This is a genomic window from Gluconobacter sp., from assembly GCF_047722525.1.
In the GTDB taxonomy this organism is placed as follows: domain Bacteria; phylum Pseudomonadota; class Alphaproteobacteria; order Acetobacterales; family Acetobacteraceae; genus Gluconobacter.
In genome coordinates this window covers 237,040-294,380 of the sequence record NZ_JBDNYY010000003.1, presented here as the reverse complement: position 1 = coordinate 294,380, position 57,341 = coordinate 237,040, and the positions used below count along the sequence as shown (strand labels likewise).

The following is a 57,341-nucleotide window of genomic DNA, read 5'->3' as shown; positions in this document are numbered from 1 at the left end:
ACGCTCCCGGAAGTCCGCAAGGCGCTTGAAGGGCGTTACACGAGAGAATTTGGTGGGATTGAAGCCAATCCGACCTATGAGACCCTGATGAAGGCCGTTGATCTCATCCGTACGGAAAAGCTGGATTTCCTGCTGGCCGTGGGCGGTGGCTCCGTCATCGACGGCACCAAGTTCGTCGCAGCGGCCGTGGATTTCGAAGGCGATCCGTGGAGCATCCTCACGACGCATGGCGCGAACGTCAAAGCCGCCATGCCGCTGGGCACTGTGCTGACTCTGCCGGCAACGGGTTCGGAAATGAACAGCTTCAGCGTCATCACCCGCCAGTCCACGCGCGAGAAGCTGGCGTTTGGCAGCCCGCATGTCTTCCCGCGCTTCTCGGTCCTGGACCCGACACGCACCTATTCCCTGCCCGTCCGGCAGGTTGCGAACGGCGTCGTGGATTCCTTCGTGCATGTCATGGAACAGTATCTGACCTATCCGGCTGATGGTCTGGCACAGGACCGCTTTGCCGAGGGACTGCTGCTCAGCCTGATCGAAATCGGGCCGAAAGTCCTGAAAGAGCCGCAAAACTACTCGCTTCGCGCCAATTTCATGTGGATCGCAACACTGGCGCTCAACGGGATCATCGGTGTTGGCATGCCGGAAGACTGGTCGACCCACAGCATCGGTCATGAACTGACGGCGCGTTACGACATCGACCATGCCCGGACACTTGCCATTGTCCTGCCCTCCATGCTGCGCATCCGCAGGGAAGCCAAGCGTGACAAGCTGCTTCAGTATGCGGCGCGCGTCTGGAACCTGCATGAAGGCACAGAAGACGAACGCATCGAAGCGGCGATCGTGCGAACGGAAGAGTTTTTCGAAAGTCTGGGGATTCCGACCCGTCTTTCGGCTTACGATATCGGTGCGGAGGCCATCGAGCCGCTGATCGGCCAACTCGAAAAGCACGACATGACGGCGCTGGGCGAACATGCCGACGTGACCCCCGAGGTCAGCCGCCGCGTCCTTGAACTCAGCCTCTGATCATGTTTCGGGGACGGGTCATGTCGTCCCCGCGTTTTTCAGGAGAGCGTTCCGAGGACGGTCTCGAGATGCTGGCGGTAAGCCGCAAGCGTGGCGTCCACGTCAGGCGCTTTCATGACATCTGTTGCCAGAAAGGTCGGCAGGGCGGACATGCCCAGGAACTCGTGGGCCTTGTGAAACGGAAAATAGACCCCGTCGATACCACGCCCCTCGAAGAACTGACCGGGGTCGGTGAAGGCTTCTGCCGGTGCGTTCCAGGTCGCGGACAGCATGTACCGCTTGCCCTGACGCAGACCGCCCGAGCCATATTTGCGTTCCGGATGGGCCCGGCTGCGGCCATCATTGGCATAGAGCTTTCCATGCCCGGCCGTCATAACCTCGTCCATGTATTTCTTGACAATCCAGGGCACGCCCATCCACCAGCCGGGGCACTGGTAGATGACCAGATCCGCCCACAGGAAGTTTCCGACTTCCTGCTCCACATCATAGCCATCGTCGATTTTCGTCTGGCGGATGTCATGGCCACCCTTGGTCAGCACGTCCGCCGCAAGAGCCTGAAGCGTGTCGTTCAGCCGTCCGTGTGAATGGGCGAAGACCTTGCCGCCATTGAGAAGAAGAATTTTTGTCATAATCGCATATCCATTCTGTCAGGCATCGGGGATGTGAGTCTGCTGTAATGCATCATGAACCGATAAAGGCCTCTTGATAATTGTTTCAGGCTCCACAAAACCTGTGAATCAGTTTCACAGATCGGAAAACCGATGGATAACCGTTTAGGCGAGATGAAAATCTTTCTCCGTGTCGTGGAGAGCGGCAGCTTTTCCGAGGCAGCCCGTCTTTCCATGACCACCCCTTCCACGGTCAGCAAGCTGATCGGGCGGGTGGAGAGCCGCTTGGGCGTGCGCCTTGTGGAGCGCTCGACGCGGAGGTTGTCCGTGACGCCCGAAGGTCTGGCCTATTACGACCGGGCCCAGGCTCTGATTGCCGAGCTGGATGACATGGAAGGTTTTTTGTCCAAAAAGACCGTTCAGCCCAAGGGGACAGTGCGGATCAACGCCTCCGTGGCGTTTGGAACACTGGCGCTGGAGCCGCTGCTGCCGGCATTCTGGGAAGAATATCCCGATATTCTGGTCGATCTGTCGCTCTCCGATGAAATGGCGGATCTGTATCTGGACCGGACCGATATCGCGTTCCGGGTGGGAAAACTTCAGGATTCCAGCCTGACCGCCCGGCATCTGGGAACCGTGCCCCGGCTTATCGTCGGGTCGCCGGCCTATCTGGCGCGGTTCGGCCACCCCGGAGCCGTGGACGATCTGGAGCATCACCGTTGTCTGGGGTTCAATTTCCGCCGGGCGGCACCGGTCTGGCCCTTGCAGGAACGCGGCCGGATCGTGGACCGGATCGTGCGGGGGCCCCTGCTCGCCAATAATGGCGAGACCGTCCGTCGGGCCGCGATCCGTGGGGCCGGACTGGCGCGGCTGGCGGAATATCATGTCCGTGAGGATCTGGCAGCGGGGCGACTTGCGGAAGTTCTGTCGGAAAGCGGGACGCGGGACGAGGAGGACATCCATGCGCTCTATCAGGGCGGCAAACAGGTGCCCCAGCGCATTCGGGTGTTTCTGGACTTCGTCGTCCCACGCTTACAGGCGTATCTTGAGCCGCTCCGGGGAAATCTATGAATGCAATTCCCAGATCCGTGTTCAGTCCCCTGCCAGGACCGGACCATGCCCCTCTCCCCGAAAACGGATGAGTTCGCGGCGGATGACCTGAAAGACCGTATCCCGCAGCCAGCGATGGATGGCATCGGTATCCACCCGCGGATGCCAGGCCTGAAACGAGGTGACGGGCGGCAGGTCGAACGGAAAGTCGAAGGCCTCAAGCTGGATCTGTGAGAGCGGCAGGCGATCGATCACAATATCGGGCAGCGGAAGGATCATGTCCGTCTCGCGCATGGTCTCGATCATGGAATGATAGGTCGGCACGACCATCGCGATGGGGCGCGTCAGCCCGTAGCGCTCCTTGAGGATAGCGTCGATCGGGCCATAGGGACGGCCTTTGCGGGAGACGCTGATATGGTCGTAATCGACGAGCGTCTGCGGCGTGATGCCGCGTCCGAAAATGGGGTGTCCTTCGCGGACCATGGCGCGAAATGACGTCAGGAACAGGGTCTGGCGCATGATTTCCGGGCGAAGGTCGTCCGTGGCACCGACATAGAGGTCGATCCGGCTGTTGCGCAGGGCTTCGCTGGCCGGTTCCTCCGTCTCGGGCGAGAACACGATGCTGCACTCCGGGCAGTCCTGCTTGAGGGCCATCAGGATGGCATTTCCGAATGCCCCCACGATCAGATCATTGGCGCGGATCGTGAAACGGGGCGAAAGGTGCCTCAGGTTCAGCGTTTCGCTGTCATTCACGAGCGCATCCGCGTCCCGCACGATATTCTGGACACGATCGCGGATACGGCTGGCAAAGGTCGTGGCCATCATGCGCCGGCCTGACAGCACCAGGATCGGGTCTCCGAAAACGGTCCGCAGCGTTGCGAGATGGCGGCTCATGGCCGCGTCACTCACCTTCATGCGACGCGCGGCCTGCGAGACGCTTTCTTCCTCCACGAGAACCTGAAGATACCGCAGGAGATCAAGATCGTAGCGTCTCTGGCTGTCGGTGCGTTTCGCCATCGCTTTCTCCGTTTCCTGCGGCTTTCAGGTCCATTTTCACGCCTTCGTGTGAAAATGGAAAGGATTTCCTGAACCCTTGCAAAAAGTGGAAACGTCACTTGCCGCAAACGTGGGTTTTCGGACCAACACACTCCGGATAGTGGCTGAGGGGAAACGGAAGAGACCCCATGCAACCAGCAGCTTCGCCACCGGCGGGGGCGCCCCCCGCGCAGCCCTCCTATATCCCGCCTTTCGGCATGCGGACCATTATCGGCTGTCTGGGAATGCTGCTGGCCGTGCACGTCGCCGGATTTAACGAGCACATCACGGAAATCGGGCTCGCCGACATCCGGGGCGCGATGCATATCGGGCATGATGAAGGGACGTGGTTCACCTCGATCTACGAGGCTTTCAACATCGCGGCCATGGCGTTCACGCCCTGGTTCTACATGACGTTCTCGATCTACCGCTTCTCGATCTTCATGACGGCCGTGCTTGCAATGCTGTCGATCCCCCTGCCCTTCATGCCGGACATGATCTCGCTGTGTTTCCTGCGCGCGGCACAGGGGCTGAGTGCGGGCTGTCTGCCGCCCGTCCTGATGACGGTTATGCTCAAATACCTGCCGCCCCCCATCAAGGTGTTCGGCATTGGCGGCTATGCGATGAGCGCCACTTTCGGCCCCAATCTGGGTGGGCCGCTTGAGGCAATGTGGTTCGAACATGTCGGCTGGCGCTGGCTGTACTGGGAGGTCATTCCCTTCAGCATCATCGCCATCGCCATGATGGCCTACGGGCTGCCGCGCGATCCGGTGCATCTCGAACGGTTCAAAAACTTCAACTGGCGCGGCTTCTTCATTGGCGTGCCGTCCATCCTGTGCGTCGTAACGGTGCTGTATCAGGGGGACCGGCTGGACTGGTTCCGCTCGCCAATTATCTCCCATCTGACATTCTGGGGCGGTGCGCTGTTCGTGGGGTTCCTGTTCCATGAATGGCATCATCACAGCCCGTTCTTCCGGCTTCAGTACTGGAAGAACCGCAACATCACGATGTCGCTTCTGACGCTCGTGGCGGTGCTCATCATCTGCGGACTAATGATGGAAGTGCCGATGACGTATCTCGAAGCGGTGCGCGGTTACCGGCCAATTCAGGCGGCTCCGGTTGCGCTGACGGTCGCCCTGCCCCAGCTCATCATGCTTCCGCTAACGGCTGCGCTCTGCAACTCCGCACGGGTGGACTGCCGCTATGTGCTGGCGTTTGGTATGTCCTGTCTGGCGCTGGCGGCGTTCCTTGGAACCTGGCTCACGCCGGACTGGGTGCGGGACAATTTTTACGTCCTCCAGGCACTTCAGATCCTCGGCCAGCCAATGGTCGTGATCCCGGTGCTGATGCTGGCCACCATGTCCCTTGGCCCGGCAGACGGGCCGTTCATCTCGGGTATGGTCAACATGCTCAAGGGCATGGCCAATGCGTTCGCCGCTGCCATTTTCGAAATCCTGCTGCGTCGCCGGGAGCAGTATCATTCCACGATGCTGCTGGACCGGGCGGGCAACAACGCCACGTCCCTGTCGGGCATGGGCGATCCGATCCACGCGGCAATCAGCAACACCTCGCCTGACGGCGATCATGTGGCGCGCAATACGCTTCAGATCTTCCACACCTACCTGCACGAGCAGTCGATCACGCTGGCGCTGGTGGACATCTATTTCATCGTGATGTGCATCTGCATCTTCTACGTCGCGCTGACCGCCGTGCTGCCGAAACGGGTCTATCCGCCCGGCAAGGGGCCTGCTCCGGCCATGCCTGCCGTCGCCCGCGAACCGGACCCCGAACCGGCCCCCTCCTCTATTCCCGCCACCGCACACTGACGGACCTGCCTCGAACATGATTTACGGAAAACCCCTTCTTCTGGCCGGATGTGCGGTCATTGTCCTGACCGGTCTGGCCTGGACGGCTGACCGCTTCTTTGTGGGCGACGGTATCCGTCAGGAGACCAATGACGCCTATGTCACGGCCGATTTCACGACCGTGGCTCCGAAAGTTTCGGGGCGTATCGACCGGGTGCTGGCGGAGGACAATGAATACGTCCATGCGGGAGAAGAACTCGCCCATATCGAGGACGACGATTACCGTGCTGCTTTGGGAGCCGCCCATGGTGATACCGCCGCAGCGCAGGGCGATGTGGACAATCTTCAGGCCCTGCTGGACCGTCAGGGCTCCATCGTCGATGCGGCAAAATATACCGTGCAGTCCGACGAGGCCGCGCTGGTCTTTGCACGGCAGAACGCGGCCCGGTACCGCAATCTCTCGGCAGGCGGTGCGAGCACCATCGAGCAGCAGCAGAGCGCGGAAGCCCGGCAGCTTGAGGCCCTCGCCGCCCTCGCCCGCGACAAGGCGGGAACCAGCACGGCTGAACAGCAGATCACGGTGTTGAAGGCCCAGCTTGAAAAGGCTCAGGGTGCGCTTCTGAAAGCCCAGAGCGCGGAGCATCAGGCCGAATTGAACCTGTCCTACTGCACCATCCCCGCCCCCGTGGACGGTGTCGTCGGCGAGCGTGGTGTCCGCGTCGGTGCATATGTGCATCCGGGTACGGGTCTGCTGGCGGTCGTGCCGGTCCGCAAGGCCTATGTGCTGGCGAATTTTCAGGAAACACAACTGACGAAAGTCCAGACGGGACAGAGTGCGACGGTCTGGGTCGATACTTTCCCCGGCCATCCGCTCAAGGCGCATGTGGACAGTCTGGCCCCGGCAACGGGCGTGGCTTTCGCAGCCATTCAGCCGGACAATGCGACGGGTAACTTTACGAAGGTCGTCCAGCGTGTCCCGGTCAAGCTGACCTTCGATCCCGGCCAGCCTCTGGCCGAGAAGGTGCGCGTCGGCATGTCGGTCGAAGCGCGGATCGACACGTCCTCCACGCCTGCGGGCATCCATTCCCATGACGAGCGGTATCTCTGGAAATGAGCCCTTCCCTGTTCCAGCCCTCCCGCTGCCTTCTTCTGGCACTGACCGCGCTGTCCGCCTGCACGGTGGGTCCGGACTATCACCGTCCCGATCCGCATGCGCCGACGCACTGGCATCAGAGCCTTGTACCTGCTGCGAGTCATCCGCAGGAAACATCTACCATCGATGCACAATGGTGGCGGATCTATCACGATCCGACGCTGACGGCGCTGGAAGAGGATGTGGCGCGCAACAACCTCGATCTGCGCGAGGCCGCCCTGCACTTCACCGAAAGTCAGGCTGAACGGAAGATCGCCAGTGCGGCGCAGATGCCGCATATGGAAGGTGCGGCGTCCTATGCCCGCGAGCGGGCCAGCACGAACGGTATTCTTGGCCTCCTGGGGACCATGCAGCAGGCTGGGCCGGGTGAGATCGCCAGTGGGCAGCAGGGTTTCGGCCCTGCGGCTGCGAATGGAGCAAAAGGCAATCCGTCGTTCAATCTGCCGCAATACGGGCTGAGCGCGTCCTGGGAAGTCGATTTCTGGGGGCATGTCCGGCGGCAGGTCGAAGCGGCTACGGCGGCCATGCATGAAACGGACGAACTGCGCCGTGATGTTCTGGTCTCGCTCATGGCCGAGACGGCGCAGGATTATCTGAACCTGCGCAATATCCAGACGCAGATCGGCATCACGCAGCAGAGCATCGCCATTGCGCAGCACAGTGTGAAGCTCACGGAGTTGCGCTTTGCACAGGGCACGGCGACGAAGCTCGATGTCGCCTATTCCCGCGGGCAGATGCATGGCTTTGAGGCGCGTCTTCCGGTCCTGAAAAGTCAGGAAGTGCATCTCGTGAATGCGCTGAGCTTTCTCACTGCGCGGGAACCCGGCGCGTTGAAAGACCGGCTTGGATCATTCCGGACGATCCCCCTCGTTCCCGCGGATATTCCGGTTGGCCTGCCCTCCGAACTGGCGGAGCGTCGTCCGGATGTGCGGGCGGCCGAAGATCATCTTCATGCCGCAACAGCGAGCATCGGTGTGGCCGTCGCGGACTTTTTCCCGCGTGTGACGCTCTCGGGCAGTCTGGATATTCAGGCGTTGCAGTTCAGTGGGCTAGGCTCATGGGCGTCCCGTCAATATGGGTTCGGCCCGACCATGACGTTACCGCTGTTCGAAGGCGGCCGTTTGACCGGGCAGCTTCATCTGCGCCGGGCCCAGCAGAAGGAAGCGGCGATTGCGTTACAGCGCACGCTTCTGAAAGCCTGGGAAGAGGTTGATGACTCCATGGCGGACCTGAGTGCCGCGCAGGAGCGTCGGAACCGGCTGGAAGAAACGGTTTCAGAAGACGAAACCGCCGTCCATATTGCGCAGCTTCAGTACAGTCAGGGTGCGGGGGACTTCCTCAACGTGCTAACGACGCAGAATGCTCTTCTGGCGAGCCGGAGTGCGCTGGCAGAGTCCAACGCGGGCGTGTCGGTTTCGGTAGCCCACCTGTACAGGGCGCTAGGCGGAGGATGGACGCAGAAATCCTGACGTCCATCCCCACTGGAACCGTTCTCAGCCGCCGTTCAAGGCAGTGTTGAGGACGGCTGCCAGACGCACACCGGCCTGCTCCAGGCGCAGTTCCATGATCGGCCAGGAAAGTGCGGTATAGTCCTTGCCGATATCCGCACCCTTGTTGGCTGGCAGTGCGCCGTAAGCCACGCTGCGGGCCAGCGAATGACTCTCATCGGCCCAGTTGACAGTGGCGCCGTAAACGTCCCCGCCATCAAGATCCTGCACCCAGTACTTCGTCTCGTCTGCCGTAATCAGGGCACGGAGACGATCGGCTTCCTTCTTCGCACGCGACGCATCAATGCTGTAAAATGGTCCGACATGCAGGTCCGCCTCATGGTCGATTACACCCTCATCCCACAGGGAATGCAGGTTCATGTGGCCGTTGGCGTTGTTGCCGAAATAGGTCAGGCGGATGGCATTGCCGCCCTTGTCATTGTTACGCTCGGCGGCATGCAGGGGCTGGTGGATATCGCCGATCAGGTGAACAACCCATTTCAGTGCGACCAGACGCTCCTGCGAGGAGGCATGCGTATCAGCGAGGATTTTGATTTCCTCGGGCAGCTTCTCGACGACGCAGGCCCGGTCCGGGCAGTCCCGCGCCTGCTCATAGGCCGGGTGGGACACATCGATATCGACATAATGCCATTTCAGCGTCTCCGGCAGACCGCCCTTCTTCTTGGGCACATGACCGATCGTGTCAGGCCAGGATGCGACCTGATCGAGTGTCTGGTGGTTCTCCAGCGCCAGCAGTGCGGTCGCGGCCTTCTGGGCCTGCGGCGTCAGTCGTTCCTGCGCAATGTCAGCAACGATCGCGTGACCATACGGACCCCAGGCAAATGCGCTGGACGAAAAGGCAATCGTGCCGGCCCCGATCAGGGCCGTACATAAAAGACGAAAATGCATGAAGACCTGACAGTCCATCTCTGAAAGTGACGCTGCTTCCTGTTTATCATCCTTTCGAGAGCACGACAAGGCATTCCGCACCGGTGGTGACAGAACCGTGGCGGCACATCTTTTCGTGTTCCGAGCACAATCCCGGCCTCCATGACAAAGCCATAAGGAAGGTGTTTTTTTTGAAAGGTGGCGGCCAATTCAGAAGTGAAGCCTGAGTAATCCGGTTTTTATTCTCAAATCGAAGTACTGTTAAAAGCACTCTCATATTTCGTATCAAATATCCCGGTAGACACGCACACCCACGCAGCAGATCCCACCAGTTTTTCCTCTCCACAGATAAGCCTCTTCAGAAAATTTACCCCACGGTAAAATCGGATTTACACACTGAGGCCCATCACAATCCGGATTTTTACAAAATAATAGGACATACAAACCAACTAACCAAAACAGTATGTCATAAAGTTTACCGAAAAGTACATTCTACGCTTATTGCACTTATTGTTTTCAAAAAATACGATCCACCGAAGAAGACGAGAAAAAGAGATCAATTTCTTATTATCACTTAATTTTTACTTTGGAGGCTTTCTGGATGTCATCCTGGACACAGGTTTACGATCCAATAGGAAATATCTGGATTTCCGGCGCGATCGCTCTCATTCCAATTCTGTTTTTCTTCTTCGCCCTTCTGTATCTGAAAATGAAGGGACATATTGCCTGTACGATTACTGTCGGTATTACTTTCGCCCTTGCGGTCGCTTTTTACGGCATGCCGGTCTTCATGGCCGTGGCGGCCTGTCTGTATGGATTTGCCTATGGGTTATGGCCCATTTCGTGGATCATCATCGGGGCGGTTTTTCTCTACAAGGTTTCCGTCCGGACCGGCCAGTTCGACATCATCCGTCATTCCATTTCCACGGTCTCGGAAGACCAGCGCATCCAGCTCCTTCTGGTTGCGTTTGCTTTTGGGGCCTTTCTGGAAGGCGCTGCGGGTTTTGGCGCCCCAGTCGCCATCACGACCGCTCTCCTTGTCGGTCTTGGTTTCCCTCCGATCTATGCTGCCGGGCTGTGCCTGATCGCCAATGCGGCGCCCGGAGCTTTTGGCGCGATGGGCATTCCGGTGATCGTAGGCGCCCAGGTGATCGGGGCGGAGCCCTACGCGGTCGCCCGACTGGTCGTAATGCAGTTGATCGTGATCGGCATCATCATCCCGTTCTGGCTGGTCGCCGTGGTGGACGGAATGCGGGGGCTTCGTGAGACCTGGCCTGTGGTGCTCGTCACCGGCGTGACATTTGCCCTGACCCAGACCCTGACAGCCCTGTTGATTGGGCCGGAACTGCCGGACATCATTGCTCCGCTGATCACGATGGTCACGATCCCGGTCTTTCTGCGGTTCTGGAAGCCGCGCCGGATTTTCCGCTTCGAGACCGGCGAGACGGCCGCCAATGTCGCTATCGAAAAAACGTCCTATACGGCATCACAGATCTTCCGCGCCTGGTCTCCCTTCATCGTCCTCACGGTTTTCGTGGCTGTCTGGAGCATCAAACCCTTCAAGGCGCTCTTTGAAGCAGGCGGACCGCTGAACTGGACGGTCCTCGTCATCAGGTTCCCCGGACTGCACAATCTGGTCCTGAAAGCAGCACCGATCGTCCCCAGCCCGACACCTTATGCCGCCGTCTTCAAGCTGGATTTCATATCTTCGGTCGGCACGGCCATTCTGCTGGCAGGGGTGATGTCTGTCCTGTTCCTGAAAATGCGTCCCAAAGATGCCCTCACGACCTTCGGGGATACGCTGCGGGAACTGAAGACGCCGATCTATGCCATCGGCATGGTGCTGGCCTTTGCATTTCTGGCGAATTACTCCGGACTGTCCACAACACTTGCCCTGGTGCTGGCCATGACCAAGGGAGCATTCACCTTCTTCGCGCCGCTGCTGGGCTGGCTCGGTGTGTTTCTGACAGGCTCGGACACCTCCTCCAACGCGCTGTTTGGCGGCCTTCAGGCCGCAACCGGACGCCAGATCGGAGTGAGTGGAGAACTTCTGGTTGCGGCCAATACGGTTGGTGGCGCTGTGGGAAAGATGATTTCTCCGCAGTCCATCGCCGTGGCCTCGGCAGCCGTTGGGCTGGTGGGACAGGAAGGCGCACTGCTCCAGTTCACACTGAAATGCAGTATCGTTCTGGCAATCCTGGTCGGATTGATGACAACGGCGCTGGTCTTCATGGGGGTGGGAACATAATTCTTCCCATCCGGAACGCAGTAGCCGCGGGGCGCAGGGTCACACCTGTGCCCCGTTTCTTTTTCAGACCGGAAGAGTACCCTATTCATCTCTCGAGAACCGTATTGCGAGGCGTTCTCAATATAGAATCGGCTCTCAAAAAAGCTGATCTGACGAATCCGTTCCATCCATGAAGGATAGGAAGAGCAGATTACTTCCAGAGTCCCTGATAACTGCCGGGGAACCGTAATAAGACAACGTACGTTTCCGTATGTTATCCTTTTCGTGGACACCCAGTGGGCTGTATTTTTTACAGGGTTATTTCCTGATAATTGGCCGTTCACGGTTGCATGATCAGCCTGTCGCTGTAGGCTGCGGCCCATTGAAGGTGACATGAATCACGGTCGTGTCATCAGTCTCGAGTGTATGCGAAGAGTGATTTTACATGACGAAAGATCGTCACTGCCCTCTTGTTGACCTCCATGTTTCCTCCCCCAATGCCATGCGTCTGAACCGGCTGATGCGGATGTCGCGTCGCGATACACTCATGACGGGCATGGCCGGCATGGGTGTTCTGGCGGCTGGGAATGTCGTGGCGGCGGAGCCTGCAACCGGCTCTGACCCTGAACTTGAACGCTTCATGAAGGTCTCCACGCGCCTGACGGACCGCCCCTCCCTGGACCCGCGGATCGGGCAGGCGCTTTACGAGCGCCTTCTCCAGTCCGGACCGGAGCGCAAGGCCCAGCTTTCGAAGCTGGCGACACTCCTGGAAGGCGGCACTTACGAAAACGCCTCCGCGTTCGCCAGGGCTGCCGAACAGGCCGATCCGGCGTTCAAGGACGTCATCCATGACATCATGACCGGCTGGTATCGCGGCGTCGCGGACGGGAAAGTCGTGGTCTATCGCTCCGCGCTGATGTTCGACGTCACCAAGGACGCCATCTATCCCAAGACCTATGCCGCAGGCGGCCCGTTCTACTGGACGACGCAGCCGCCTGATGTCGACAAGCCGACCGGCGCCCCTGCGCTGTCGCCGTCCAAGTTCGACGTGGAACCTACCTGAGAGCGGGAACAGCATCTCCTATGTCTTCTGATCAAAATCTCTCCGCCGATGTCGTGATCGTCGGATCCGGTGTCGCGGGCAGTTCCATTGCGAACGAACTGGCCCGCGCCGGCATTTCCGTCATCGTGCTGGAAGCCGGACCGCGGGTGGACCGGCAGCATTTCGTCGATAATTTCCGCAATCTGGAAAACAAGCCCTCGTATCAGGGCCCCTTCCCGTCCACGCCCTGGGCCGAGCATCCGCCCAACCAGATCACGCCGAACAAATATCTCCATACGAGCGGCCCGAACGCCGAAGCGTATCAGCAGGTCTATCTGCGGATGATGGGTGGCACGACCTGGCACTGGGCCGGTTGTGCCTGGCGCTATCTTCCATCCGATTTCGAACTCAAGACCCGTTATGGTCAGGGCCGTGACTGGGCGCTGAAATACGACGACCTTGAGCCGTTCTATTATCAGGCCGAAGTCATGATGGGTGTGTGTGGTCCGGACCCGAAGGTCGAGGATCTGGGGTCGCCGCGCAAGCAGCCCTATCCCATGGAAGCGCTGCCGATTTCCTATGCGGCCCAGCAGTTCCGCAAGCTCATCAATGAAAAGACTCCCTACCGCGTCGTGCATGAGCCGCAGGCCCGGAACACGAAGCCCTATGACGGCCGTCCGACCTGCGAAGGGCACAATAACTGCATGCCGATCTGCCCCATCGGAGCGATGTATAACGGCGGATATTCCGTCTATCACGCCGAGGCAGCCGGTGCGAAGTTCGTCCCGAATGCGGTCGTCTACAAGATCGAGCGTGACAGCGCGAACAAGAAGGTGACGGCCGTTCACTATTACGATCCGGACAAGGGATCGCATCGCGTGACGGGCAAGTATTTCGTCATCGCGGCACATTGCATCGAGACGGCCAAGTTGCTGCTGGTTTCGGCCGATGAACAGAGCCCAGATGGTATTGCCAACAGTTCGGGCCATGTCGGCCGGAACATGATGGATCATACCGGCGTGCAGGTGACGTTCATCAGCGGCGACAAGGCCCTGTGGCCGGGACGCGGTCCGCTCGAGACCAACGTGATCGACAATTTCCGTGATGGCGACTGGCGTGGCGATCGCGGCGCGTATCTTGTTCACATGGTCGATGACAATCAGGTCGATTTTGCGACACAGCTTGCAATTTCAAAGGGTTATGTCGGTAAGGATCTGGAAGAGCAGATCCGCTATCTGGCCTCCCATACGGTCCGCCTGTTCAGCCATAACGAGGCCCTGCCCGATCCGGACAACCGCCTGACGCTGAGCAAGACGCACAAGGATGCGCTCGGGATTCCGCATCCGGATGTCTATTACAAGCTGCCGGAATATACGGTCCGCAGTTGCGAGCATACGCGCGGGCTGTTCAAGAACCTCATCGGCCTGATGCACGGCACGGACGAGCAGTGGACGCCGGGTTATTTCCCGCAGGATCATCCCTCGGGCAGCACCATCATGGGTGTGGACCCCAAGGATTCCGTGGTGGACGGCCATTGCCGGACGCATGACCATGAGAACCTGTTCATCGCAAGTTCGTCCGTGTTCTCCACGGTCGGGACCGGGAACATCACCCTTACCGTCGCAGCCCTTGCGCTCCGTGTTGCCGATACGCTGAAAAAAGAACTGCTCCATGCCTGATTTCAAAACCGTTTTCTGGTCTTTCCTTGTTGGTGGAACGGTTCTGAGTGGACTGTCTGCTCACGCTGCGCAGGCGGCGGATGTCGATCAGGATGTCATGAACCGTGGCGCCTATCTCGCCACGGCTGCAGACTGCATCGCCTGTCATACCAAACAGGGCGGGACGCCGTTCGCGGGGGGGCTGAAGATCGCAACCCCGATGGGCGATATCATTTCCACGAACATCACCCCCGATGCGGATCATGGGATCGGCAAATACTCGGAGCATGACTTCGAGCAGGCGCTCCGCAAAGGCAAACGGCGCGATGGCGAGAACCTTTATCCCGTCATGCCCTATGTGTCCTATGCCGGGATGACGGATCAGGACATTCACGCGCTGTATGTCTGGTTCATGAACGGGGTCAAACCTGTTGCGGAAACACCCCCTGCCACGCAGTTGAGCTTCCCCAGCAATATCCGCCTGACGCTGTCAGGATGGAACATGCTGGCGGGGAGCGAGAAGCAGGAAACCGGCGATTCCGCGACCTATGATCCGCTGCGACGCGGCAGGTATCTTGCGACTGCCCTTGAACATTGCGGGACATGCCATACCCCCCGCAATGTGATGCTGATGGAAAAATCCGACCAGTACCTCGCCGGTAGTCCACTTGCAGGCTGGTACGCGCCGAACATCACATCCAGCAAGACCGGCGGCATCGGGGACTGGAGCGAAGACGATATCGTCCAGTATCTGCGGACCGGCCGGGTCAAGGGTAAAAGCCAAGCGGCCGGACCGATGGGCGAAGCTGTCGAGCACAGCACGAGCCATCTGACGGATGCGGATCTGCATGCGCTTGCGGCCTTCATCCGCCAGGTCAAACCCATGGATGATGATGCCGATCACCAGCCCCGTGATGGTTTCGGCAAAGCGGACAACACGCCCGATCTGCGCTCCGGCGAGCTGACCCGGATCGACAACCTGTCCCATAAGAGCCCGGCGAACCTGTTCGACGCAAACTGCGCGGCCTGTCATGGGCAGAACGGTGCGGGAACTACGGATCAGTATGCTCCGTCCCTTTATAAAAACTCCGTCGTCGGGGCCGGTCGTCCGGATAATCTGATCATGACGATCCTGACCGGTGTGAACCGTACGACGGCGGATGGTCATGCCAGCATGCCGGCCTTCGGCAGCACGTCGGACGTGCAGCGACTGGATGACGGGGAAGTCGCGAGCCTCGTGAACTATGTCAGCAAGACGTTTGGCAACGGCACCTACAACGTAACGGCCGATCAGGTTGCACAGATGCGCAAGAACAACACGCCGCACTGACATCCATCGCGTACAGACTACAAAAAAGGGGAGACGGATCAGGTCCGTCTCCCCTTTTTTGTGGATTATTCCGGAGTTCAGCTTTCGCCGGAACGACGGTTCGTCACCAGCAGGACAAAATAGGGCACGAAAAAATAGAGCGCGATCATGACCATGAGCGGCCCCAGAAGCCACGCCATGTTTTCATGAAACAGCGACTGGCTGAAGAGATTGCCCAGTCCCATCATGCAGCTCACGCAGAAAAAGCCACCCAGATTTGCGAGAAAGCCGCGATCTCCATTGATCTGACGCAGCTGATTGAAAAAGGGGCTGGACTGCTGCGGGACGGTCATTGCGGACATACTTCCTGTTTTCCGGCAGAGGATGGGAAAAACACGCCATTCGCGTTCGCCCATCTTCCGGACTGCACAGCAGGATACTGCCAAGTCCCCCAAGATTAAAGCCACAACTCCGCAAACGGGACCGGGAGAGGCGTTCTGTCCAAGGGGCTACCCAGTCATAAATTTGATCGCCCCTGCCGGGAAGGACAGATTAATGCAAAGGAACCGGCACCCTTTCAGATGCCGGTTTCTGGACTTTTTATTTTCTTTAACGCTCAAGCCGCCTGACTTGGTGCGGCCTCGATGGCGGAGTGGGCTACCGGAGCAACCGGTGTCAGCGTCCGGCGAACGGCATCATGCCAGCCGTCGATCATGATGCGGCGCTGGGCCGGATCCATCTTCGGAGCAAAGACGCGCTCCTGCTTCCAGGTCGCCGCGACCTCGTCGAGGCTCTTCCACAACCCGACCTGCAATCCGGCGAGGAACGCCGCTCCGAGCGCCGTGGTCTCGATATTGACCGGACGTTCGACCTCGGCCTTGAGCATGGACGACAGGAACTGGGCGAACCAGTCATTGACCGCCATTCCACCATCAATACGCAGGATACTGGTGCGCATGGCACCGTCCTCACGCATGGCCCGGATCAGGTCATAGGTCTGGAATGCCACGGATTCCAGCATGGCACGCGCGATATGGGCCTGCGTGGAGCCAAGGGTCAGGCCGCAGATCAGACCGCGGGCATCGGGGTCCCAGTGCGGCGCACCAAGGCCCACGAAGGCCGGAACCATATAGACGCCGTGACTGTCGGGGATGCGGGTCGCCATGTCGTCGGTCTGGGAGGCATGGGTGATCAGTTGCAGACCATCACGCAGCCACTTGATGCCGGCACCCGCGACGAAGATGGAGCCTTCAAGTGCATAGAAGGTCTTGCCCCCGATGCGATAGGCGATCGTGGTCAGCAGACGGTTATTGGACTTGATGGGCTTCTCGCCGGTGTTGAGCAGCATGAAGCAGCCCGTGCCATAGGTTGCCTTGGCCATGCCCTCCTGAAAACAGGCCTGCCCGATGACGGCGGCGTGCTGGTCACCCGCCATACCGCCGATGGCGATCTTTTCGCCGAACAGCTTGGCTTCCGTCTCGCCGAAATCGCTGCTGTTGTCGCAGACTTCAGGGAGAAGCGCGCGTGGCACATTAAAGAGCTGCAGAAGCTCCTCATCCCACTGCTGCGTGTGGATGTTGAACAGCGACGTGCGGCAGGCATTGGTAATGTCCGTTGCATGACGCTTACCGCCGGTCAGGCGCCACAGCAGGAAGCAGTCGATCGTGCCCGCAGCGAGTTCGCCTGCTTCCGCACGGCGGCGGGCATCAGGCACATGGTCCAGCAGCCAGGCAATCTTGCTGGCGGAGAAATACGGATCCAGCAGAAGGCCCGTCTTTTCACGAACCATGGCTTCCCTGCCCTGCTGACGCAGCAGATTGCACTCATGAGCCGTGCGACGGTCCTGCCAGACGAGCGCGCGATGGATCGCACGGCCTGTCTCGCGGTCCCAGATCACGATGGTCTCGCGCTGGTTGGTGATGCCGAGGGCCGCGATACGGTCCGGTCCACCGACCTCGTCAATCGTCTCGCGCGCCGTGGCGAGCACATCGCGCCAGATGTCTTCCACATCATGCTCGACCCAGCCGGGTTCAGGGTAATACTGAGGAAATTCGCGGCGGGAAATGGCCAGAGCCTGCGCATCCTTTCCGAAGACGATGCTGCGGGTCGAGGTCGTACCCTGATCAATGGCGAGGATGCAGTCTTTCTTGCTCATGATATATTCTCCGGCGGAAGATCTTGAGAATTCGGAAGGTTTCGGACGGATTTCAGGAGACCCGGTTAACGACCGGCAGGGCTGGATCACCCGGATTGGAAACGATCAGAACCGGTTCGGCGGGGTTGACCCCTTCCGGTGCCACGGTGATGGTCTGTTCCAGGTAACGCGGCATGAAAGGGCGCAGGCCGTAGTGGTACACCGCTGCCCCGATCGGACCACCGATCAGCGGGGCTACGATCGGAACCCAGAAGTAGTTGCCCGGTGCCGGCAGGGCGCTCTGTCCCCATCCTGCGAAGAAGCAGAACAGCCGCGGACCGAAATCACGGGCCGGGTTGATGGCCCAGGCATCCAGGTAGCCACAGGATGCACCGATGATCGCGACCAGCAGACCGATGATCAGCGCGCTGGAGTTCGCCTGAGGAGCCTGCGTATTGTACTGGCAGGTGATCGCGAAGATGCCGAAGACCAGTACGGCCGTCAGGACCAGTTCATCCCAGAACGCATGGGAGACCGTGACGAAATCACCCGGATGGGTGAAGAATACGCCCGCGGCACCGCCATCGACGGCGCGCGTCAGGTTGTGCGCCATGTTGAAATGGTCGATCACCGGAACATAGAGCGAGTATACGAGGGCCGCCCCGGCAAAACCGCCCAGTACTTGAGCGCTAATGTAGGGGATAACCTTTTTCCACGAGAAGCCGCGGAACATGGCCAGCGCCATTGTGACGGCCGGGTTCGCGTGGGTTCCGCTGATGGCACCGGTGGCGTAAATCGCTACCGTCACACCCAGACCCCAGACGATACACACCCCCCAGTAAGCCGATTTGTACGGACTGGGATCGTAGAGCGAGTACATGGCCGCAACACCGTCCCCGAAAAGGACGATGATTGCGACTGCGAAGAACTCCGAGAGGAGCTCACCAAGGTAACGCCTGTTTTCTGACATGACTGGTATCCGCCATGAAAAGATGAAGCTATGCGGTCAGGCGACGTTCTGACGCGTGACCAGGCTGGGGTCTGAAACGGGGGCAACACCGCCCTGAATCCGTCCTTCGACATAGGTCTGAAGGGCGGCACGATCGGCATCGCTGACGAACAGGCCGAGCCGCGAACGACGCCACAGGATGTCTTCGCTGGTGCGGGCCCATTCGTTGTCGATCAGGTAATCCACCTCACGCGCACTGAGCGTATCGCCGAACATCTGGCCCATGGCCCTGGGGTCGGAAGTCGCGATGTCATAGGCGCGCAGGCCGTAATTGCGCATCAGCCGCCATGAACTGCGTTCGGACAGATGCGGCGCGTATCCTCTGAAGCGACGGAGCTGCGCGTCGAAATCCTTCGGTGCGAATTCTCCGCCCGGAAGCGGCGTGCCATCCGTCCAAGCCGGCTTGCGCAGGACGGGAAGATGCGGCGCAAGCTTCTCGACGGCGTGTTCGGCCAGTTTGCGGAAGGTCGTGATCTTGCCGCCGAACACCGACAGGATCGGCGCGGCTGCCGCATCCACATCCAGAACGTAATCGCGTGTCACGGCCGAGGCGTTGCCCGAATTGTCGTCATAGAGCGGACGCACACCGGCGTAGCTCCAGACAACGTCCTCGGGACGGACGGTTTTCGTGAAGTAGCGGTTCACGCTCTCGCACAGATAGCTGATTTCATCGGGCGAGATCTCGACCTGACCCGGGTCCTGCTCCCACGGAACATCCGTGGTGCCGATCAGGGTGAAATCCTGCTCGTAAGGGATAGCGAAGACGATCCGCTTGTCCGGGTTCTGGAAAATGTAGGCCTGTGAGCCGTCAAAGACGCGCGGCACCACGATATGGCTTCCCTTGACCAGACGCACACGGTTGCGGCTCGGCACGTTCAGGCGGTCATGCAGCAGTTCGGCCACCCACGGACCGGCAGCATTGACGAGGGCCCTTGCCTGAACCGTGCTCTGCTCACCAGTCTCGGTATCCTCAAGCGTTGCGGTCCAGGCCTGCGGGCCACGCACGGCTTTGACCAGACGGGTACGGGTCTGGATCCTGGCGCCAACGCGCACGGCATCCATGGCATTGAGAACCACGAGCCGGCTGTCCTGCACCCAGCCATCGGAATATTCGAAACCGCGCACATATTCGGAACGCAGCGGCTTCCCGGCCGGAGCCGTCCGCAGGTTCAGCGCTTTTGTTCGCGGCAGCGTCATGTTCGGACAGAGGTGATCGTACAGGAACAGGCCCGTGCGCAGCAGCCAGGCCGGACGCAGCATTTTCGAATGAGGCAGGACGAAGCGCATGGGCCAGATGATGTGCGGCGCGATCTTCAGCAGACGCTCACGCTCCATCAGGGCTTCGCGGACCAGCCGGAACTCATAATATTCGAGATAGCGCAGGCCACCGTGAATCAGCTTGGTGCTGGCGGACGACGTATGGCTTGCAAGGTCATCCTGCTCAACGAGAAGCACCTTCGCTCCCCTGCCCGCGGCATCCCGCGCAATTCCACAGCCGTTGATGCCGCCGCCCACGACCAGCAGGTCGTAAGGGGCGGACCCAGTGGCCGCAGATGAAACCTCGTGAATCGATGACATCACACTCTCCTGTCATCACGCTCCAAAACGAGCGGTCGATGTTCGTTTTGGAGCATGTTGAGCGATAAAGAAAGTGTTTTATGTGATTCGTAACGCGATAGTGTTGGATCGTGAGAAGTTATACGTTATTTTCAGCCACATGGAGCGTCACGCCTGCGCTCTCCAGATGTCTCTGAAAAGCCTCGGAGACCGGTCTGTCGGTGATCAGGTCATCAATATCCCGCAGATCCCCGACCCTCCCCATCGGGCGCCGGGTGAACTTCGTGTGATCCGCCAGAAGCAGGACACGGCGTGAGTTGCGGATGATCGTGCGTGCGCACTGGATCTCGCTCAGATCGAAATCCAGAAGGGCTCCGTCTTCCTCGATTCCGCTGATGCCGATCACGCCAAACTCCGTGCGAAAGGATGAGAGGGTCTCGATGGCATTCGCGCCCAGAATAGCGCCGTCCCGCGGTCGCAACTGCCCTCCGGCGAGGACGGTGTGAAAATCCGTCCGGCCCGAGACGAGCGATGCCACATGCAGGTTGTTCGTCACGATCCGCAGATCCTTGTGGTTCGCAAGCGATCGGGCGAAGGCTTCTGTGGTGGTGCCGATATTGATGAACAGGGAAGACCGGTCGGGAATCAGGGAAGCCGCGTACCGTCCGATTGCGGTTTTGGCATTCGAATTGAGAATCTGGCGCGCGCCGTAATCGAGGTTTTCAACCGTGGAGACGGGCGTGGCACCCCCATGATGGCGACACAGCAGACCAAGGCCCGCCAGATAGGTTACGTCCCGGCGGATTGTCTGAACGGCGACCCCGAAATGCTGCGCCATGTCCTCACTGGCCATATAGCCATGACTGCGGACCAGACGCACGATCTGGTCCTGGCGCGGGCTGGTCAGAGGCGGCTCATGTCGCATGCAGGGTAATCCGGTGGCTGAATGTAAGAAAACGAACATAAGCGCACATTTCATCACACGGGAAGCTGGCGATATGTCCTGTCCAGCCGATCGTAACATGAAAGGCAACCTGAAGCCCTCCCCGGCCGTTACAAGACGCGGCCCGAAGCCATATTCCAGCCATGCTTTAAGGGCTCTATGACAGTTCAGCGCAGGTCTCCCGGCCATTTCCTCGGGGACCATCGCTGGGTTTGAAGGTGAGTTATGAAGACAAAACTATTCGCAGGGTTGATGGCTGGCTGCCTCCTCGCCGCAGCGCCCCTTGCTTCTGCCGATCCTCGTGGTGGTCCGGGTGGCGGACCTGGGGATAGAGGTCCAGGCGGACACGGAGATTATCGCGGCGGCGGTCGCGGTGGTCATGATCGCGTCTGGCACCGTGGAGACCGTTATGATGGGCCACGCGGCAGGCGCTGGGCCGTCAATAACTGGCGCAACTATCGTGGTCTCTACGCCCCGCCACGCGGCTATTACTGGATGCGGTATGGGGACCAGTTCCTGCTCACGGCTCTAGCGACCGGTCTGATCGCCGGTGTCGTTGGTGCCAATGGCATGGGAACAGCACCCGGCATGATGCAGCCTGCCGGACCCAATGGACCTCCTCCTCCACCCCCGCCAGGCAATGTCGCACCGGGATACGGACCGGGCCCTTACTGAAACGGGAGCCGGTTTCAGACAGAAAAAGCAGGGCATCTTCCGGTGGCCTGCTTTTTTTACGCGCCTGTGGATACTGGAAAAGAACGGGCCGTTATTTCGACATGCAGGTGCAGTAGACATGCACGATGGCGAAAATGACAAAGCCGGTCATCCAGAAATAGCTGGCATGAATATGCCCGGCGGCATCCATTGTCGTCGTCATGCAGGCGACAAGAAAAAACGCCGTCATGAGAGCTCCGGACAGAACCATCCATATAATGCGCTTTCTGGTCATTTGCCTGCGGGTCCATTCTTCAGTCCGTTACGATGTCCGGGACCCTGGACCCAAAAAACGGATGGTGCAAGCAGAGCGTCTTCAGCCGCGCATAAGCGCCGCGACCTCCTCCCATTCCGGCGCGGCATCGGCGGCGCCATGACGGGTGGTGGCGAGGGCCCCGCAGGCAGAGGCAATCCGTGCCGCGTCCTTCAGGTTTTCGCCACAGGCCAGGGCCACGGCAAGGCCAGCGTTGAAACAGTCTCCGGCGGCCACCGTATCGATAGGTACAACGTGGAATGGCGGCAGGTGCCCCGATGCAGTGCCGTCATGCCAGAACACCCCTTTGGCGCCCATTTTGACCAGAACGGCGCGCACACCTTTCGCCAGCAGGATATCCGCAGCTTCACCCGCCTCTTCAACGGTCGTGGGGCGGATACCGGTCAGGCTGAAGGTTTCGCTTTCATTGGGCGTAAGAATGTCGATCTCGGACCAGAGCGGCGCGAGGAGTCCCTGCGCGGGGGCCGGGGCAGGATCGAGCACAACGATCCCGCCCGCTTGTCGTGTCCGGCGTGCTGCGGCGAGAACGGTCGTCTGCGGGATTTCAAGCTGGAGCAGCAGAACGCGGGCGCGATCCAGCCAGGGCGATGCCGCGACGACATCCGTCCCGTCGAGAACCATGTTCGCGCCACCCGCGACAGTGATGCAGTTTTCCGCTGACGCATCGATCCCGATCAGGGCAATGCCGGTCGGGTTGTCCGCATCGTCCCGCAGGGGAGACAGATCCACACCGAAATCTGTGAGGCTGGCGCGGGCCTGTGCCCCGAAGGCATCGCATCCGACACGGCCGGCCAGGGCAACATCCAAGTCAAAGGGACGCGCCAGCCTCGCGGCAGCGGCGGCCTGATTGCTGCCCTTGCCCCCCAGACCGATCGCGTAGCTGTCGGCATGGACGGTTTCTCCCGGGCGGGGAAGCCGCTGGCTGCGGGCCGTCAGATCAATATTGATACTGCCGAAGGAAAGGATCAGAGGCGTCCGCTGGGTCATGTCCACAAGGCCAGAAGCTGGAGAAACGGGAGATTTTCAAGCCTGCTTATCGGATGGCCCGATACGCTTCAAGCATCCGGGGCGCTTACTTCATGAGGATCACCGTTTCGACGCGCACCATGGGATTTACGGAATGCAGAAGCGTGCTCATCCCCCACTGTCTCTGGTCGAACGTGCCCTGACTTACGATGCGCATGAGGGTGTTGCCCTGAAACTGAAGCGCGGTCGACAGGACGAAGGGATGGCTCTGCCCGCGCATGCTCAACTGTCCCGCAAGTTCTGTCTGCAGATGACCGTTGGTAATTTTAGGGCGGCAGTCACCCACATATCTCATGACGGGATGAGTATCGCTGTCGAGCATAATGCCCGAGAGCATGATCTGCCTGAGAACCGCACTTCCGACCTTCAGGGAATTGACACTCATGGTCATGTCCACATGACAGGTCTGACGATCCAGATCATAGGTCAGGGAACCGGAAATATCCTCGAAGCCGCCATCAATATCCGTAAGGGCAGAGCGTGCATGCAGACGGGCCTGTGTATTGACCGGCGACAGGACAAGATCCTGTCTGGCCGCAAATGCCTGCCCACTCACCAGCAGACCCAGAAGAAACATCGCGGGAAAAAATCTGTCCGTCATTGCCTCATGCCCTGTTCTGAACCGTTCCTGTTTTGTGAAACTTTCCGCAAAGGGTCCAGTTTTCTTTTTTTGACTTCATTCCATGGTCAGGGGAACTGTAGCTTTCGCAAAAGGATGTGATAGGCTCGGCTTTTCCTGATGGCCGCAGCGAAAGTTCCCGTCCCCCTCATGCGACCTGCCCGCCTGCGTCTCTGCATTTCCGGCCTGTGCCTTGTGACGGGGGGCTGTTCCCTGCGTGGGGCGCCGTCCTTTCCTGTCGTCGGCGCCTATTTTCCGGACTGGATGGTCTGCGGGCTGGTCGGGGTGGCCACGGCTGTTGGCCTGCGGGTTCTTTTCCTGCTGACGGGCCTTGATGCCCTGCTCAGCTTTCGTCTCTTCACCTATGTCGCCCTGGGCGTCATCGCCGCACTGACGGTGTGGACGCTGGTATTCGGACCCTGATCGTGCAGCGCATCCATGTCTCCGGCAAAAAGCCGATCGGTATCATTATCGCGGTATTCTGTGTGGGGACGGCCATCGTTTTCGGCATTCACGTCTCCCGTGAAGACAGCGCCCACCCCTCTTCGGACAGCGGAACCATCGACGCGGAAATGGTGCATGTCGCGTCCACCGTGGGGGGACGGCTGAAGGAACTGGATGTCACGGTCAACCAGCATGTCCACAAGGGCGACGTGCTCTATCGGCTGGACCCCGAGCCGTACGAACTGACCGTCCGGCAGGCGCAGGCCAATCTGGATCTGGCCAGCGCCGAGGTGGAGAACCAGACGCGCCTGCTGAGCATCAAGACGTCCAATGCCGCGACCGCTGACGATCAGGTCATCCGGGCCCAGACCAACCGCGATCTTGCGGCACGCACCGTGCAGCGACTTCAACCTCTGGCCGGGAAATCCTATATCCCCTGGCAGCAATACGATCAGGCCCGCGTTGCCCTGCATGACGCCGAAGTGTCGCTGGCCCAGTCCCGCAACCAGTCCGTTGCGGCAACCACTGCGATCGGGGATCTGAAAAGCTCGATCGCCGCGCGTGATGCCAGTCAGGCGGCGCTGGACCACGCACGCTATGAACTGCGACAGACCACGGTGATTGCCCCGGCGGATGGATATGTCACCAGCCTGCGGGTGAAACCGGGTGAGGTTCTGGCGCCCTCGCAGGTCCTGTTCACGCTGATCGCTGATGATGAATGGTTCGCGATGGCCAATATCCGCGAGATCAATCTGGGGGCCGTGCGGATCGGAGACTGCGTGACGGTCCATTCCATGATCGACCGTCGTACCCCGTTGCGGGGCCATGTCGAGAGCATTGGCTGGGGCGTGCTTTCGGTGGATTCCGCCGGAATTGCACGGTCGCTGCCCATCGTGCCCCGGCAGATGGACTGGGTGCATGTGGCGCAGCGTTTCCCGGTCCGCATCCGTCTGGAGAAAACCAATCCCCTTCTGCTGCGGCTTGGCGCCACCGCCACGGTCGAGATCCGGCATGGCGCTGCCTGTCCCTGAGGCCGCCCTTCCTGTGGACGGCCCGCATCGGGACATGATGCGGCCCGGACTGGGAGTCACCCGGATCTGGCGTCTGGTGTGCAACCCCGCTCCGGGCCGCATGGGATACGCGCTTCGCATGGCGGCGGGATGTACGGCGACGGTTCTGGTCGGGGAAATCTGGCAGGTACCCGAACTGGCCGTGCCCGCACTCGTGACGATGGCGCTGTGGCAGAAGGACCGGGTCACGAATGCGCTTGCCGGCATCGGCGTCAATGTCGCGGTCCTGATCCTGCTGGCGATCATCTACGGACTGATCCGCCTGACGCTCGATCATCCGATGGGGCTGGTGATCGTCATCGCCCTGCTGTCGTTCCTGTTCTTCTTTCTCGGATCGGCCAGCAAACTCAAACCCGTGGCCTATATGCTCGGGCTGATCACAGTGTACGGGCTGATCGCGATCGACGAGGTTCCCGTCGGTGAAGTCGTGACCCGCGCGCTGCTTTACACCGATCTGTTCCTCGCTGTTCCGGGTGCCGTCATGGTCGTGCTCGGCCTGCTGATCTGCCCGTCTCCACGAAAAATCCTGACCGACAGTATTGCGGCCCGTCTTCGCATGGCGTGTCGGCTGCTGCGCGCTCCCGATGATGATGTGCGGGAGCAGGCCACGGACATGCTGCGCGCCGGCACGGCCGACATGATGAAGTCGGCGAAAATGGCCGGGCTGGAAAAGATCTGGTCCACGCACGATCTGGCCTGCCTCCGACAGGCAGCCAGCAGCAGTGTGGCGGTGCTCGCGCTTGCCGATGAGGCCAGCAGGAGCGGCCTTCCTGTGGAAGACGCGGCCTGTCTGATGACGGTCCTTGAGGAGATGGCCACCATTTTCGCGGATGGAGACTATCCCGCCAATATTGAACGGCCTGCTGTCAGTCCTGCATCTCCCGCGGCTGGCGCAATGGCCGATCTGCTCCCCGATTTTGCAGTGCCTCCTGCGGAGGATGCTGCAAAAGCACTGCAGGAGAAAAAATCCGGTTTTCTTGCGAACGATGCCTTCACCAATCCCGACCATGTGCGGTTTGCGGTCAAGGGAACGGCGGCTGTCATGCTGAGCTACCTGACGTTCAAGGTTCTGGACTGGCCGGGCATCCATACCTGCATCATCACCTGTTTCATTGTGGCCCTGCCCACGATGGGGGAAATGATTTCCAAGCTGACCCTGCGTATTGCGGGCGCTCTGGTCGGAGGCACGCTTGGCATAGCCTCCATCATTCTCGTCATGCCGCATCTCAACGGCATTACCGGATTTCTGCTGCTGGTCTTTGCGGTCTCCCTGATCGGAGCATGGGTCAAAACCGGCGACGAGCGCATTGCCTATGCGGGGTTCCAGATCGGGCTGGCCTTCTATCTGACGGATCTGAAAGGTTACGGCCCCACCAGCGACATGGCGACCGCGCGAGACCGGATCGTGGGGATCATGCTTGGCAATTTCATCACCTACGCCATGTTCACGAGTTTCTGGCCGGCCAGCGCCTATGACAGGATCGGCGACGGACTGCACAAACTGAGGGACTGCCTGAAACAACAGGCGAAAGCCTCAACTCCTCAGGCCCGCGCGGACGCCGTTTCCCGGACCCAGTCGGCCCTTCTGCAAGGCGAGCGCATCCTGGAATATGCCATGTCCGAACCCGCGCATATGCGGGCCGATCTTCCCCGGCTTGAAGCCACGCAGAAGGCGCTCGATGATGCGGCGCAACTCTCGGAAGAACTGCTCGTCACTCCGGACAGACCCGATTTTTTCGACCGCACGGCACGACTGGAACAGATTGCCCGATGACCCGCCCCGCAATTTTCTTTCCGCGCGACCTGTCAGATCGTGACGCCGCGGTTTTCCTGAAACGGGTCGCGCTGTGTTCGTTGTCCCTCTGCCTCTCGGCCTGTGCCACGCAGGCTCTGGACAGCGCGCCAGCCGCTCCGGACCGGCCCTGGCAGCCCAATATCGCCGCAAGTGGTGAACTCCTGCCCGGAAAGCACAATCCACACGCACTCAACCTGCCTGCCGGATATACGCTGCCCTCCAATACGCAGATCCGGGTGCGGCCCCCTGCCCCGGAACTATCGGTGCAGGGCGGACATGCCTATTCCCTGGTGGAACTGATCGACATTGCACAATCGGCCAATCCCGAGACGCGCCGGGCCTGGAACATGGCGCGCGATGCCGCTCTGGCGGTCGGCATAGCCCGCAGTACCTACCTGCCCCGTCTGACAGCGACCGTAGTTGGAGGCTACAACCACAGCCGTAATGATGGCGCAAACCCCACGATCAGCAACGCGGGTGCGGCGGAAGGCATCGTCAACTCCGGTCTGAGCGGGCTGGAAAACGCGCTGGGCGGCGTACGTAACAACAATTCGGGCGCGGGCGAAGTCCAGACGCTCGGAATGGAATGGCTGCTGTTCGATTTCGGCAAGCGCGAAGCCGTGATCGAGGCCACGAAGCAGGCCCAGATCGCCACCAATGTCCTGTTCACCGCAGCCCATCAGAAAATCATCTATGGCGTGACGACGGCCTATTACACGCATGCCGCCGCCACAAGTCGGGTACGGCTTCTGCGTCTGGCGCGGGACAATGCCCGGTTTGTGCAGGCTGCAGCGGAAGCCAGGCTGCATCAGGGACAGGGCACGATTGTCGATGTCACACAGGCGCGGCAGGCGACGGCGCAGACGGAACTGCGCCTCGTGCAGGCTGAAGGTGACGAGGAAAATACCCGGCTGGAGCTTCTGAACGCGGTTGGCATCTCCCCCGCCACGAAGCTGGAGACGCTGGATATTTCCGGACGGCCGCTCGGGCTGGAGGACATGCGCCTGACGGATGCCTTCGTTCAGCAGGCGGTGTCGCGCAGGCCGGATGTTCTGGCCGCCTATGCCAGTGCGAAAGCCGCGAAAAGCCGGGTTCAGGCGGCGCGAAGCGAGTTCCTGCCCAAGATTTTCATGACGGGAAATGTGGCTTACACCACCGGGCGTCTGGCATTGTCGTCCGTCCCGGGCGTGGGGAGCGAGGCGCCTCCAACGCTCAACCTGTCGAGCAATGCGTTCAGCAGCCTGATCCTCGGGGGCATCACGGTGCCGATTTTTGATGGCGGGACGCGGGCCGCCCTGCTCAAACAGGCGCAGGATCAGTCGGACAGTGCGGACGCCACCCTGCAACAGACGGTGGACAGTTCCGTCAAGCAGATCGTTGCGGCAGAAAATGCTCTTCGGACCAGCCTGAGCGCCTATGCCGCGTCCGACCAGCTGGAGACTGCAGCGCGCACCAGTTTCGAAGCCTCTTCCGCGGCCTATCGCAGCGGGGTGGGATCACTGACCCAGACCAGCATTGCCCAGAACGGATATCTGGACGCCACGCTCAGCCATTCCGACGCCTATTATGCTGCGCTGATTGCCGCGGCGGGACTGGCTTTCGGAACGGGTTCGATCAGCCGGGACTGAGACCCGGGAAATCGTTTTTCAGCATAAAACCTGCCGGGGATGATCCCTCGGCAGGTTTTGCGCCAGAAGCCCTGCAAGGAGGCTTTGCTCCTTTTGCAGGCCGGGTGATTCAGGACTTGTGGGAAGCCTGTCCACCTTTGCGCCCGGCCTCGGACGCCTTCTGGGGATCCCGGGCAAAACCACGGCCTGAGTGTTCGCCGCCCGAAGAGGACGCTTTGGAGCTCTCTTTCGCGGTGTGACCGTTATGGCTGTGCTCTCCGCCCTTGCGGCCGGCCGTCGAAGCTTTCTCGCGATCCTGCGAGAAATTGCCCGAGTTGCCGGAAGCGCCACTACCGGAGCCGTTGGCAGCAGACACGATACGGAAATTCTCTTCATATTTAAGAAACATGATGGTTTTCCTTCCACAGATGCCGGCGTGCCCTCTTTTTGAAAAAGAGGTTCTGAACCGGACCATCCCAAAACAGAACCCCATGCTTACAGTTTCAGAAATACAGAACAAGAATAGTTGACTTGAATAAAGTCACTTATCCGCAAATGACACATTTGAAATACTTGTAAATCAAGAATATTAAATCTTTAATTCAAGTATAAGATTTATTTTTATCACTATGACCGTCTTTCCCCTTGTCCTGAAGCCCTATCGGGAAGAAGGTTCTGGTCCTGTTTCAGCTACCGGAGCCTCCCATGCCCCCGCCCCGTCTGCGTCTTGCTGTTGATATGGATGAAGTCCTTGCGGACGCGTTCTCTGCACAGCGTACATGGTTTCGCAAAACCTGCGGCTATGAGTGGACCGATGCTGAACTGCGGGGGCAGCGCTTCCGGGATCTCGTATCCACCGAGGATTATGGGGCCATGGAAGCCATGCTGCATCAGGGAGATTTCTTCGCCTCACTCGCCGTCATGCCCGGCGCACAGGATGCCATTTCCGCCCTGTGCGAGACCTGCGAAGTGTTCATCACCACGGCGGCCATGGAGTATCCGGCGTCCTGCGCCCCGAAATTCGCGTGGCTGCGGGAGCATTTCCCGTGCATCTCCCCGCTGAACATCGTCTTCTGCGGCGACAAGAGCATCCTCGCAGCCGACGTGATGATCGATGACAATCTGCGGCATTTCAGGCGGTTTCAGGGTCAGGGGGTGCTTTTCACGGCACCCCACAACATGGACGAAACATGGCCGCTCCGTGCCAGTAACTGGCCGGACGTCCTGACGATCGTCGATCAGATCGACGCCAGTCGATAAAAGAGCGCCGCCCGAGCATATCTGTGTCTTTCAGGAAACAGACATGAAAAAGCCCGAACGCCAGAAAGGCTGAAGAGGCGAATCTTTTTGACACTGAGTGCCAAAATATAGAAACAAGGGTCCTGCCTTACGACCTATGCCGATCAGGACCCGTCATGAAATCCGCACGTCTGCTGCTATGTTGCTTCTCCGGATCCATACTGAGCGGTATGCCTGCGTTTGCCGCAGAAACACAACCCGTTCCCGGAACGAAAACCGTTGCGGCCAAAGCAGGACCCGCGGCTCCAAAACCCGAAACCCTTACGGTTCACCGCCGCAACGGCTCCGGCACGACTGCCGATTACCGGACCAAAGATGTGGCACTGGGGCCGCTTGGCACCCGCTCCGTCCTCGATACGCCCATGTCCATCATGGTCGTGCCGCATGATGTCCTGGTGAACCAGCAGGCGCGGAACATCAACGATCTCGTAGCGTATGTGCCGTCCGCCCAGCTTGAAATGCGTGGTGATCCGAATACCAGTCGCCCGCAGTCCCGCGGCTTTGAAGGTGACGTGATTTCCAATACCCGCATGGACGGGCTGAACATGGTCATCACCACGCCTTATGCCGCCGAGCAGTTCGACAGCATGCAGGTGCTGAACGGTCTGGCAGGCGCGCTTTACGGACCGCAGAACCCGGCCGGCACGTTCGACTTCACGCTCAAGCGCCCGACGGACCGCATGACGGAGCGTTTCGTGGCCGGTGTGGATTCCATTGGGTCGCCGATAGAAAGCCTGGATGTGTCAGGACGTGTGGGCAAAAACAAATGGTTCGGATACCGGCTGAACCTGCTGAACCAGAATGGCGAAGGCTATGTCGAGGGCTCGCATCTGCGGCGTGATCTCGTCAGTGGCGATTTCGATATTCACCTCTCACCAAAGACGGTCATCCAGATCGACGCCAGCCAGTACACCTATGCCGAGCGGGGCTATCCGGGCGGCTTCGCCTACAGCACGGCGATCCAGCTTCCCCATGCTCCGGATCTGAGCCAGAAGGGTTATGGCCAGCCGCAGGCAGGCTACAATATGGAAACCGATACGGCGATGGCCAAGATCATCCATACCTTCAACGACAACTGGAGCCTCAAGCTTGGTGGCCTGTGGCAGAACGCGGCGCGTAACGTGTTCAGCACATCCAACCAGCTTCTCAATTCTTCCGGTCTGTACCGCCAGACGATCTCTGCGGCCCTCACAGCCAATGATTTTGTCGCGGGCAGCAACATGGCCTATCTGAACGGAAAGTTCCGCACCGGCCCCCTGCGCCATCAGATCGAACTCGGCACAAATGGCTACATGATGGGGAACTACAACCCCACCTCCTCCACCGGCACCATCACCCTCGGGGAAGCGACGCTCGGCCATCCCAGGAACTTCGCCAGCGTTCAGCCCTATTACTCGGGCCGGTACAAATCCGCCGATACGATGAACCAGTCCCTTCTGGCGGGGGATACCATCTCGCTCGGCAGACACTGGTCCATCATGGGATCACTGGCCTGGAGCTGGCTGAACACGGACAATTACGCCAAGACGGGAACAAAGACGTCCAGCTACAACCGCTCGGCCGCCTTCAGCCCGATGACGAGCCTGATGTACAAGCCCACCGACAACCAGACCCTGTATTTCACCTGGGGGCGCTCACTTCAGGCGGGCACCATCGCGCCTGCGGGGGCGCTCAACGTCAATGAAGTGACGGCACCGCTGCGCTCGGAAGAATACGAGGTCGGCTACAAGATCCTCATCGCAAAGCGCATGCAGGTGAACATTGCCGGCTTCCGCATGTCCCGCCCCTTTGGTTTCGTAGACCCGGCCACGAATGTCTATGGCAATTTCGGCAACCAGCGGAACTACGGCGTCGAATTTCAGGCCTCAGGCAACATCACCGAGAACCTGACTTTTCTGGGGGGTATGACCTGGCTTGATGCCCAGCTTCTGGATACGAATTCTGCCAAAACGGCCAACAAGCAGGTCGTGGGCGTCCCTCCCCTGATGGCGAATGCGCTGCTGGATTATCGCCTGCCATTCCTCAAGGGCGCTGCCGTCAACGCGAATGTCCATTATATGGGTCGTCGCACCGCCAACGTGTACAACACGACCTTTGCGCCATCTTACGTCACGCTGGATCTGGGCGCGCGTTATGCCACCCATGCCTATGGCCAGCCGCTGGTTTTCCGTTTTGGTGTGAACAACGTGACGAACCAGAGCTACTGGGCCTCCGTCTATCCGTCGAGCATCAATGGCGTGAGTTCGGCCACGAATTCGGCCGTGGCGGGCCTGCCCCGGACGTATCATTTCAGCATCGAGCTGGACCTCTGAGAGACAGCCGGAACTCTCAGCCGGAACTCAGGGGAAAATCGTCCTGCCACAACAGGGGCTGGAGCGTAAACGTCCGGCGCAGGATGGCTTCCAGATCGGACTGGCCTTCGGTCTTCATCCACTCGTCGAGAGCGGTGCGGAACGTCGCAATCGCCGTCCGGGCCAGCAGGCGGGCCACGAGCGACGGCATTTCGGTCGCAGGCAGCCGGGCGATCAGGGCGGAGGCCAGCGTCTCTTCCCATTCGGAATACCGGCGCAGAGCCATGTCACGCAGCGCGGGCGTCTGCTCCACGAGACGGACAACCGCATAGGCATCCAGCCGGTCGGACGAATAACAGGCCACAACTGGCACCAGTCCCGCCAGAACGGCATCCTGCAGGGACACGCCCTGTGGCACGTCACGGATGGCATCGGCCAGAATGGTGGTCACGCCATGCGTCCAGGCGAGAATGATGTCTGCCTTGCCGGGAAAATAGCGAAACAGGGTCCTGCGTGAAATCCGGGCCGCTTCCGCGATCTGATCGACGGAAGTTTCCTCGTAACCGCATGTCGAGAACAGGCGCATGGCCTCGCGCACCAGCGCAGCGTGGGTGCGGTCCTTCTTGCGCTGCCGGAGCGGGCCGTCCTGTTCTGCGTCTGTCGTCATGCCGTCCAGTTATCCCGAAGTCAGGCATCAGCATAGACCCGATCTGCAAAACCCTTCCAGCGTGGAAAAGAACCTCTGGCTCAGGACAGAAGCCTGTAGCGGGCGCGGACCAGTAGGTCATTTTCAAGCTGTTGCCGTATCGCCGCATGCTCTGTCTGCCCGGCAGCCACGGCGACTTCCTGAAAAAACGGGCGCTTGCCAAGTACGCGATCCTGAAAAACCTGTGCGAGCACCATAGCTACGGGATCACGGGTGCAGCACAGACATCCCGAAGCGTGACGGGTTCTGAAAGGTGACGATGCAGGAATGTCGGCCACATCGCCCCATCCCCTGTCCGACCCGGGATCACCGATGAGCAGGGCCCCGCGTCTGCGTTCTTCCGGCCATTCCGCCCGATCGGACAGGAGGGTCAGGGGGATCAGTGCTGTGCCGGAAGACGTCATGCTCTCTTCTGTAGCAGCCCTGTGCAGAGCGGGCAGCATTTTCATGGTGTTGCCTCTTTGCCGGAGTGAAGGCGTTTTGCTACACCCTCCTGTCCCTGACCGTGTATAGAGGCGCTGCTTCGATCACGGGTTCCGAACCTGCCCCCTCCTTTCCAGTTACAGAGCATTCTGCCCATGTCCTCACGTCCCCATCTGCTTGACGCCCTCGCCGAACAGGTCCTGCTGTGTGATGGCGGCATGGGATCGCGGGTGCAGATGCTGGATCTCGAAGTCGAGCGCGATTACTGGGGGCAGGAAAACTGCACCGAAATCCTGAACCTCTCGCGCCCGGAACTCGTGCGCGAAATCCATCGCGGCTATTTCGAAGCCGGCGCGGACATGGTGGAGACGAACACGTTCGGCGGCTCCATCGTTACGCTGGCGGAGTTCGGGCTTCAGGACCGCACGCGCGAAATCAACCGTACGGCCGCAACACTGGCGCGCGAGGCCGCCGAGACGTTTTCGGACGGGCGGCACCGTTACGTCATGGGGTCGATCGGGCCGGGCACGAAGCTGCCGACGTTGGGCAACATTGCCTATGATGATCTGGAAGCCGGTCTTGTTGAGCAGTGCCGCGGGCTGATTGATGGCGGCGTGGACGGGTTCCTGATCGAGACGTGTCAGGACACGCTCCAGATCAAGGCGGCCGTGAACGCCGCAAAGATTGCCAGGATCGAACTCGGCTCCGATGCGCCGATCTTCGTACAGGTTACAGTCGAGACCACCGGCACGCTGCTGGTCGGCCCCGATATCGCTGCTGCCGCCACGACCGTTCAGGCGCTGGACGTCCCATCGCTCGGCCTGAACTGCGCCACCGGCCCGCAGGAAATGGGCGAGCATGTCCGCTGGCTGTCGGAAAACTGGCCCGGCCTCATTTCCATGCAGCCCAATGCCGGTCTGCCCGAGCTTGTGGACGGCAAGACCGTCTATCCGCTCAGCCCCGAGGAAATGGCCGTCTGGATGGAGCGCTTCGTCAAGGAAGACGGACTGAACCTGATCGGCGGCTGCTGTGGCACGTCCACGCCGCATATTCAGGCGCTGGACGGGATGCTGCGTCGCCTGGGTGGCACGAAGCTGCGCCCTGCCCCGGTCACGCGCAACACGATCTGGATGCCGTCGGTCTCCAGCCTCTATACGCAGACGCCGCTGCGTCAGGAAAACAGCTATTTCTCTATCGGCGAGCGCTGCAACGCCAATGGCTCCAAGAAATGGCGCGAGCTTCAGGAAGCCAATGACTGGGACGGCTGCGTGGCCATCGGCCGTGAACAGGCTGCCGAGGGCTCCAACGCGCTCGACATCTGCACGGCCTTCGTCGGGCGTGATGAAGTCCGCGAAATGAACGAGGTCGTCACGCGCTTTACATCGTCCGTGAATGCGCCGCTGGTAATTGATTCCACCGAAACGCCGGTCATTGAGGCCGCGCTCAAGCTGCATGGCGGCAAGCCCATCATCAACTCGATCAACTTCGAGGATGGCGAGCAGCAGGCTCATGACCGCATGAAGCTGGCCCGCAAGTTCGGCGCGGCCATGATTGCGCTGACGATCGACGAAGTCGGCATGGCGAAGGAGCCGCAGGACAAGCTGCGCATCGCTGAACGTCTGGTCGATTTCGCTTGCACCCAGTACGGGCTGCCGCAGTCCGACCTGATGATCGATCCACTGACCTTTACCATCGCGACAGGTGTGGAGGACGACCGCAAGCTCGGGCAGTGGACGCTTGAGGGCATCAAGCTCATCCGCGACAAGTTCCCGGACATCCAGATCATCCTCGGCCTGTCGAACATCTCCTTCGGCCTGAACCCTGCCGCGCGTGCGGTGCTGAACTCGGTGTTCCTCGACCATGCCGTCAGGGCCGGCATGACGGGTGCGATCGTGCATGTCTCCAAGATCCGTCCGCTGCATCTCATTGCCCCGGAAGAGGTCAAGGTCGCGGAAGACCTGATTTTCGACCGCCGCACGGAGGACTACGATCCGCTCCAGAAGCTGCTGGAGCTGTTCGCGGGCCGTAAAGCCGCCGATGCCGTCAAAAAGCGCCGTGCGGAAACGCCCGCAGGACGTCTGAAGGACCGGATTGTCGATGGTGACCGCAAGGGCATCGAGCAGGATCTGGCAGACGCGATGACGGAAATGCCGCCGCTCGACATCATCAACAACGTCCTGCTCGATGGCATGAAAGTCGTGGGCGAACTGTTCGGTTCGGGCAAGATGCAGCTCCCGTTCGTGTTGCAGTCCGCTGAGACGATGAAGACCGCCGTGGCCTGGCTTGAGCCGCATATGGAACGCGCGGAAGGCCAGCATCGCGGCACGATGGTCCTCGCCACCGTCAAGGGTGACGTGCACGATATCGGCAAGAACCTCGTGGACATCATCCTGACCAATAACGGCTATCAGGTCATCAATCTGGGCATCAAGGTGCCGCTTGCGGACATGATCGCAGCCGTAAAGGAACACAAGGCCGATGCGCTGGGCATGTCCGGGCTTCTGGTGAAATCCACGGTCATCATGCGCGAAAACCTTGCGGAAATGCACCGTCAGGGCTTTGACGTTCCGGTCATTCTCGGTGGCGCGGCCCTGACACGCAATTACGTTGAAGAAGAATGCGCCCGTTCCTATGGCGCGGGTGAGCCGGGACGCGTGGCCTATGCGCGCGACGCCTTTGATGGTCTGGGCCTGATGGACAAGATCGCCAACAAGGAAATCGACAGCTATCTCGGCGCAATCCAGACGCGCCGCGCCAGTCAGGCAAGCCGCAAAACCGAACGCGCGCCCGAAACGGCTGAGACGCGCGGCTTCGGCGTTGTGGATCGTGAGGCCGCGAAGGCCAGGCGTGAGCGCATTTCAGGCTCCGAGCCTGTCATTACGCCGCCGTTCTGGGGCGCGCGCGTTCTGGAAGCGACGCCGAATGCGGTTCTGCCGTTCCTTAATGAGCGCTCGTTGTACCAGTTCCAGTGGGGGTTCCGGAAACAGGGCCGCTCGCTCGACGAGTTCATGGAATACGCCAAGATCGAGCTTCGCCCCGTGCTCAAGCGCATGCTGGCCCTGAGTGCCGAGCAGGACATCATCCGACCTCAGGCGATTTACGGGTACTGGAAAGCCGCAGGGGACGGGAACGATCTCGTGCTATTCGAAGAGGACGGCAAGACGGAAGCCGCGCGGTTTACCATGCCACGCCAGCCCAAGGATGACGGCGAGTGCATCGCCGACTTCGTGCGCGACATTAGCGACGACACCCGCGATGTGGTCGGGCTACAGGTCGTGACCGTCGGGCAGAAAGCGTCCGATCTGGCGCGGGTGTGGTTCGAGGAAAACCGCTATCAGGACTATCTGTACCTGCACGGTCTGTCGGTCGAGATGGCGGAAGCCATGGCGGAATACACCCACAAGCGCATCCGCGCCGAACTGGGTTTTGCGGGCGAAGACAACCGCGACATGGAGAAGCTGCTCTCACAGTCCTATCGCGGCTCGCGCTATTCCTTTGGCTATCCCGCCTGCCCACGGCTTGAGGATCAGGAACCAATCCTGAAAATGCTGGATGCCGAACGCATTGGCGTGTCGCTTTCGGACGGTTATCAGCTTCATCCCGAGCAGTCGACATCCGCTCTCGTGTTCCTCAACCCGAACGCGAAATACTTCACCGTCTGAGGACGGTGTGTTCCACTAAAGACGAGAAAAGGCACTCCATGACGGCCCGTTCAGTTCCGCAATCCACCTTCATCCTGACGCTTTCCTGCCCGAACCGTCCGGGTATCGTGGCGGCAATCAGTGGCAGGCTGGCGGAACTGAACGCCAACATCACCGAGGCGCAGCAGTTCGATGACCGGGACAGTACGGTCTTCTTCATGCGGATCGTCTTTGAAATCATGGAAGGCGGACCGGATGCTGACGCGCTCAGGGAGGACCTGAAAACGCTTGCGGAGGCCTGGAAAATGGACTGGTCCCTGCATGACCGTTCCGTCCGTCCGCGGGTGCTGATCCTGGTCTCGCGGTTCGATCACTGTCTGGTGGACCTGCTCTATCGCTGGCGCATCGGCGAGCTTCCCGTCGAGCCCGTCGGGATCGTCTCAAACCACCCTCGCGAAGTGTTTGCCGATCTGGATTTCTACGGCATTCCCTTCCATCATTTCCCGATCACGAAAGAAACGAAGCAGGCGCAGGAGGCGCGTATCCTCCGCCTCTTTGCTGAAAGTCGTGCTGAACTGGTCATTCTGGCGCGTTACATGCAGGTCCTGTCCAATGACATGGCCGCCAGCCTGTCGGGACGCTGCATCAATATCCACCATTCCTTCCTGCCCGGCTTCAAGGGCGCCCGCCCGTACCATCAGGCTTTTGCCCGTGGGGTGAAGCTGATTGGCGCCACTGCCCATTATGTCACGAGCGATCTCGATGAAGGCCCGATCATCGAGCAGGATGTCGAGCGCATTTCCCATGCCGATACGCCCGACGACCTGATCCGCAAAGGACGCGATATCGAGCGTCGCGTTCTGGCGCGTGCCGTGCGGTATCACATCGAGCGCCGGACGATCATCAACGGCAGCAGGACAGTCGTCTTCACGCCCTGATGGCACTTATTCTTCCATAGGACGTGAAAATTTTGCACGACACCCGGAATATTCTCTCCTAGGCTCGATCCGTCATTTTCATAGTCGGCAGAGATATTCAGATGGCTGTGCGCAAGATCTTCCTTTCTCTTGCCCTTTTCACGTCCCTGATCGCCCAGACCGGCTGCTCCGGCGACTGGGTTCTCGAAAAAAGACTGACACCTGCCGACACACTACGCGAAACCACACAAAGGACCGTCGTGCCGGGCACGTTCGTCATGACGGTGAAGAGCGTGAATGTGCGGAACAAGATGGTCTTTCTCAATTCCGAGGAGACCTATCTGGACCGGGCGAATGTCGCTGTGCAGATCACGTCCGCCGTGGCCTATAATGCCGATATCCGTTTCGGCGGGGATTTCCGCAAGATGGTCCTGAACCGGAAGATCCTGGTAATCGGATCGGCCATGAAGGTCGGGGCGGATCTGGAACAGGGGATCCTCGTGGACAACAAGGACGATTACCGGACGTATATCTTCGTCAGCCGGGCCAGCAATATTTTCCTGCGCTGACAACCGGTCGGCATGACGGATAATATCTGATCTTCCATCGTATATTCCTTTTCCGACAGATTATTACATTTTATGCCACGATCTTGATCCGAAGATATTTCCCGGGTCTCCGATCCGGCCTATGAAGAGCGTCCCTCTTCCATGCCGGACCTCGTCATGACCGCCTCTTCCGCCCCTGCCCCGAACCGTCTTCAGGCCGTTCTCAAGGCTCTCCAGCCGCTCATGGGAGAGCAGATCAGCACCGCGCCATCCGTTCGCGAAGAGCACAGTCATGGCGAAGCGATGAATGCCTCACGCCTCCCCGAGGCGGTCCTGTTCGCGCAGAGTACGCAGGATGTCTCGACGGTTCTGCGGCATTGCCATGCATTGCGGGTGCCGGTCGTGGCTTTTGGCGCCGGCACGTCCGTGGAGGGGCATGTCGTCCCTCCGGAACATGCCCTGAGCCTCGACCTTTCGCGCATGACGGGCATCGTGGAGCTGAATGCCGAGGATCTGGACTGCCGGGTTCAGGCCGGCATCACCCGACAGGCCCTGAATGTGGAAATCCGCGAGACCGGACTGTTCTTTCCAGTCGATCCGGGCGGGGAAGCAACGATCGGCGGCATGTGTGCCACCCGCGCCTCGGGGACTGCGGCCGTGCGTTACGGCACGATGAAGGAAAACGTACTGGGCCTGACGGTCGTTCTGGCAACCGGGGAGATCATCCGCACGGGCGGTCGCGTCCGCAAGTCTTCCACCGGCTATGATTTAACGTCCCTTTTCGTGGGATCGGAAGGAACACTCGGCATCATCACGGAGGTCCAGCTTCGGCTCCACGGGCGCCCCGATACCGTGTCCGCCGCCATCTGCCAGTTTGAAAACCTGCATGACGCCATCCAGACGGCCATGGAAATCATCCAGTGCGGCATCCCCATCACCCGCGTGGAACTGATGGACAGCGTGCAGATGGCAGCCTCCATCCGGTATTCCGGTCTGACGGAATATCAGCCGCTGACGACGCTGTTCTTCGAGTTTACAGGCTCGCCGGCGGCCGTACGCGAGCAGGTCGAGACGACCGAAGCCATTGCGTCAGGCAATAACGGACTGGGCTTTGCCTGGGCCGAAAGCCCGGAAGAGCGGACGCGTCTGTGGAAAGCGCGGCATGATGCGTACTGGGCGGCAAAGGCCATCGTTCCGGGCGCACGTGTCATTTCCACGGACTGCATCGTTCCGATCTCGCGTCTGGGAGAACTGATCGAGGGCGTACATCGCGATATCGAGGCCTCCGGCCTGCGCGCGCCCCTTCTCGGGCATGTGGGCGACGGCAATTTCCATACGCTCATCATCACGGACGATACGCCTGAAGGGCATCAGCGGGCGCTCGATCTGGACCGGAAGATCGTGGGCCGTGCCCTCTCCCTCGACGGGTCGTGCAGCGGTGAGCATGGCGTCGGCATGGGCAAGCTGGAGTTCCTGGACGCCGAGCATGGTGCGGGAACGCTGAGCGTGATGCGGGCCCTGAAGAACACGATGGACCCGCACCACATTCTCAACCCCGGCAAGCTCCTGCCGCCCGGTCCTGTTTACAGGGGCTGAGCTTTCAGGGATCTTTCAGCCAGCTTTCTTTTCAGTCCCTTCCGGATTTCAGCACCATGTCGTCACTCTCCAGCCTCTGCCCCGATGTCGTCCTGATCGGCGCCGGGATCATGAGTTCCACACTCGCCGCCCTGCTGCGGGAGCTGGACCCATCGCTTTCGATGATGATGTTCGAAACGCTGGGCGATTGCGGGCAGGAAAGTTCCTTTGCCTGGAACAATGCCGGGACCGGACATGCGGGCAACTGCGAGCTGAACTATACGCCCCAGCGGGCGGATGGCAGCGTCGATATTTCCAAGGCCCTGGCCGTCAATACGGAGTTCGACCTCTCCCGGCAGCTCTGGGCTCACTGGGTGCGTGACGGGCGGATTGCCGACCCGGCCTCGTTCGTGCAGCCCTGCCCGCATATCAGCCTGGTCTGGGGCACCGAGGATGTGGTCTTCCTGAAGGCCCGCTACGAGGCCATGTCCGCCCATCACTGCTTTGCAGACATGGAATATACCGACGATCCCGCCGTCATCGCACAATGGGCACCGCTCGCCATGGCGGGACGCGATCTGACACAGCCGGTTGCGGCCACCCGTGTCAGGGAAGGAACAGATGTCAATTTCGGGGCTCTGACCCATGCCCTGACCGCATCGTTCAGGACTGACCGCAATATCTCCATCCGCTACAACCATCGTGTCACCGATCTGACGCGGACCGAGGACGGCCGCTGGCGCGTCACGGCGACAGATACTGAAAGCGGCCATTCCACTACGGTCCTGACGCGCTTCGTATTCATCGGCGCAGGCGGAAACGCCCTGCCGCTGCTTCAGAAATCCGGCATCCCCGAAGCGGCGCATTACGCGGGCTTTCCGGTCAGTGGGCTGTGGCTGCGCTGCATGGACCCGACGATTACCCGGAAGCATCATGCCAAGGTGTACGGCAAGGCCCCCGTCGGATCACCGCCCATGTCGGTTCCGCATCTCGATACGCGCGTGATCGACGGCAAATCCTGCCTTCTGTTCGGACCCTATGCCGGTTTTTCCACCAAGTTCCTCAGGAGTGGCTCCTGGACGGATTATTTCCGCTCCCTGACTCCGGGAAACATCATCCCGGCCCTCACCGCCGGAAAAGATAATCTCGGCCTTCTGGATTATCTCGTGCGACAGGTCCTCCAGACGAGCGATGCCCGGTTCCGTGCTCTGCTGGATTTCTATCCGACGGCCCGGTCGGAGGACTGGACGAAGGTCGTGGCGGGACAGCGCGTACAGATCATCCGACCGGACAGCGGTCTGCAAGGTAAACTGCGCTTTGGCACCGAACTCGTGAAAAGTGCGGACCGCTCCCTCGTAGCGGTTCTGGGCGCCTCTCCGGGCGCCTCCATCGCCGCATCCGTTGCCGTGCAGGTCGTGCAGAGCGTCTTTCCCGACAGGCTTGTGGAGGGCGACTGGCTGCCCCGGATCAGGCAGGTCTTTCCCGCCTATGGCATTGACCTGAGCCGGGATTCCGAAGCCTGTGCGACGCTGCGTCGTGATACGGCAGAGGTTCTGGGAATTGCCGCAAACTCCTGACGAAGGGGTTTTTCGCTGCCCGATCGTGCTCATCGGACGTTACAGACGGCTCCGGGCCTGATATGATGAATGTGATTTTACATTCATCTGTTTGCTTTCACGCTCAGGAATCGATTTGAGACATGACTGATGGTTCGGGCTCCGTGATCACCACTGCCTCGCCCCAGAATTCAAAAAGGCGGGACAATACGGCGCGCCAGAAACAGATCCTCGATGTTCTTCTCGAAACCGGCAGCGCCACCATCGAAGGTCTGGCAGAGCGTTTCGACGTCAGCCGCATGACAATCCACCGCGATGCCCATGCGCTGGTGCAGCAGGGACTGATCGACAAGCTGCACGGCAGCATCGTTCTGCGCAACAAGGTCACGACCCAGAAAACCGTCAATTTCCGCCGCTCGCGCGCCACGGATCTAAAGGATGCGATCATCCAGCGGGCCATCTCGCTGATCCAGCCCGAACAGGTTCTGGTTCTCGATGACTCCACGACGGTAGCAGCGATGCTCCCCCTGCTGCCCGCCCTTGCCCCGCTGACGATCATCACCAACGCCGTGGGCGTGATCCAGGCGCTGTCGCCTTATCCCAATCTGAAGCTGATCTGCCTTGGTGGCGACTACAACCCGCCGCGCAATGCCTTTTTCGGCCTGGTCTGCGAGCAGGCGGCACAGTCTCTGCGGGCGAACATGATGTTCCTCTCGACGTCCATCATCCACAACGGAACCGCGTTCCAGAACGATCAGGACGTCGTGAAGGTCAAGCGGGCCATGATGGACATCGCGGACCAGTGCGTCCTGCTGGTGGACAGCACGAAGTTCCGCAAGGGTGGCCTGCACCGTCTGGCCTCCCTGTCGGAATTCGACCGGGTCCTGACGGACTCCCACCTCAAACCTTCACTGGGCAAATCGCTGGTTCAGGACGGCGTAAAGCTCGAAATCTGCACCTGAGTCCGAAACTCAGGCGTCTGGCAGCGCCTGCATGAACTGTTGCAAACCGCCCTGAAGTGCTTTCTCGAACAGGGTCAGGGTTTCGCTGCCGACGTAATGTTCCACGCCTTCCGCATCAACCCGGGCATTCTCCTCACTGACGCCAAGCGCCAGCAGAAACGCCTCCACGATCCGGTGCCGATGGCGTGCCCTGTCCGCCATTTCCTGCCCGGCCGATGTCAGGAAAACACCCCGATAGGGCTTCTGCGTCACGTAACCTTCCGTCGCGAGTCGGGCGAGCATCTTCGCCACTGTCGGCTGCGAGACCCCCAGACGCCCGGCGATATCGACCTGCCGGGCCTCCTGCCCTTCCGAGAGCAGATCCGAAATCAGCTCGACATAATCCTCGACAAGCACATTGCGCCGCGCCGCACGATTGGCCCGGAACCCTTCGGAATGGGTCTCGACATCAGGCAGCGTCTCCTGGGGGGCCGCCTCCTGCAGACGTCTTTTCCGGTCCATTCCTGTACTGTGCCTCCATGGGGAAAACATTATTCGCGGCGGAATAAAACATTCACGTCATTTTTGCCAGTCCGTTCAGGCACGATTTTTCTCCCGTTTCAGGTTTTCATGAAGCTCATCAATATAGCATATTGAATAATTATTCCGGATGGGATTGATATGATTCCTGATGTCAGACTTCACTCCTCCCCGCCCGCATCCCGTGGATAACCGGACCTCCCCGGAAATCCGGCAAACCCTGCCCGATGTGTTTTCCAGTATCCGCGTCCCGGGTGCGGAAGCCTCATGGTTCAGCCGGTTCATGGCGTTTGTCGGACCGGGCTTCATGGTTTCGGTCGGATATATGGATCCGGGCAACTGGGCCACCGATCTGCAGGGCGGCGCGCAGTACGGCTATACGCTGCTCAGTGTCATCATGCTGTCGAACCTGATGGCCATCCTGCTTCAGGCGCTGTCGGCAAGGCTTGGTATTGCGACTGGCCGGGATCTTGCACAGGCGTGCCGGGATCATTTTTCGCCACGCGTCAACATCATGCTGTGGCTGGCATGCGAACTGGCCATCATTGCCTGTGATCTGGCGGAAGTGATCGGAACGGCAGTGGCGCTCCAGCTTCTGTTCGGCCTGCCACTACTGGGTGGAGCGTTACTCTCCATCCTTGACGCGCTCCTGGTCCTGATGCTGATGAACCGGGGCTTCCGGTATCTGGAGGCGTTCGTCATCGCGCTTCTGGCCATCATCGCGCTGTGTTTCGGGATCCAGGTCGTAGCTGCCGCACCGCCTGTACACAGCGTGCTGGCGGGCCTGCTGCCGGATCCGAAGATCGTGACGACACCGGGAATGCTTTATATCGCCATAGGCATCATCGGTGCGACCGTCATGCCGCATAACCTGTACCTGCATTCCTCCATCGTCCAGACCCGCGCCTATGAGCGCACGCCGGCCGGACGGCGGGATGCCATCCGCTGGACGACCTGGGACAGCACGATCGCCCTGACACTGGCGCTGTTCATCAACGCCGCGATTCTAATCGTGGCGGCTGCGGCGTTTCATAATTCGGGCCATCAGGATGTGGCGGAAATCCAGGATGCCTACAGGCTGCTCTCCCCGATCCTCGGGCTTGGGATGGCGTCCACACTATTCGCGCTTGCGCTTCTGGCGGCCGGAACCAACTCCACGATCACCGGCACGCTGGCAGGGCAAATCATCATGGAGGGCTTCCTGCACCTCCGCATCCCGAACTGGGCCAGACGCCTGCTCACACGCGGGCTGGCGATCATTCCCGTAGCGGTCGTCACGCTGATCTACGGCAACCGGGGCGTTGGCGATCTTCTGATGTCCAGTCAGGTCATCCTGTCGCTGCAACTGCCCTTTGCGGTCATACCCCTGGTCATGTTCGTCTCGGACCGGAAGAAGATGGGCGAATTCGTGATCTCGCGACCTGTCCGGCTGCTGTCATGGGGCGTTGCGGGGCTGATCCTGCTACTGAACTTCAAGCTGCTCTACGACACGCTGGCCGGCTGAGATACCGCGGCGTCAGACCGGATTGGCAACCCAGGGGCTCGCCCTGAAAACCGACCAGCCGGTGTGCTGCACGAGCCGCTCCAGCGCGCGGGTTCCCAGCAGGGAATTACCCTGCGCATTCAGCCCGGGCGACCAGACCGCGATGGAGGCCACACCCGGCGCGATTGCGAGAATCCCACCCCCCACACCGGATTTTCCGGGCAGGCCCACGCGGATGGCAAAAGCACCCGAACCGTCATAATGGCCACACATCATCATCAGCGCGAGGATCGTCTGGGCATTGCGCTCGGACATGACCCGTTCGCCGGTAAGCGGGTTACGCCCACCCGTCATGAGAAAAGTCCCGACCTGCGCCAACTGGTGACAGCTCATGGTCAGGGCGCATTGATGGAAATAGAAATCCAGCGTGTCTTCAACCACGTTACGGATATTGCCGAATGTCCGCATGTAGTTCGCAAGCGCCATGTTGCGAAAACCGGTTTCACGCTCCTGACGGGCGACATCCGTGTCGATGTCAATCGAGGCCGGATCGCTCACGAGTGGCCGCAGGAACTCCAGCAGACGGGTCTGGGCGTTTTCGCGACCGTAGCGGGAGACCAGAATGTCAGCGATGACGATGGCGCCGGCATTGATAAACGGGTTTCGCGGGATTCCGTGCTCATTTTCAAGCTGGATGATGGAATTGAACGCGCTGCCCGAAGGCTCCTGACGCACCCGGCCCCAGAGTTCGTCCCCCATCGCATTGAGCGCCATGCTGAGACTGAACACCTTGGAGACGCTCTGCACGGAGAACGCGACTTCCGCGTCCCCGACGGTATGCGTCTCTCCGTCCATCCCCACGACCGCCATCCCGAACCGGTTCAGGTCCACCCGTGCGAGCGGAGGAATGTAACTGGCGACGGTGCCCCGTTCGGACGCCGTGCGCATTTCCTCTGCGATCGAGACGATAATGGACGCAAGAGTGGTCATGGGACCTCGGTGTGTGAAGCGCGATGTGACTGAAAGGACAGGAGTTTCACAGGCAGGAATACGTGGGAGCAACCCGCAGGGACGTAAAGAGGGATATGCACTGGGGACATGGCTGGGAGATCGGTCCTTCCTCCCGTGCAGATCCTCTCAGATCAGGGCGAAATCACCCGATGCCGGACCACCTGCCCCACAATCACCAGAGCCGGGGATTTCACCTGCGCTTCAGCGGCCTGCTGCGCGATTGTGTCCAGCGTCCCGGTGAAAACCCGCTGCGTCGGCTGCGTTCCCCGCTCCACGATCGCCACCGGCCAGTCCGCCGGCAGTCCTTTTTCCATCAACCCGACGACAAGCTGGGGCAGCGTGGAAATGCCCATATAGATCACGACGGTCTGGCGCCGGTCGGCCATGTCGTCCCAGGGCAGGTCCAGAACGCCGTCCGCTTTTGCATGTCCGGTCACGAACAGGCAGGCCTGCGCGCAGTCCCGGTGGGTCAGCGGAATACCGGAACAGGCGGCGCATCCATTGGCGGCGGAAATGCCGGGCACCAGCCGGAACGGAACCCCGGCCTCGACCAGAGCCTCGATTTCCTCGCCGCCCCGCCCGAAAATAAACGGATCGCCGCCCTTGAGCCGCAGGACACGCTCACCAGCGCGGGCGCGGCGGATCATTTCGCGATTGATCTCATCCTGTGGCAGGGCGTGCCGGTCACGCTGCTTGCCGACGAAAACAAGCTCGGCATCACGACGCACCATATCCAGCAGGGCCGGAGACAGCAGGTTGTCGTAAAGAACGGAATCCGCGTTCTGCATCAGGTGCAGAGCCTTGAGGGTGAGCAGATCCGGATCACCCGGGCCAGCTCCGACCAGCCAGACTTCGCCCCCTTTGCGGACCGCCTCCAGAAGCACCTCAAGATGCGCATCCGCCCGGCTTTCTTCGCCAGCCCGCGCGGCTTGTGCGCCGGGACCATCCAGAAAATCCTCCCAGATGCGCTTGCGGTCCTGAACCTGCGGATAACGACCCGCTACCCGTGCCCGACGGGACTGCATGTACGCCGCCAGACGGCCTGTTCCTTCAGGAAGAAGCGTCTCGATCTGCTCCCGCAGGCGACGCGCGAGCACGGGGGCCGCGCCGCCTGTGGAAACGGCCACGCGCACCACGCCCCGACGCACCTGCGCCGGCGTGATGAAGCTCGAAGGCTGGGGATCGTCCACCGCACAGACGGGGATGTTCAGTTCATCCGCAAGGGCCGCGACCTGCCGGTTGGTTTTCCGGCTGTCCGTCGCGGCATAGACCAGCCGACAGCCGGGGAGCAGCCCCCGCAGGGCGACATCGTCCGCCCTTCCCCCCACATGCAGAACCAGCCCGTCATCGACCCAGCCCTGCATGACGGGATGAAGCTGTTCAGCCAGCACATCGATCCGGGCGCCATGTTCAAGCAGGAGCCGTCCCTTGTTGACGGCGATTTCCCCTCCGCCGACCAGCAGGACACGGGCGCCTGCAAGCCGGATGGAGATCGGGAACCAGCCCGTCCCGGGGTTTGCCTCCGGGACGGAATTGATGGGCAGGGTGTTCATCGGGGCAGGGATTTCCGGATAGGGAACTATGACAGGCTTGCGGTCGCATTCAGCGACAGCCGGGCCGGAACGTCAAATCCGGACTGCCTGCCTCCCGTAAGAATATCTGCTCACTGTCAGAATACGGGACGCGCGTCCTCGGACCCTGCGCCCTGGAGAAGGCTTTTACCAGCCGCCCTGACGTCCCTGACCACCCCCCATGCCCGGCCCGTTCATCCCGCCGCCATTCATGCCGGGACCACCCATGCCCTGACCACCATTGCCCGGGCCATACCCGTGGTTTCCGTGACGGTGGTGGTGATGCCCCCCGTCACGACGGTCATCATAAGGCCCGTCACAGGCTGCCAGCGACAGGGACAGACCGGCACCGAGGACCAGGGCGATAATCTTTTTCATGAAGTGCTCCATCGGAAATATTCCGGTTTCGATGATGGCGGGCAAAATATGGTGTTCTGAAGGAAAGAACGTAACGGACGATGACAATCGCGAAATCCGGCAAAGATATTCCGACAGACGGCCTGATAAAAATGCTATGATTTTTCAGAACAGGAGGTCCATTGACTGGTTCTCCCGGATTGCACTGCTTTTTACGGAGCATCTCCCATGCCTGAAGTGATGGTGAAAATCTTCAAGTCCCTTCAGGAAGGACCCGGTTTTCTTGTCCTGCTCGGGCTTGTGGCCGTCGCTGTCTTTATAGGATATGTAGTCCTGCATGCGCTTGTCGGATAAGACGTCCACCACGACCATGTCGCGCATCGTCACAGACAGGACCCACTGCATGACAAAAGGCGATCTCGAAAAGCGCCTCGACTTTCTCCGGGAAGCCTCCCGCCTCAAGGATATTCTCCGACGGACCTATACCCATGGCGGCCAGACCGAGAGCACGGCCGAACATACCTGGGCGCTCTGTCTTCTGGTCATGACCTTTGCCGACCAGCTTGAAGGCATCGACCTTCTGAAGCTTCTGAAAATCTGCATCCTTCATGATCTCGGCGAAGCCATCCATGGCGATGTTCCCGCGATCTCGCTTCATGCTTCGGCCAACAAAGCCGCACAGGAACGCGAAGACCTGCTGACGATCATGGCGCCCCTGCCGGACGAACTTCAGGCGGAGTTTCTGGGGCTGTGGGACGAATATGAAAATGCGGCATCGCCGGAAGCCCGTCTGGCCAAGGCCTTCGACAAGATCGAAACCATCAGCCAGCACAATGCCGGGCTCAACCCCGACGATTTCGATCATACGTTCAATCTGACCTATGGCCGGACCTATACGGACGCCACGGAACTGACGCGCAGGATCCGGGCCATTCTGGACGACGAAACCCGTCGGAACATGCAGCGCAGCCGGAACATGGTCGCGGGCTGAACAGCCCTTTCTGCTCGACATGCGCAGGCAAATCCGCCAGAAACGGCTCGAAATGGCCGCCTTCCGTCACGATATTCTTGCAGATTCGTGACATTCTGCATGTGATGCGGACGTTCAGGCCCGCACGCAATGCAGGAGCACGCAGAAGAGCACATGTCAGACCATGACCTGAAAAATCAAGTCGTCTCCTCTCTGACACGTCCCCTGCTGCGCCCCGCTCTCGGCCTCGTCTGGGGCCTGGGTAGCCTGCTCACCCCTGCTTCCGTACTGGCACAGACCACGCCAAGCCCTGGTGCCACGCCCGCAGCTTCCCTGCGCAGCCCGACCACCGTAACCACGTCCACAACATCCGTGAACGGTGGCGAAAAAATCGTGGTCAAAGGTCACAAACCCGCTGGAGCCGTCCTGGGAAACGCCAAGCCGATCATGCAGATCCAGGCCGATGAAATCCGTTCCTATGGCGTCGATACCGCAGCCGATCTTCTGACGGCCATTGCCCCGGAAACCCGTTCAGGTCGCGGTGCGACAGGCAATACGCCGGTTGTTCTCCTCAACGGCAAGCGCATTTCGGGAATGCAGGAAGTCAACGATCTGCCGTTCGAGGCCATAGCCCGGGTCGAGATCTTCACCGAGGAAGAAGCACTGCGTTACGGCTATCCGGCCGATGAGCGGGTGGTCAACATCATTACCGTCAAGCATTTCCGCTCCATCCGGATGCGCGCTTATGGCAGCACATCGACGGATGGCGGCGGAGACGATGGCGTCCTGGGGGCCAGTTTCACGAAACTTTCGGGAGAGCGGCGGATCAACCTGAGCGCCCGCTATGAAGCGCAGGCCCGTCTGCTTGACAGCGATCGCGGTGTCACTCCGCCCTCCGCAAGCGGCCTTTATTCCAATGCGGGCAACATCGCCTCCGCCAGCGGGGGCAGTCTTGATCCATCGCTGGATACTCTTGTCGGACAGAGTGTCACGTCGGCGGGTGTCCCTTCCCTCGCCACGGGACAGATCCCGACCCTTCAGGATTTCACGACCTACGCTAACGCGCCGCATGTCAGCTCGAACGCCTCGGACTACAGTCTCCAGCCCAGAACGCACGAACTGGACCTGAACGGCGTCTATGCCGATCAGATCTTCAAAACCGTCTCGGCCTCGTTCAATGCCAGTTACACTCACAGCAATTCCGAAAGCCTTCAGGGACCGGCACGCGGCATCCTGACCCTTCCCTCCAGCAGCCTCTACTCGCCATTTTCGCAGGATACGCTGCTGTACCGGGATTATACCAATGTCCCTGCCCTTCAGCAGACCGCCCATACGGACAGCGTTCATGCCGGGGTGAACTTCAACGGGGATGTCGGGAACTGGAAATGGAACAGCACCGGAAGTTTCGACCGCTCCACCACGTCAACCAACAGCCAGACCGGGCTTGACCTGAGCGCCGCCCAGACGGCCCTGACGGACGGGATGATCGCCTTCGATCCGTTCTCGGCAGTGGACCGGAGCTGGCTGAACAGTCGTCTGGTCAATCACGGGCACACCACCGGCACGACCGGCAAGATCACGGGCCTGATGTCCGGCTCGCTGTTCTCCCTCCCTGCCGGCGATGTCGCGACCAGCATTGCCCCGACCGGCACCATAACCGAGCAGAACGCGACGTCCCTCAGTCAGGGCAGGCTGCAACGGACCCATATCAGCCGCGATGTCGGCACTCTGCAGATCAACGGCGATATTCCGATTGCCAATGCGCGAAAACACGTCCTGTCCTTTCTGGGAAAACTGGATGCGAACATCAACGGGGCCGTCAGCCAGGTCTCCCATTTCGGAACGCTGGGCACGATCGGCGGTGGCGTGACATGGGAGCCCGCATCATGGATCCAGTTCCCCTTCTCCGTCACCGACCGGACGGAAGCTCCGGGTGCCACGGACCTCATCGCCCCGCGGATCGAAACGCCGAACGTCACGACCTATGACTACGTCACCGGACGCTCGGTACAGGTCACGACCATTTCGGGCGGGAACCGCAATCTGCATGCCGCGGACCGGCACGAAATCAGCATCGGGACGATCATTTCCCCGGGTTTTCTTGAGGGCGCGCGGCTGCATGTAAATTATGTCCGGGACCGAAACCACAACCCGGTCATGAGTCTGCCGACCGCCACGGCCGCCATCGAGGAGGCTTTTCCCGACCGTTACCAGCGTAATTCGGACGGGATTCTTGATGTCGTCGATATCCGTCCGGTCAATGCACTGATGGAAAAGCGCAACGAGTGGAACGCAACCTTCTCGTTCTCCCGGCCACTCGGGAAAAAGACCACTGGAAAAGACGGCAAACGCAGCGCCGGCGGCCGGTACTATATTGTCCTGACACAGGTATGGCGGCTCAAGGACACCGTGCAGTTACGTTCGGGCCTTGCCCCGATCGACCTGCTCAATGGTGGCACCATCGGGGGAACCGGCGGCCAGCCACGGCATGAGGTCGAACTTCAGGGGGGAGTCTTCAAGAACGGGCTCGGGTTCCGTCTCGTGACCAAGTGGCAGTCCGCCACCTCGACCCTGGCCAGCACGCATGCCAACAGCCTGTTTTTCAGCGATCTGGCAACCGTGGACACGACCGCCTTCGCCGATCTGGGGGAAATTCCCCGCTGGCAGAAGCGGAACTGGGCCAAGAACTTCCGGGTCATGGTCTCGGTCAGCAATCTCTTCAACAGCCGCATCCGCGCGCGCAACGGGTCGGGCATCACGCCCGCCGGCTACGAACCTGCTTTTCTCGACCCGCTGGGCCGGACCGTCTCGATCTCGATCCGAAAATCGGTCTGAAACAGATCAGACGCACCGCACATAGACACGATGAAACCGGCTTCCCAGAGACGTGAAAACCTCATAACCGATCGTTCCCGCTGAGCGGGCCAGCGCATCCACATCCTGTGGCCGCCCCCAGCACCGACAGCACATCCCCTGACCTCAGATCGGCAGGGGCGTCAGTAAGATCGACCGAAATGCTGTCCAGTTCAGGCCGTACCCGCCCCCATCTCCGGCCTGCACGGTCCGGATCTGTACGATCCGCGCGTCAAGTGAGACAACCGGGCGAAGCGGCCCAGGAGCGCGGAACCCCGGAAAACAGGCGCCCATCTTCACAAAACGCTTTCGCTGCATTGCATTGGCGGGACTGTCAGGCACATCCGCGCAGGCCAGATGACTTATTACCAGTTGCAGGTTCAGGCCCTCGAAAACAGAGCGCTCCTGCATGTCCGCGATACCCAGCCCGAAGCGGGACATCCCGGTATCGAACTGCTGTGCCGCCGGAAATGCGCAACCCTTGTCCTCACTCAACCCTTTCCAGCCACGAACCTATTCAGGATCGTTCAGCACAGGCCACGGGCATGAGAGCATGCGCCTGCATACTGTCCTCACATCCGGGCATAAAACCATGCAGTACGAAAATACGGGCTTCCGGCAGCGTAGCCCTCAGGGATATTCCTTCGTCGAGATGTGCCACGAAAAACGTTTCCGCACCCCGCGCAGCGAGAGCAGGAGCCACGCGGTCCACACCCAGCCCACAGGCATTCGCCTTGACGACGGCCGCCCATTCCGCCCCGGCGCCCAGTCCGACAACGAGACCATAATTGTCGGCAATGTCTGGCTGACTGACGGTCAGTCAGGCTCCGGCCCGAGCAGAGGCGAGTCCGGAAAAGTCTTTGCATAGGACCCGTCCGTAAGACTGCATTGCTTCCTGTATGGCACTCCTGCCCCACGAAGCAATGCTCCGCCTCCCTTTTCAGAACGGGCATTCTACGCAACACAAGATGAAACGCCGCAACCCGACGCAATCTTCGGTCACAAAAAGTGAGTTCAGATTCCCGGAGAAATGCCTATTTTCTGGAGCCCATCGGAGTCAACGGCAAGACTGTCACGAAAGTTTCCATAAATTGATGTCAGACGACTCATCGTCTTTCCAGGCGGCAAGACCCGGCGGGGTCCAGCGCGTCATAAGCAATCTGGGCGTCCTTCTGGGAGGACGGGCCGTCAATGCTCCGCTAAGCCTGATCCACATCTGGATGGCGACGCATCTGCTGGGAAGTTACAGCTTCGGCCTCGTTGCAATGATGTATGCTTTCGCACGGACGATGGGCGATATCGTTGACTTCCAGTCCTGGCAGACGGTCCTGCACTTCGGATTACGGCCCCTAACGCAGGGAGACCGCCGCAGTTTCCAGAAAATCGTGTCTTTCAGCCTTCTTCTCGACAGTTTTGGCGGCCTGCTGGGTTTTGGCGGCGGTGTTCTCATCAGTCTTCTGGCCATGGATCTTCTGGGCTGGCCCCCGCAGATCCATGTCATCGGCGTCATCTACTGCATCTCCATCCTCTTCATGGCCTCTGCCACCGCAACCGGTCTTCTGCGGGTTTTTGACCGGTACGATCTCCTTGCGGTGCAGGGAACCGTCGCCACCATCGTCCGCGTGATCGGCACGGCTTCAATGGTGTTCTGCGGGGCTTCGGTCGCGTTGCTTGCCAGCGTCTGGATCGCTGCGGAAGCTGCGGCGTGGGGGACCATCTTTTTCATGACGGCCCGGGAAATGTATCGCCGGGATCTGGTCCACGGCCTGTTCCATGAAATGAAGGGACTCCTTCCCGAGATCCTGAGCGGTCAGTTTTTCCGCACCTATCCCGGGATCTGGCGCTTTGCGCTGAACACCAACCTCAATTCCACGCTCGCCCTCGCCTTCGGTCATATCGGAACACTCGTGGTGGGAGCCTTCGTTGGCCCGACCAGCGCAGGCTACTACCGGATCGCAAGCCAGATCGCGGCGGGGATCGCAAAGCCTGCGACCCTGATCCAGACGACCGTGTATCCCGAAATGGCCCGTCTGTGGCGCGACAGGGCGCTGAACCGTCTCTATCGCCTGACGGGCCAGATCGCCCTGATGGCCGGAGGGATCGGAACTGCCCTGCTTCTGCTGACACTCTTCGCCGGGCAACCGCTCCTGCAACTCTATATCGGCCATAAAGGCGCGACGGAGGCTCTTCCGGTCACCCTGTGGCTGCTTGCCGCGGAAGTGGTCACGGTCTGGGGCCTGCCTCTGGAGCCCCTGCTGTTTACAACGCACCGCTCCGGCGCTGCGATCGGAGCCCGCGTCCTCGAATGCCTGTTCTTCCTTCCTGCCCTCGTGATGATGGTCCGCCATTACGGACTGAGCGGCGTCGGACCGGCCACACTGTGCGGGGTTACGCTCCTGATCATGATCCAGCTTGTCCTGGTGATCCGCACGACCCGCAGTCCGGAAGGGGTCATGGCGTGAAAGTGGCTTTTCCCCTCATCGGCCAGCGTCACCAGACCCTTCATGCCTTGCCGATTGCGCTAGAAGTCTCCGCGCGCCATCCGGACGTTGCGGTTCACGTCTCCTGCCTGACCGTGAGCCATCTCGAACTGGCGCGTTCGCTGGCAACGCTCTATCCCGAAGCGCGCGTGCAGTTTGATCTCCTCCCGATTTCCCCAAAACTGCGCCGTCGCATCGAACTGCATGGCCTGCGGGTGGTGGACCGCCTGATCGGGCTTTTTGCGTCCCGCCACTATTTCCGGACCTTTGATGCGATCATCGTTCCCGAAGCGACCTCCCTGCAACTCCGTCGCATGGGTGTCCGGCATCCCAAGATGATCTGGACCGGCCACGGCGCCGGCGACCGGGCCATCGGATTTGCCCGGCATCTCGGAAAGTTCGATTTTCTGCTGGTCCCCGGACGCAAGGTGGAGCAGCGGATGCTGGAAAAGGGCATCATCCGACCCGGCGCCTATCATCGCGGCACCTATGCCAAGTTTGATCTCGTGCGGCGCATGGACGCGAAACGGCCGAAACTCTTCAACAACAACCGGCCGACGATCCTGTATAACCCGCACTTCCTGCGCCGCCTGTCCTCATGGCCGGAACTGGGGCGTCAGATCCTGAGCTTCTTCGCCACGCAGGATCGCTATAACCTTGTTTTCGCACCACATTTCCGTCTTTTCGACAATCACCGCGAAGAGGGGGAAGCCCTGAGGCGACAGTATGGGCATCTGCCGCACATGCTGATCGACCCGGGAAGTCACCGGAGCATCGACATGACCTACACGATGGGAGCAGACCTCTATCTCGGGGATGTCAGCAGTCAGGTTGCCGAGTTCATGATCCGCCCACGCCCTTGTCTGTTTCTCAATGCCCACCATGTAAAATGGCAGGGAGACCCGGATTATCAGTTCTGGACGCTGGGCCCGGTGACGGAAAATGTGTTGGATCTGGGCAGCAGGATCGAGAATGCCTTCGAAACGCATCCTCGTTTTCTTGAGGCGCAACGCCAATATGTATTAGAGACATTCGAAACACTGGGTGATGAGCCCACTGCTCCCGCCGCGGCGGATGCAATCGTCGATTTTCTGAAAAGGGCTGCCTGATGTCAGGCAATCCAAACGGAGCTAGTCCAGGTTTGACCGAGGCCAACCAGAACCCAACCGCCAATCCCCTTCCGACGCCAAGCCGTTCCGGCCTGGAAAGACGTTACGGAGATTTTCCCAGCTTTGCAGCCGCACTCGATTACGCGGCTCAGGGGGAGAGCGGATTCAATATCTACTCCGGTCGGGGGCAGCTTCTTGAAGCGCTGCCATACCGTCTGCTGCGCGAACAGGCCCGTTCCATGGCCTGTCGTCTGCTGGGTCTTGGTCTCGTTCCTGGTGACCGTGTTGCGATCGTCGCGGAAAGCGATGGCGATTTCGCCCGGATTTTCTTCGGCTGCCAGTATGCCGGTCTTGTTCCGGCGCCCCTTCCGCTTCCCGTCGCATTTGGCGGAAAAGAAGGCTATGTGACGACCCTGCGCGGCATGATCCAGAGCGCCGCCGCCCGTGCCGTCGTGGTTCCGGACGTGATCGGAAGCTGGACCACGGACATCGTCGATGGTCTCGACCTGGTGTTCGGGGGATCGCCCGCCGATCTCTACCGCCACGCCGAAGCCCGCGTCGAGCTGCCGGAAATCTCTCCGACGGCCCTGTCCTACCTTCAGTTTTCTTCCGGAAGCACGCGTTTTCCGATGGGCGTTTCGGTCACGCAGGCAGCCGGCATGGCCAATGCCCGCGCCATCGCCCGGGACGGTCTTCACGTCCACCCGGCCGAAGACCCGCGCGATGACCGCTGCGTTTCGTGGCTGCCGCTTTATCATGACATGGGACTGGTCGGCTTCTTCCTCACGCCCCTGACCTGCCAGCTCTCCGTGGACCTGCTCCCCACCCGCGAATTCGCACGCCGTCCGCATGTCTGGCTGGACCTGATCTCACGCAACCGCGGCACGATCGCCTACAGCCCGTCCTTTGGTTACGAACTCTGCGCCCGTCGCAGCGGTCAGGCCGATCTCGACCTGTCGTGCTGGCGCATTGCCGGGATCGGCGGCGACATGATCCGCCATCATATCCTCGAAGGCTTTGCCGAGCGTTTCGCGTCCAACGGCTTCCGGGCCAGCGCCTTTGTTGCCAGTTACGGCATGGCTGAAGCGACCCTCGCCATCAGTTTTGCTCCGCTCGACACCGGCATCCAGACCGACACGATCGACCTGCGCCGCCTTGAAAAGGATGGCATTGCCGAACCGTCCAACGATCCGTCCCATCCGCTGCGGACCTTCGTCCTGTGCGGTGAAGCCCTTCCCGATCATCAGATCGAGGTCCGGGACGCCGCAGGACATGATCTGGCGGACCGGCAGGTCGGCACCGTCTATGTGCGTGGTCCGAGTCTCATGTGCGGCTATTTCCGTCGCCCCGACGAGACCGAAGCCGTTCTCGATGCGGATGGCTGGCTGAACACGGGTGACCTTGGATATCACCTCAACGGCCAGATCGTCGTAACCGGACGCGCCAAGGACCTGATCATCATCAACGGCCGCAACATCTGGCCCCAGGATCTGGAATGGTCCGCCGAAAGCGAAATCCCGACCCTGCGCTCGCGTGACGTCGCCGTGTTCTCGGTGGATGGGGAAGAGGGCGAGAAGATCGTAGCCCTCGTCCAGTGCCGCGCGACCGAGGAAGCGAGCCGCAACCAGCTTCGCGACGAAGTCACGAGTCTGTTTCGCCGCCAGCACGGGGTGGATGTCGAGGTCATTCTTGTTCCGCCCCGCACACTTCCCCAGACGTCCTCCGGCAAGCTGACCCGCGCAAAGGCCAAGACCATGCTGCTTTCCGGTCAGTTCGAGCAGCAGCCCGAGACCACCCCTTCGGTCGCCTGATCCTCCTCCGGTCCCGGCTATCCGGTTGCCAAAACGGGCAGAGGGGTGGCGAACGGGGCCGGTTTGGAGCATAAGGCTTGCCCAAGATTGCACAGACACCGAGAGTTGAAGTCCATGACTGACAGCGTCGCCGGCATTTCCGGAATGATCATTGAGAAACTGCTTGCCAACCCGAAAGTTCCCCGGGACATCGATGGCAACAGCAAGATTGTCGAAGACCTGGCCTTCGACAGCCTGGCCGTCATGAATTTCGTTATGGAAATCGAGGACGAGCTCGACGTTTCCGTGCCGCTCGACAAGCTGGCGGATATCCGGACCATCAACGACCTTGCCGCATGCCTGCATACGCTCAAGGTCGCGCACGCGTGACAGACATTTTCGCCAAGCACGCGGGGCTGCGCGAAGCCTATGAGGGGCTGACAGCTGCATCACCGCGCAATCCCTTCGAGGTCGTGATCGAGCGCCCCATCTCCGCCAGCGTGGGGATCATCGAAGGCCGCGAGACGCTTCTGTTCGGGACCAACAACTATCTTGGTCTCAGCCAGTCGAAAAAGGCCATCGAAGCTGCCGTGGAAACGGCGGAGACGATGGGTGTCGGCACAACGGGGTCCCGGATCGCGAATGGCACCTTCGGTCTGCATCGCAGGCTGGAAGCAAAGCTCGCCGAGTTCTTCCATCGCAAGCACTGCATGGTGTTCTCGACCGGGTATCAGGCCAATCTGGGCACGATCTCGGCCCTGGTGAACAAGGACGACGTCCTGCTGCTTGATGCCGACAGCCAT

Annotated in this window: 52 protein-coding genes (2 of these 52 only partly in view); 31 read left to right on the top strand and 21 right to left on the bottom strand. The window is 60.3% G+C overall.

Features of this window, described 5'->3' with window-relative positions; genetic code table 11:
* Window positions 1-1,023, top strand: the 3' portion of a protein-coding gene (locus ABF859_RS04890; RefSeq protein WP_415526661.1) for an iron-containing alcohol dehydrogenase. The gene continues 135 nt to the left of window position 1, outside the view; 1,023 of the gene's 1,158 nt are visible here — the last part of the coding sequence; its start codon lies beyond the left edge, outside the window; it ends in the stop codon at window positions 1,021-1,023.
* Between the two features lie 38 nt (window positions 1,024-1,061).
* Here the strand turns inward: ABF859_RS04890 and ABF859_RS04885 are convergent, their stop codons facing one another.
* On the bottom strand, window positions 1,062-1,652 hold the full coding sequence (locus ABF859_RS04885) for an NAD(P)H-dependent oxidoreductase (RefSeq protein WP_415526660.1): 591 nt from the start codon (window positions 1,650-1,652) through the stop codon (window positions 1,062-1,064).
* A gap of 132 nt (window positions 1,653-1,784) precedes the next feature.
* On the opposite strand from ABF859_RS04885, the gene ABF859_RS04880 reads away from it, so the two are divergent.
* Window positions 1,785-2,702, top strand: a complete 918-nt coding sequence (locus ABF859_RS04880; RefSeq protein WP_415526659.1) for a LysR family transcriptional regulator — start codon at window positions 1,785-1,787, stop codon at window positions 2,700-2,702.
* Window positions 2,703-2,723: 21 nt separating this feature from the next.
* On the opposite strand, the gene ABF859_RS04875 is transcribed toward ABF859_RS04880, so the two are convergent.
* Window positions 2,724-3,698: a LysR family transcriptional regulator gene (locus ABF859_RS04875; protein ID WP_415526658.1), complete on the bottom strand. Its 975-nt coding sequence runs from the start codon at window positions 3,696-3,698 to the stop codon at window positions 2,724-2,726.
* A 167-nt stretch (window positions 3,699-3,865) separates the two neighbouring features.
* Between ABF859_RS04875 and ABF859_RS04870 the strand changes: the two genes are divergently transcribed.
* The 3 genes from ABF859_RS04870 to ABF859_RS04860 are packed head-to-tail and all read left to right on the top strand — an operon-like array spanning window position 3,866 to window position 8,143.
* Window positions 3,866-5,542: an MFS transporter gene (locus ABF859_RS04870; protein WP_415526657.1), complete on the top strand. Its 1,677-nt coding sequence runs from the start codon at window positions 3,866-3,868 to the stop codon at window positions 5,540-5,542.
* A gap of 16 nt (window positions 5,543-5,558) precedes the next feature.
* Window positions 5,559-6,635 carry an HlyD family secretion protein gene (locus ABF859_RS04865; RefSeq protein WP_415526656.1) on the top strand — a complete coding sequence of 359 codons (1,077 nt, stop codon included), beginning with the start codon at window positions 5,559-5,561 and terminating at the stop codon, window positions 6,633-6,635.
* On the top strand, window positions 6,632-8,143 hold the full coding sequence (locus ABF859_RS04860; protein ID WP_415526655.1) for an efflux transporter outer membrane subunit: 1,512 nt from the start codon (window positions 6,632-6,634) through the stop codon (window positions 8,141-8,143). Before ABF859_RS04865 ends, ABF859_RS04860 begins: the two co-directional genes overlap by 4 nt.
* 24 nt (window positions 8,144-8,167) lie before the next feature.
* Here ABF859_RS04860 and ABF859_RS04855 read toward each other — a convergent pair whose 3' ends face one another.
* Window positions 8,168-9,070, bottom strand: coding sequence for a S1/P1 nuclease (locus tag ABF859_RS04855; RefSeq protein ID WP_415526654.1), 903 nt, complete (start codon window positions 9,068-9,070; stop codon window positions 8,168-8,170).
* Between the two features lie 580 nt (window positions 9,071-9,650).
* On the opposite strand from ABF859_RS04855, the gene ABF859_RS04850 reads away from it, so the two are divergent.
* The 4 genes from ABF859_RS04850 to ABF859_RS04835 all read left to right on the top strand — a co-directional run bounded on the left by ABF859_RS04850 (window position 9,651) and on the right by ABF859_RS04835 (window position 15,306).
* On the top strand, window positions 9,651-11,297 hold the full coding sequence (locus ABF859_RS04850; protein WP_415526653.1) for a lactate permease LctP family transporter: 1,647 nt from the start codon (window positions 9,651-9,653) through the stop codon (window positions 11,295-11,297).
* A gap of 424 nt (window positions 11,298-11,721) precedes the next feature.
* On the top strand, window positions 11,722-12,339 hold the full coding sequence (locus tag ABF859_RS04845) for a sorbitol dehydrogenase family protein (protein ID WP_415526652.1): 618 nt from the start codon (window positions 11,722-11,724) through the stop codon (window positions 12,337-12,339).
* A gap of 20 nt (window positions 12,340-12,359) precedes the next feature.
* A complete protein-coding gene (locus tag ABF859_RS04840) occupies window positions 12,360-13,997 on the top strand; it encodes a GMC family oxidoreductase (RefSeq protein WP_415526651.1) in 1,638 nt (545 codons plus the stop codon).
* The gene (locus ABF859_RS04835) at window positions 13,990-15,306 is read left to right on the top strand and encodes a c-type cytochrome (RefSeq protein WP_415526650.1); all 1,317 of its coding nucleotides are present in this window, start codon (window positions 13,990-13,992) and stop codon (window positions 15,304-15,306) included. The genes ABF859_RS04840 and ABF859_RS04835 overlap by 8 nt, the downstream gene beginning before the upstream one ends.
* A gap of 77 nt (window positions 15,307-15,383) precedes the next feature.
* Here ABF859_RS04835 and ABF859_RS04830 read toward each other — a convergent pair whose 3' ends face one another.
* The 5 genes from ABF859_RS04830 to ABF859_RS04810 all read right to left on the bottom strand — a co-directional run bounded on the left by ABF859_RS04830 (window position 15,384) and on the right by ABF859_RS04810 (window position 20,910).
* A complete protein-coding gene (locus ABF859_RS04830; RefSeq protein WP_415526649.1) occupies window positions 15,384-15,638 on the bottom strand; it encodes a hypothetical protein in 255 nt (84 codons plus the stop codon).
* Between the two features lie 263 nt (window positions 15,639-15,901).
* Window positions 15,902-17,440, bottom strand: a complete 1,539-nt coding sequence (gene glpK / locus ABF859_RS04825) for a glycerol kinase GlpK (protein WP_415526648.1) — start codon at window positions 17,438-17,440, stop codon at window positions 15,902-15,904.
* Between the two features lie 52 nt (window positions 17,441-17,492).
* Entirely contained in the window at window positions 17,493-18,389 is an 897-nt protein-coding gene (locus ABF859_RS04820; protein WP_415526647.1) for an MIP/aquaporin family protein, read from the bottom strand.
* A 36-nt stretch (window positions 18,390-18,425) separates the two neighbouring features.
* Window positions 18,426-20,006 (bottom strand): glycerol-3-phosphate dehydrogenase, encoded by a 1,581-nt coding sequence (gene glpD, locus ABF859_RS04815; protein WP_415526646.1) that lies wholly within the window; start codon window positions 20,004-20,006, stop codon window positions 18,426-18,428.
* 118 nt (window positions 20,007-20,124) lie between these two features.
* Window positions 20,125-20,910 (bottom strand): DeoR/GlpR family DNA-binding transcription regulator, encoded by a 786-nt coding sequence (locus ABF859_RS04810; protein ID WP_415526645.1) that lies wholly within the window; start codon window positions 20,908-20,910, stop codon window positions 20,125-20,127.
* 270 nt (window positions 20,911-21,180) lie between these two features.
* On the opposite strand from ABF859_RS04810, the gene ABF859_RS04805 reads away from it, so the two are divergent.
* Window positions 21,181-21,603, top strand: coding sequence for an RcnB family protein (locus ABF859_RS04805; RefSeq protein ID WP_415526644.1), 423 nt, complete (start codon window positions 21,181-21,183; stop codon window positions 21,601-21,603).
* A 91-nt stretch (window positions 21,604-21,694) separates the two neighbouring features.
* Here ABF859_RS04805 and ABF859_RS04800 read toward each other — a convergent pair whose 3' ends face one another.
* The 3 genes from ABF859_RS04800 to ABF859_RS04790 form a co-directional block, all read right to left on the bottom strand.
* The gene (locus ABF859_RS04800; protein WP_415526643.1) at window positions 21,695-21,832 is read right to left on the bottom strand and encodes a hypothetical protein; all 138 of its coding nucleotides are present in this window, start codon (window positions 21,830-21,832) and stop codon (window positions 21,695-21,697) included.
* Window positions 21,833-21,958: 126 nt separating this feature from the next.
* The gene (locus tag ABF859_RS04795) at window positions 21,959-22,903 is read right to left on the bottom strand and encodes a ribokinase (protein ID WP_415526642.1); all 945 of its coding nucleotides are present in this window, start codon (window positions 22,901-22,903) and stop codon (window positions 21,959-21,961) included.
* Between the two features lie 85 nt (window positions 22,904-22,988).
* Window positions 22,989-23,543, bottom strand: coding sequence for a YceI family protein (locus ABF859_RS04790; RefSeq protein ID WP_415526640.1), 555 nt, complete (start codon window positions 23,541-23,543; stop codon window positions 22,989-22,991).
* Window positions 23,544-23,681: 138 nt separating this feature from the next.
* Between ABF859_RS04790 and ABF859_RS04785 the strand changes: the two genes are divergently transcribed.
* The 4 genes from ABF859_RS04785 to ABF859_RS04770 are packed head-to-tail and all read left to right on the top strand — an operon-like array spanning window position 23,682 to window position 28,498.
* Complete coding sequence (locus tag ABF859_RS04785; protein WP_415526638.1) at window positions 23,682-23,984, top strand: YtcA family lipoprotein; 303 nt, start codon at window positions 23,682-23,684, stop codon at window positions 23,982-23,984.
* Entirely contained in the window at window positions 23,960-25,036 is a 1,077-nt protein-coding gene (mdtN, locus tag ABF859_RS04780) for a multidrug transporter subunit MdtN (RefSeq protein ID WP_415526636.1), read from the top strand. Before ABF859_RS04785 ends, mdtN begins: the two co-directional genes overlap by 25 nt.
* Window positions 25,017-26,849 (top strand): FUSC family protein, encoded by a 1,833-nt coding sequence (locus tag ABF859_RS04775; RefSeq protein WP_415526634.1) that lies wholly within the window; start codon window positions 25,017-25,019, stop codon window positions 26,847-26,849. The genes mdtN and ABF859_RS04775 overlap by 20 nt, the downstream gene beginning before the upstream one ends.
* Window positions 26,846-28,498, top strand: coding sequence for a TolC family protein (locus ABF859_RS04770; protein ID WP_415526632.1), 1,653 nt, complete (start codon window positions 26,846-26,848; stop codon window positions 28,496-28,498). The genes ABF859_RS04775 and ABF859_RS04770 overlap by 4 nt, the downstream gene beginning before the upstream one ends.
* Window positions 28,499-28,607: 109 nt before the next feature.
* Here ABF859_RS04770 and ABF859_RS04765 read toward each other — a convergent pair whose 3' ends face one another.
* Complete coding sequence (locus tag ABF859_RS04765) at window positions 28,608-28,886, bottom strand: general stress protein (RefSeq protein WP_415526630.1); 279 nt, start codon at window positions 28,884-28,886, stop codon at window positions 28,608-28,610.
* Between the two features lie 296 nt (window positions 28,887-29,182).
* Between ABF859_RS04765 and ABF859_RS04760 the strand changes: the two genes are divergently transcribed.
* Together ABF859_RS04760 and ABF859_RS04755 are read left to right on the top strand one after the other, a co-directional pair.
* Complete coding sequence (locus ABF859_RS04760) at window positions 29,183-29,737, top strand: 5' nucleotidase, NT5C type (RefSeq protein ID WP_415526628.1); 555 nt, start codon at window positions 29,183-29,185, stop codon at window positions 29,735-29,737.
* A 209-nt stretch (window positions 29,738-29,946) separates the two neighbouring features.
* Entirely contained in the window at window positions 29,947-32,088 is a 2,142-nt protein-coding gene (locus ABF859_RS04755) for a TonB-dependent receptor (RefSeq protein WP_415526626.1), read from the top strand.
* Window positions 32,089-32,104: 16 nt separating this feature from the next.
* Here the strand turns inward: ABF859_RS04755 and ABF859_RS04750 are convergent, their stop codons facing one another.
* Together ABF859_RS04750 and ABF859_RS04745 are read right to left on the bottom strand one after the other, a co-directional pair.
* A complete protein-coding gene (locus tag ABF859_RS04750; protein WP_415526625.1) occupies window positions 32,105-32,734 on the bottom strand; it encodes a TetR family transcriptional regulator in 630 nt (209 codons plus the stop codon).
* Window positions 32,735-32,814: 80 nt separating this feature from the next.
* The gene (locus ABF859_RS04745; protein WP_415526623.1) at window positions 32,815-33,222 is read right to left on the bottom strand and encodes a hypothetical protein; all 408 of its coding nucleotides are present in this window, start codon (window positions 33,220-33,222) and stop codon (window positions 32,815-32,817) included.
* Between the two features lie 129 nt (window positions 33,223-33,351).
* Between ABF859_RS04745 and metH the strand changes: the two genes are divergently transcribed.
* The 6 genes from metH to ABF859_RS04715 all read left to right on the top strand — a co-directional run bounded on the left by metH (window position 33,352) and on the right by ABF859_RS04715 (window position 42,395).
* Entirely contained in the window at window positions 33,352-36,858 is a 3,507-nt protein-coding gene (gene metH / locus ABF859_RS04740; protein ID WP_415526621.1) for a methionine synthase, read from the top strand.
* 38 nt (window positions 36,859-36,896) lie between these two features.
* Window positions 36,897-37,775, top strand: a complete 879-nt coding sequence (gene purU, locus ABF859_RS04735) for a formyltetrahydrofolate deformylase (RefSeq protein ID WP_415526619.1) — start codon at window positions 36,897-36,899, stop codon at window positions 37,773-37,775.
* A 101-nt stretch (window positions 37,776-37,876) separates the two neighbouring features.
* Window positions 37,877-38,323, top strand: coding sequence for a hypothetical protein (locus ABF859_RS04730; protein ID WP_415526617.1), 447 nt, complete (start codon window positions 37,877-37,879; stop codon window positions 38,321-38,323).
* 156 nt (window positions 38,324-38,479) lie between these two features.
* Complete coding sequence (locus ABF859_RS04725; RefSeq protein ID WP_415526615.1) at window positions 38,480-39,898, top strand: FAD-binding oxidoreductase; 1,419 nt, start codon at window positions 38,480-38,482, stop codon at window positions 39,896-39,898.
* Between the two features lie 56 nt (window positions 39,899-39,954).
* Window positions 39,955-41,454 carry a malate dehydrogenase (quinone) gene (mqo, locus tag ABF859_RS04720; protein ID WP_415526613.1) on the top strand — a complete coding sequence of 500 codons (1,500 nt, stop codon included), beginning with the start codon at window positions 39,955-39,957 and terminating at the stop codon, window positions 41,452-41,454.
* Window positions 41,455-41,576: 122 nt separating this feature from the next.
* The gene (locus ABF859_RS04715; protein ID WP_415526611.1) at window positions 41,577-42,395 is read left to right on the top strand and encodes a DeoR/GlpR family DNA-binding transcription regulator; all 819 of its coding nucleotides are present in this window, start codon (window positions 41,577-41,579) and stop codon (window positions 42,393-42,395) included.
* Between the two features lie 9 nt (window positions 42,396-42,404).
* On the opposite strand, the gene mntR is transcribed toward ABF859_RS04715, so the two are convergent.
* Complete coding sequence (mntR, locus tag ABF859_RS04710; protein ID WP_415526609.1) at window positions 42,405-42,896, bottom strand: manganese-binding transcriptional regulator MntR; 492 nt, start codon at window positions 42,894-42,896, stop codon at window positions 42,405-42,407.
* A gap of 169 nt (window positions 42,897-43,065) precedes the next feature.
* On the opposite strand from mntR, the gene ABF859_RS04705 reads away from it, so the two are divergent.
* Complete coding sequence (locus tag ABF859_RS04705; RefSeq protein ID WP_415526607.1) at window positions 43,066-44,418, top strand: Nramp family divalent metal transporter; 1,353 nt, start codon at window positions 43,066-43,068, stop codon at window positions 44,416-44,418.
* A gap of 12 nt (window positions 44,419-44,430) precedes the next feature.
* Here the strand turns inward: ABF859_RS04705 and ABF859_RS04700 are convergent, their stop codons facing one another.
* The 3 genes from ABF859_RS04700 to ABF859_RS04690 all read right to left on the bottom strand — a co-directional run bounded on the left by ABF859_RS04700 (window position 44,431) and on the right by ABF859_RS04690 (window position 47,357).
* On the bottom strand, window positions 44,431-45,387 hold the full coding sequence (locus ABF859_RS04700; RefSeq protein WP_415526605.1) for a glutaminase: 957 nt from the start codon (window positions 45,385-45,387) through the stop codon (window positions 44,431-44,433).
* 152 nt (window positions 45,388-45,539) lie between these two features.
* Window positions 45,540-46,961, bottom strand: a complete 1,422-nt coding sequence (cysG, locus tag ABF859_RS04695; protein WP_415526603.1) for a siroheme synthase CysG — start codon at window positions 46,959-46,961, stop codon at window positions 45,540-45,542.
* A gap of 165 nt (window positions 46,962-47,126) precedes the next feature.
* The gene (locus tag ABF859_RS04690; RefSeq protein ID WP_415526601.1) at window positions 47,127-47,357 is read right to left on the bottom strand and encodes a hypothetical protein; all 231 of its coding nucleotides are present in this window, start codon (window positions 47,355-47,357) and stop codon (window positions 47,127-47,129) included.
* 207 nt (window positions 47,358-47,564) lie between these two features.
* On the opposite strand from ABF859_RS04690, the gene ABF859_RS04685 reads away from it, so the two are divergent.
* From ABF859_RS04685 to ABF859_RS04675, 3 genes are all read left to right on the top strand, one after another.
* Window positions 47,565-47,690, top strand: coding sequence for a hypothetical protein (locus tag ABF859_RS04685; protein ID WP_415526599.1), 126 nt, complete (start codon window positions 47,565-47,567; stop codon window positions 47,688-47,690).
* 49 nt (window positions 47,691-47,739) lie between these two features.
* On the top strand, window positions 47,740-48,327 hold the full coding sequence (locus ABF859_RS04680) for an HD domain-containing protein (RefSeq protein ID WP_415526678.1): 588 nt from the start codon (window positions 47,740-47,742) through the stop codon (window positions 48,325-48,327).
* A gap of 153 nt (window positions 48,328-48,480) precedes the next feature.
* Window positions 48,481-51,141, top strand: coding sequence for a hypothetical protein (locus tag ABF859_RS04675; RefSeq protein ID WP_415526597.1), 2,661 nt, complete (start codon window positions 48,481-48,483; stop codon window positions 51,139-51,141).
* Between the two features lie 6 nt (window positions 51,142-51,147).
* Here the strand turns inward: ABF859_RS04675 and ABF859_RS04670 are convergent, their stop codons facing one another.
* The 3 genes from ABF859_RS04670 to ABF859_RS04660 are packed head-to-tail and all read right to left on the bottom strand — an operon-like array spanning window position 51,148 to window position 51,928.
* Window positions 51,148-51,276, bottom strand: coding sequence for an alanine racemase C-terminal domain-containing protein (locus tag ABF859_RS04670; protein WP_415526595.1), 129 nt, complete (start codon window positions 51,274-51,276; stop codon window positions 51,148-51,150).
* A 9-nt stretch (window positions 51,277-51,285) separates the two neighbouring features.
* Window positions 51,286-51,654 carry an alanine racemase gene (locus tag ABF859_RS04665; RefSeq protein ID WP_415526593.1) on the bottom strand — a complete coding sequence of 123 codons (369 nt, stop codon included), beginning with the start codon at window positions 51,652-51,654 and terminating at the stop codon, window positions 51,286-51,288.
* Window positions 51,655-51,676: 22 nt separating this feature from the next.
* Window positions 51,677-51,928, bottom strand: coding sequence for an alanine racemase (locus tag ABF859_RS04660; RefSeq protein ID WP_415526677.1), 252 nt, complete (start codon window positions 51,926-51,928; stop codon window positions 51,677-51,679).
* Window positions 51,929-52,253: 325 nt separating this feature from the next.
* On the opposite strand from ABF859_RS04660, the gene ABF859_RS04655 reads away from it, so the two are divergent.
* The 5 genes from ABF859_RS04655 to spt form a co-directional block, all read left to right on the top strand.
* Window positions 52,254-53,621, top strand: coding sequence for a lipopolysaccharide biosynthesis protein (locus ABF859_RS04655; RefSeq protein ID WP_415526591.1), 1,368 nt, complete (start codon window positions 52,254-52,256; stop codon window positions 53,619-53,621).
* Entirely contained in the window at window positions 53,618-54,748 is a 1,131-nt protein-coding gene (locus tag ABF859_RS04650) for a sensor domain-containing protein (RefSeq protein ID WP_415526589.1), read from the top strand. The genes ABF859_RS04655 and ABF859_RS04650 overlap by 4 nt, the downstream gene beginning before the upstream one ends.
* Window positions 54,748-56,559 carry a fatty acyl-AMP ligase gene (locus ABF859_RS04645; protein WP_415526587.1) on the top strand — a complete coding sequence of 604 codons (1,812 nt, stop codon included), beginning with the start codon at window positions 54,748-54,750 and terminating at the stop codon, window positions 56,557-56,559. The genes ABF859_RS04650 and ABF859_RS04645 overlap by 1 nt, the downstream gene beginning before the upstream one ends.
* Before the next feature lie 114 nt (window positions 56,560-56,673).
* Window positions 56,674-56,928 carry an acyl carrier protein gene (locus tag ABF859_RS04640; RefSeq protein WP_062509391.1) on the top strand — a complete coding sequence of 85 codons (255 nt, stop codon included), beginning with the start codon at window positions 56,674-56,676 and terminating at the stop codon, window positions 56,926-56,928.
* A protein-coding gene (spt, locus tag ABF859_RS04635) for a serine palmitoyltransferase (protein WP_415526585.1) crosses the window boundary here: on the top strand, window positions 56,925-57,341 show its beginning. 777 nt of this gene lie beyond the right edge of the window; the window shows 417 of its 1,194 coding nt (coding positions 1-417); it begins with the start codon at window positions 56,925-56,927; its stop codon lies beyond the right edge, outside the window. Before ABF859_RS04640 ends, spt begins: the two co-directional genes overlap by 4 nt.

Bases quoted from the DNA above. Each gene is read 5' to 3' on its own strand.
- ABF859_RS04885 (WP_415526660.1), bottom strand. From the start codon at position 1,652: ATGACAAAAATTCTTCTTCTCAATGGCGGCAAGGTCTTCGCCCATTCA.
- ABF859_RS04880 (WP_415526659.1), top strand. From the start codon at position 1,785: ATGGATAACCGTTTAGGCGAGATGAAAATCTTTCTCCGTGTCGTGGAG.
- ABF859_RS04875 (WP_415526658.1), bottom strand. From the start codon at position 3,698: ATGGCGAAACGCACCGACAGCCAGAGACGCTACGATCTTGATCTCCTG.
- ABF859_RS04870 (WP_415526657.1), top strand. From the start codon at position 3,866: ATGCAACCAGCAGCTTCGCCACCGGCGGGGGCGCCCCCCGCGCAGCCC.
- ABF859_RS04865 (WP_415526656.1), top strand. From the start codon at position 5,559: ATGATTTACGGAAAACCCCTTCTTCTGGCCGGATGTGCGGTCATTGTC.
- ABF859_RS04860 (WP_415526655.1), top strand. From the start codon at position 6,632: ATGAGCCCTTCCCTGTTCCAGCCCTCCCGCTGCCTTCTTCTGGCACTG.
- ABF859_RS04855 (WP_415526654.1), bottom strand. From the start codon at position 9,070: ATGCATTTTCGTCTTTTATGTACGGCCCTGATCGGGGCCGGCACGATT.
- ABF859_RS04850 (WP_415526653.1), top strand. From the start codon at position 9,651: ATGTCATCCTGGACACAGGTTTACGATCCAATAGGAAATATCTGGATT.
- ABF859_RS04845 (WP_415526652.1), top strand. From the start codon at position 11,722: ATGACGAAAGATCGTCACTGCCCTCTTGTTGACCTCCATGTTTCCTCC.
- ABF859_RS04840 (WP_415526651.1), top strand. From the start codon at position 12,360: ATGTCTTCTGATCAAAATCTCTCCGCCGATGTCGTGATCGTCGGATCC.
- ABF859_RS04835 (WP_415526650.1), top strand. From the start codon at position 13,990: ATGCCTGATTTCAAAACCGTTTTCTGGTCTTTCCTTGTTGGTGGAACG.
- ABF859_RS04830 (WP_415526649.1), bottom strand. From the start codon at position 15,638: ATGACCGTCCCGCAGCAGTCCAGCCCCTTTTTCAATCAGCTGCGTCAG.
- glpK (WP_415526648.1), bottom strand. From the start codon at position 17,440: ATGAGCAAGAAAGACTGCATCCTCGCCATTGATCAGGGTACGACCTCG.
- ABF859_RS04820 (WP_415526647.1), bottom strand. From the start codon at position 18,389: ATGTCAGAAAACAGGCGTTACCTTGGTGAGCTCCTCTCGGAGTTCTTC.
- glpD (WP_415526646.1), bottom strand. From the start codon at position 20,006: ATGTCATCGATTCACGAGGTTTCATCTGCGGCCACTGGGTCCGCCCCT.
- ABF859_RS04810 (WP_415526645.1), bottom strand. From the start codon at position 20,910: ATGCGACATGAGCCGCCTCTGACCAGCCCGCGCCAGGACCAGATCGTG.
- ABF859_RS04805 (WP_415526644.1), top strand. From the start codon at position 21,181: ATGGCTGGCTGCCTCCTCGCCGCAGCGCCCCTTGCTTCTGCCGATCCT.
- ABF859_RS04800 (WP_415526643.1), bottom strand. From the start codon at position 21,832: ATGACGGCGTTTTTTCTTGTCGCCTGCATGACGACGACAATGGATGCC.
- ABF859_RS04795 (WP_415526642.1), bottom strand. From the start codon at position 22,903: ATGACCCAGCGGACGCCTCTGATCCTTTCCTTCGGCAGTATCAATATT.
- ABF859_RS04790 (WP_415526640.1), bottom strand. From the start codon at position 23,543: ATGACGGACAGATTTTTTCCCGCGATGTTTCTTCTGGGTCTGCTGGTG.
- ABF859_RS04785 (WP_415526638.1), top strand. From the start codon at position 23,682: ATGGCCGCAGCGAAAGTTCCCGTCCCCCTCATGCGACCTGCCCGCCTG.
- ABF859_RS04775 (WP_415526634.1), top strand. From the start codon at position 25,017: ATGGCGCTGCCTGTCCCTGAGGCCGCCCTTCCTGTGGACGGCCCGCAT.
- ABF859_RS04770 (WP_415526632.1), top strand. From the start codon at position 26,846: ATGACCCGCCCCGCAATTTTCTTTCCGCGCGACCTGTCAGATCGTGAC.
- ABF859_RS04765 (WP_415526630.1), bottom strand. From the start codon at position 28,886: ATGTTTCTTAAATATGAAGAGAATTTCCGTATCGTGTCTGCTGCCAAC.
- ABF859_RS04760 (WP_415526628.1), top strand. From the start codon at position 29,183: ATGCCCCCGCCCCGTCTGCGTCTTGCTGTTGATATGGATGAAGTCCTT.
- ABF859_RS04755 (WP_415526626.1), top strand. From the start codon at position 29,947: ATGCCTGCGTTTGCCGCAGAAACACAACCCGTTCCCGGAACGAAAACC.
- ABF859_RS04750 (WP_415526625.1), bottom strand. From the start codon at position 32,734: ATGACGACAGACGCAGAACAGGACGGCCCGCTCCGGCAGCGCAAGAAG.
- ABF859_RS04745 (WP_415526623.1), bottom strand. From the start codon at position 33,222: ATGAAAATGCTGCCCGCTCTGCACAGGGCTGCTACAGAAGAGAGCATG.
- metH (WP_415526621.1), top strand. From the start codon at position 33,352: ATGTCCTCACGTCCCCATCTGCTTGACGCCCTCGCCGAACAGGTCCTG.
- purU (WP_415526619.1), top strand. From the start codon at position 36,897: ATGACGGCCCGTTCAGTTCCGCAATCCACCTTCATCCTGACGCTTTCC.
- ABF859_RS04730 (WP_415526617.1), top strand. From the start codon at position 37,877: ATGGCTGTGCGCAAGATCTTCCTTTCTCTTGCCCTTTTCACGTCCCTG.
- ABF859_RS04725 (WP_415526615.1), top strand. From the start codon at position 38,480: ATGACCGCCTCTTCCGCCCCTGCCCCGAACCGTCTTCAGGCCGTTCTC.
- mqo (WP_415526613.1), top strand. From the start codon at position 39,955: ATGTCGTCACTCTCCAGCCTCTGCCCCGATGTCGTCCTGATCGGCGCC.
- ABF859_RS04715 (WP_415526611.1), top strand. From the start codon at position 41,577: ATGACTGATGGTTCGGGCTCCGTGATCACCACTGCCTCGCCCCAGAAT.
- mntR (WP_415526609.1), bottom strand. From the start codon at position 42,896: ATGGACCGGAAAAGACGTCTGCAGGAGGCGGCCCCCCAGGAGACGCTG.
- ABF859_RS04705 (WP_415526607.1), top strand. From the start codon at position 43,066: ATGTCAGACTTCACTCCTCCCCGCCCGCATCCCGTGGATAACCGGACC.
- ABF859_RS04700 (WP_415526605.1), bottom strand. From the start codon at position 45,387: ATGACCACTCTTGCGTCCATTATCGTCTCGATCGCAGAGGAAATGCGC.
- cysG (WP_415526603.1), bottom strand. From the start codon at position 46,961: ATGAACACCCTGCCCATCAATTCCGTCCCGGAGGCAAACCCCGGGACG.
- ABF859_RS04690 (WP_415526601.1), bottom strand. From the start codon at position 47,357: ATGAAAAAGATTATCGCCCTGGTCCTCGGTGCCGGTCTGTCCCTGTCG.
- ABF859_RS04685 (WP_415526599.1), top strand. From the start codon at position 47,565: ATGCCTGAAGTGATGGTGAAAATCTTCAAGTCCCTTCAGGAAGGACCC.
- ABF859_RS04680 (WP_415526678.1), top strand. From the start codon at position 47,740: ATGACAAAAGGCGATCTCGAAAAGCGCCTCGACTTTCTCCGGGAAGCC.
- ABF859_RS04675 (WP_415526597.1), top strand. From the start codon at position 48,481: ATGTCAGACCATGACCTGAAAAATCAAGTCGTCTCCTCTCTGACACGT.
- ABF859_RS04670 (WP_415526595.1), bottom strand. From the start codon at position 51,276: ATGTGCTGTCGGTGCTGGGGGCGGCCACAGGATGTGGATGCGCTGGCC.
- ABF859_RS04655 (WP_415526591.1), top strand. From the start codon at position 52,254: ATGTCAGACGACTCATCGTCTTTCCAGGCGGCAAGACCCGGCGGGGTC.
- ABF859_RS04645 (WP_415526587.1), top strand. From the start codon at position 54,748: ATGTCAGGCAATCCAAACGGAGCTAGTCCAGGTTTGACCGAGGCCAAC.
- ABF859_RS04640 (WP_062509391.1), top strand. From the start codon at position 56,674: ATGACTGACAGCGTCGCCGGCATTTCCGGAATGATCATTGAGAAACTG.